The 57,671-nt window shown below is 71.9% G+C and carries 46 protein-coding genes, 1 tRNA gene, 1 rRNA gene and 1 pseudogene (1 of these 49 running past the window's edge); 17 read left to right on the top strand and 32 right to left on the bottom strand.

What is annotated here, in order from left to right; genetic code table 11:
• From hflX to miaA, 6 genes are all read right to left on the bottom strand, one after another.
• On the bottom strand, positions 1 to 1,399 hold the 5' portion of the coding sequence (gene hflX / locus AB0K92_RS12905; protein ID WP_365922151.1) for a GTPase HflX. Its footprint begins 101 nt before the window's first position; 1,399 of the gene's 1,500 nt are visible here — the first part of the coding sequence; the start codon lies at positions 1,397 to 1,399; its stop codon lies beyond the left edge, outside the window.
• A 215-nt stretch (positions 1,400 to 1,614) separates the two neighbouring features.
• A complete protein-coding gene (locus AB0K92_RS12900; protein WP_365922149.1) occupies positions 1,615 to 3,093 on the bottom strand; it encodes a M1 family metallopeptidase in 1,479 nt (492 codons plus the stop codon).
• Positions 3,094 to 3,186: 93 nt separating this feature from the next.
• Complete coding sequence (locus AB0K92_RS12895) at positions 3,187 to 5,427, bottom strand: HD domain-containing protein (protein WP_365922147.1); 2,241 nt, start codon at positions 5,425 to 5,427, stop codon at positions 3,187 to 3,189.
• Between the two features lie 418 nt (positions 5,428 to 5,845).
• Positions 5,846 to 6,715 carry a diaminopimelate epimerase gene (gene dapF / locus AB0K92_RS12890; protein WP_365922145.1) on the bottom strand — a complete coding sequence of 290 codons (870 nt, stop codon included), beginning with the start codon at positions 6,713 to 6,715 and terminating at the stop codon, positions 5,846 to 5,848.
• Positions 6,716 to 6,762: 47 nt separating this feature from the next.
• Positions 6,763 to 7,266, bottom strand: a complete 504-nt coding sequence (locus tag AB0K92_RS12885) for a hypothetical protein (protein ID WP_365922143.1) — start codon at positions 7,264 to 7,266, stop codon at positions 6,763 to 6,765.
• A gap of 107 nt (positions 7,267 to 7,373) precedes the next feature.
• The gene (gene miaA / locus AB0K92_RS12880) at positions 7,374 to 8,312 is read right to left on the bottom strand and encodes a tRNA (adenosine(37)-N6)-dimethylallyltransferase MiaA (protein ID WP_166002664.1); all 939 of its coding nucleotides are present in this window, start codon (positions 8,310 to 8,312) and stop codon (positions 7,374 to 7,376) included.
• Positions 8,313 to 8,495: 183 nt separating this feature from the next.
• Between miaA and AB0K92_RS12875 the strand changes: the two genes are divergently transcribed.
• On the top strand, positions 8,496 to 8,885 hold the full coding sequence (locus AB0K92_RS12875) for a hypothetical protein (protein ID WP_365922141.1): 390 nt from the start codon (positions 8,496 to 8,498) through the stop codon (positions 8,883 to 8,885).
• 25 nt (positions 8,886 to 8,910) lie between these two features.
• Positions 8,911 to 9,228 carry an antitoxin gene (locus tag AB0K92_RS12870; protein WP_365922139.1) on the top strand — a complete coding sequence of 106 codons (318 nt, stop codon included), beginning with the start codon at positions 8,911 to 8,913 and terminating at the stop codon, positions 9,226 to 9,228.
• A 195-nt stretch (positions 9,229 to 9,423) separates the two neighbouring features.
• Here the strand turns inward: AB0K92_RS12870 and AB0K92_RS12865 are convergent, their stop codons facing one another.
• The 3 genes and pseudogenes from AB0K92_RS12865 to AB0K92_RS12855 all read right to left on the bottom strand — a co-directional run.
• Positions 9,424 to 10,230 (bottom strand): class III extradiol dioxygenase subunit B-like domain-containing protein, encoded by an 807-nt coding sequence (locus AB0K92_RS12865; protein ID WP_365922137.1) that lies wholly within the window; start codon positions 10,228 to 10,230, stop codon positions 9,424 to 9,426.
• Positions 10,231 to 10,308: 78 nt separating this feature from the next.
• Positions 10,309 to 11,826: a tRNA (N6-isopentenyl adenosine(37)-C2)-methylthiotransferase MiaB gene (gene miaB / locus AB0K92_RS12860; RefSeq protein WP_365922135.1), complete on the bottom strand. Its 1,518-nt coding sequence runs from the start codon at positions 11,824 to 11,826 to the stop codon at positions 10,309 to 10,311.
• 171 nt (positions 11,827 to 11,997) lie between these two features.
• Positions 11,998 to 12,156: pseudogene (locus tag AB0K92_RS12855) on the bottom strand (LuxR C-terminal-related transcriptional regulator); the annotation flags it as partial.
• Positions 12,157 to 12,644: 488 nt separating this feature from the next.
• Here AB0K92_RS12855 and AB0K92_RS12850 point away from each other — a divergent pair.
• Both AB0K92_RS12850 and AB0K92_RS12845 read left to right on the top strand, forming a co-directional pair.
• Positions 12,645 to 13,130 (top strand): TrkA C-terminal domain-containing protein, encoded by a 486-nt coding sequence (locus AB0K92_RS12850; RefSeq protein WP_365922133.1) that lies wholly within the window; start codon positions 12,645 to 12,647, stop codon positions 13,128 to 13,130.
• Positions 13,131 to 13,134: 4 nt separating this feature from the next.
• Complete coding sequence (locus AB0K92_RS12845; protein WP_365922131.1) at positions 13,135 to 14,367, top strand: cation:proton antiporter; 1,233 nt, start codon at positions 13,135 to 13,137, stop codon at positions 14,365 to 14,367.
• Between the two features lie 135 nt (positions 14,368 to 14,502).
• On the opposite strand, the gene AB0K92_RS12840 is transcribed toward AB0K92_RS12845, so the two are convergent.
• A complete protein-coding gene (locus tag AB0K92_RS12840; protein WP_365922129.1) occupies positions 14,503 to 14,907 on the bottom strand; it encodes a MazG nucleotide pyrophosphohydrolase domain-containing protein in 405 nt (134 codons plus the stop codon).
• Positions 14,908 to 14,993: 86 nt separating this feature from the next.
• Between AB0K92_RS12840 and AB0K92_RS12835 the strand changes: the two genes are divergently transcribed.
• On the top strand, positions 14,994 to 15,986 hold the full coding sequence (locus AB0K92_RS12835) for a TAXI family TRAP transporter solute-binding subunit (RefSeq protein WP_365922127.1): 993 nt from the start codon (positions 14,994 to 14,996) through the stop codon (positions 15,984 to 15,986).
• A 43-nt stretch (positions 15,987 to 16,029) separates the two neighbouring features.
• Here the strand turns inward: AB0K92_RS12835 and AB0K92_RS12830 are convergent, their stop codons facing one another.
• Complete coding sequence (locus tag AB0K92_RS12830; protein WP_365922125.1) at positions 16,030 to 17,421, bottom strand: HAMP domain-containing sensor histidine kinase; 1,392 nt, start codon at positions 17,419 to 17,421, stop codon at positions 16,030 to 16,032.
• A 9-nt stretch (positions 17,422 to 17,430) separates the two neighbouring features.
• Positions 17,431 to 18,117: a response regulator transcription factor gene (locus AB0K92_RS12825; RefSeq protein WP_365922123.1), complete on the bottom strand. Its 687-nt coding sequence runs from the start codon at positions 18,115 to 18,117 to the stop codon at positions 17,431 to 17,433.
• A 288-nt stretch (positions 18,118 to 18,405) separates the two neighbouring features.
• Between AB0K92_RS12825 and AB0K92_RS12820 the strand changes: the two genes are divergently transcribed.
• The 8 genes from AB0K92_RS12820 (at position 18,406) to AB0K92_RS12785 (ending at position 24,975) form a co-directional block, all read left to right on the top strand.
• Entirely contained in the window at positions 18,406 to 19,182 is a 777-nt protein-coding gene (locus AB0K92_RS12820; protein ID WP_365922121.1) for an amino acid ABC transporter ATP-binding protein, read from the top strand.
• A 140-nt stretch (positions 19,183 to 19,322) separates the two neighbouring features.
• Entirely contained in the window at positions 19,323 to 20,168 is an 846-nt protein-coding gene (locus AB0K92_RS12815; protein WP_365922119.1) for a glutamate ABC transporter substrate-binding protein, read from the top strand.
• A gap of 115 nt (positions 20,169 to 20,283) precedes the next feature.
• Complete coding sequence (locus tag AB0K92_RS12810; protein ID WP_365922117.1) at positions 20,284 to 20,961, top strand: amino acid ABC transporter permease; 678 nt, start codon at positions 20,284 to 20,286, stop codon at positions 20,959 to 20,961.
• Positions 20,958 to 21,905 carry an amino acid ABC transporter permease gene (locus tag AB0K92_RS12805; protein ID WP_365922115.1) on the top strand — a complete coding sequence of 316 codons (948 nt, stop codon included), beginning with the start codon at positions 20,958 to 20,960 and terminating at the stop codon, positions 21,903 to 21,905. Before AB0K92_RS12810 ends, AB0K92_RS12805 begins: the two co-directional genes overlap by 4 nt.
• 174 nt (positions 21,906 to 22,079) lie before the next feature.
• Positions 22,080 to 23,741, top strand: coding sequence for an FAD-dependent monooxygenase (locus tag AB0K92_RS12800; RefSeq protein WP_365922113.1), 1,662 nt, complete (start codon positions 22,080 to 22,082; stop codon positions 23,739 to 23,741).
• A gap of 24 nt (positions 23,742 to 23,765) precedes the next feature.
• Positions 23,766 to 23,912: a putative leader peptide gene (locus tag AB0K92_RS12795; protein WP_365922111.1), complete on the top strand. Its 147-nt coding sequence runs from the start codon at positions 23,766 to 23,768 to the stop codon at positions 23,910 to 23,912.
• Between the two features lie 77 nt (positions 23,913 to 23,989).
• A complete protein-coding gene (locus AB0K92_RS12790; RefSeq protein WP_365922109.1) occupies positions 23,990 to 24,565 on the top strand; it encodes a cysteine dioxygenase in 576 nt (191 codons plus the stop codon).
• Positions 24,562 to 24,975, top strand: a complete 414-nt coding sequence (locus AB0K92_RS12785; protein ID WP_365922107.1) for a rhodanese-like domain-containing protein — start codon at positions 24,562 to 24,564, stop codon at positions 24,973 to 24,975. The genes AB0K92_RS12790 and AB0K92_RS12785 overlap by 4 nt, the downstream gene beginning before the upstream one ends.
• A gap of 186 nt (positions 24,976 to 25,161) precedes the next feature.
• On the opposite strand, the gene recX is transcribed toward AB0K92_RS12785, so the two are convergent.
• The 4 genes from recX to AB0K92_RS12765 all read right to left on the bottom strand — a co-directional run bounded on the left by recX (position 25,162) and on the right by AB0K92_RS12765 (position 28,878).
• Positions 25,162 to 25,959, bottom strand: a complete 798-nt coding sequence (gene recX / locus AB0K92_RS12780) for a recombination regulator RecX (RefSeq protein WP_365922105.1) — start codon at positions 25,957 to 25,959, stop codon at positions 25,162 to 25,164.
• Positions 25,960 to 25,963: 4 nt separating this feature from the next.
• Entirely contained in the window at positions 25,964 to 27,094 is a 1,131-nt protein-coding gene (recA, locus tag AB0K92_RS12775; RefSeq protein WP_166002644.1) for a recombinase RecA, read from the bottom strand.
• 284 nt (positions 27,095 to 27,378) lie between these two features.
• Complete coding sequence (locus AB0K92_RS12770; protein WP_365922103.1) at positions 27,379 to 28,623, bottom strand: AI-2E family transporter; 1,245 nt, start codon at positions 28,621 to 28,623, stop codon at positions 27,379 to 27,381.
• Between the two features lie 60 nt (positions 28,624 to 28,683).
• Positions 28,684 to 28,878, bottom strand: coding sequence for a DUF3046 domain-containing protein (locus tag AB0K92_RS12765; RefSeq protein WP_365922101.1), 195 nt, complete (start codon positions 28,876 to 28,878; stop codon positions 28,684 to 28,686).
• An 80-nt stretch (positions 28,879 to 28,958) separates the two neighbouring features.
• Between AB0K92_RS12765 and AB0K92_RS12760 the strand changes: the two genes are divergently transcribed.
• Positions 28,959 to 29,903 carry a hypothetical protein gene (locus AB0K92_RS12760; protein WP_365922099.1) on the top strand — a complete coding sequence of 315 codons (945 nt, stop codon included), beginning with the start codon at positions 28,959 to 28,961 and terminating at the stop codon, positions 29,901 to 29,903.
• 2 nt (positions 29,904 to 29,905) lie between these two features.
• On the opposite strand, the gene AB0K92_RS12755 is transcribed toward AB0K92_RS12760, so the two are convergent.
• The 3 genes from AB0K92_RS12755 to AB0K92_RS12745 are packed head-to-tail and all read right to left on the bottom strand — an operon-like array spanning position 29,906 to position 31,901.
• Complete coding sequence (locus AB0K92_RS12755; protein WP_166002641.1) at positions 29,906 to 30,214, bottom strand: AzlD domain-containing protein; 309 nt, start codon at positions 30,212 to 30,214, stop codon at positions 29,906 to 29,908.
• Complete coding sequence (locus AB0K92_RS12750) at positions 30,211 to 30,915, bottom strand: AzlC family ABC transporter permease (RefSeq protein WP_365922260.1); 705 nt, start codon at positions 30,913 to 30,915, stop codon at positions 30,211 to 30,213. Before AB0K92_RS12750 ends, AB0K92_RS12755 begins: the two co-directional genes overlap by 4 nt.
• Positions 30,912 to 31,901 (bottom strand): AraC family transcriptional regulator, encoded by a 990-nt coding sequence (locus AB0K92_RS12745; RefSeq protein WP_365922097.1) that lies wholly within the window; start codon positions 31,899 to 31,901, stop codon positions 30,912 to 30,914. The genes AB0K92_RS12750 and AB0K92_RS12745 overlap by 4 nt, the downstream gene beginning before the upstream one ends.
• Positions 31,902 to 31,993: 92 nt before the next feature.
• Here AB0K92_RS12745 and AB0K92_RS12740 point away from each other — a divergent pair, with 92 nt between their 5' ends.
• Together AB0K92_RS12740 and AB0K92_RS12735 are read left to right on the top strand one after the other, a co-directional pair.
• A complete protein-coding gene (locus tag AB0K92_RS12740; RefSeq protein ID WP_365922095.1) occupies positions 31,994 to 37,027 on the top strand; it encodes an ATP-dependent helicase in 5,034 nt (1,677 codons plus the stop codon).
• 42 nt (positions 37,028 to 37,069) lie between these two features.
• Positions 37,070 to 37,879: a DNA-formamidopyrimidine glycosylase family protein gene (locus tag AB0K92_RS12735; protein WP_365922093.1), complete on the top strand. Its 810-nt coding sequence runs from the start codon at positions 37,070 to 37,072 to the stop codon at positions 37,877 to 37,879.
• A 51-nt stretch (positions 37,880 to 37,930) separates the two neighbouring features.
• On the opposite strand, the gene AB0K92_RS12730 is transcribed toward AB0K92_RS12735, so the two are convergent.
• From AB0K92_RS12730 to AB0K92_RS12685, 10 genes are all read right to left on the bottom strand, one after another.
• Positions 37,931 to 38,317, bottom strand: coding sequence for a hypothetical protein (locus AB0K92_RS12730; protein ID WP_365922091.1), 387 nt, complete (start codon positions 38,315 to 38,317; stop codon positions 37,931 to 37,933).
• Between the two features lie 126 nt (positions 38,318 to 38,443).
• Positions 38,444 to 38,920, bottom strand: a complete 477-nt coding sequence (locus AB0K92_RS12725) for a DNA starvation/stationary phase protection protein (protein WP_365922089.1) — start codon at positions 38,918 to 38,920, stop codon at positions 38,444 to 38,446.
• Positions 38,921 to 39,148: 228 nt separating this feature from the next.
• Entirely contained in the window at positions 39,149 to 39,529 is a 381-nt protein-coding gene (locus tag AB0K92_RS12720; RefSeq protein ID WP_365922087.1) for a helix-turn-helix transcriptional regulator, read from the bottom strand.
• Positions 39,530 to 39,638: 109 nt separating this feature from the next.
• Positions 39,639 to 40,196, bottom strand: a complete 558-nt coding sequence (locus tag AB0K92_RS12715) for a CinA family protein (protein ID WP_365922085.1) — start codon at positions 40,194 to 40,196, stop codon at positions 39,639 to 39,641.
• Complete coding sequence (gene pgsA, locus AB0K92_RS12710; protein WP_365922083.1) at positions 40,193 to 40,861, bottom strand: CDP-diacylglycerol--glycerol-3-phosphate 3-phosphatidyltransferase; 669 nt, start codon at positions 40,859 to 40,861, stop codon at positions 40,193 to 40,195. The genes AB0K92_RS12715 and pgsA overlap by 4 nt, the downstream gene beginning before the upstream one ends.
• A 500-nt stretch (positions 40,862 to 41,361) precedes the next feature.
• On the bottom strand, positions 41,362 to 42,834 hold the full coding sequence (rimO, locus tag AB0K92_RS12705) for a 30S ribosomal protein S12 methylthiotransferase RimO (RefSeq protein WP_365922081.1): 1,473 nt from the start codon (positions 42,832 to 42,834) through the stop codon (positions 41,362 to 41,364).
• 93 nt (positions 42,835 to 42,927) lie between these two features.
• Positions 42,928 to 43,782, bottom strand: coding sequence for a RodZ domain-containing protein (locus AB0K92_RS12700; RefSeq protein WP_365922079.1), 855 nt, complete (start codon positions 43,780 to 43,782; stop codon positions 42,928 to 42,930).
• A gap of 257 nt (positions 43,783 to 44,039) precedes the next feature.
• Positions 44,040 to 46,805, bottom strand: a complete 2,766-nt coding sequence (locus AB0K92_RS12695; protein WP_365922077.1) for a DNA translocase FtsK — start codon at positions 46,803 to 46,805, stop codon at positions 44,040 to 44,042.
• Positions 46,806 to 47,021: 216 nt separating this feature from the next.
• Positions 47,022 to 47,702, bottom strand: a complete 681-nt coding sequence (locus AB0K92_RS12690) for a response regulator (protein ID WP_166002632.1) — start codon at positions 47,700 to 47,702, stop codon at positions 47,022 to 47,024.
• 285 nt (positions 47,703 to 47,987) lie between these two features.
• The gene (locus AB0K92_RS12685; protein WP_365922075.1) at positions 47,988 to 53,447 is read right to left on the bottom strand and encodes a HAMP domain-containing protein; all 5,460 of its coding nucleotides are present in this window, start codon (positions 53,445 to 53,447) and stop codon (positions 47,988 to 47,990) included.
• Between the two features lie 388 nt (positions 53,448 to 53,835).
• Here AB0K92_RS12685 and AB0K92_RS12680 point away from each other — a divergent pair, with 388 nt between their 5' ends.
• A complete protein-coding gene (locus AB0K92_RS12680) occupies positions 53,836 to 56,598 on the top strand; it encodes a SpoIIE family protein phosphatase (RefSeq protein WP_365922073.1) in 2,763 nt (920 codons plus the stop codon).
• 57 nt (positions 56,599 to 56,655) lie between these two features.
• On the opposite strand, the gene AB0K92_RS12675 is transcribed toward AB0K92_RS12680, so the two are convergent.
• From AB0K92_RS12675 to rrf, 3 genes are all read right to left on the bottom strand, one after another.
• Positions 56,656 to 56,728, bottom strand: a tRNA-Thr gene (locus AB0K92_RS12675).
• Between the two features lie 75 nt (positions 56,729 to 56,803).
• Positions 56,804 to 57,466: a DegT/DnrJ/EryC1/StrS family aminotransferase gene (locus AB0K92_RS12670; protein ID WP_365922258.1), complete on the bottom strand. Its 663-nt coding sequence runs from the start codon at positions 57,464 to 57,466 to the stop codon at positions 56,804 to 56,806.
• 114 nt (positions 57,467 to 57,580) lie between these two features.
• Positions 57,581 to 57,671: ribosomal RNA gene (gene rrf / locus AB0K92_RS12665) — 5S ribosomal RNA — on the bottom strand; the annotation flags it as partial.

Below are 57,671 nucleotides of genomic sequence, written 5' to 3'. Positions count from 1 at the left end.
TCACCTCGCCCTCGTCGTGGGCGCGGGCGACCAGCTTGCCGTGCGTGTACGGCACCAGCGCCTCGATCTCGACCGCAGGGCGCGGCAGCTCCGCGTCGATCAGTGCCAGCAGCTCCTTGATGCCCTGACCGGTGCGGGCGGAGACCGCGATGGAACGCTTCTCTACCCGCAGCAGCCGCTGGAGCGTCAGCGGGTCCGCCGCGTCGGCCTTGTTGATCACGACGATCTCGGGTACGCCGGTGGCACCGACGTCCCTGATCACCTCGCGCACGGCGGCCAGCTGCTCCTCCGGGGTCGGGTGCGAACCGTCCACCACGTGCAGGATCAGGTCGGAGTCGCCGACCTCCTCCATCGTGGAGCGGAACGCCTCGACCAGGTGGTGCGGCAGGTGCCGGACGAAGCCGACGGTGTCGGCCAGCGTGTACAGCCGGCCGCTCGGGGTCTCGGCCCGGCGCACGGTCGGATCCAGGGTCGCGAACAGCGCGTTCTCGACCAGGACGCCCGCGCCGGTGAGGCGGTTGAGCAGCGAGGACTTGCCCGCGTTGGTGTAGCCCGCGATCGCGACGGAGGGCACCTTGTGGCGCCGGCGCTCCTGGCGCTTGATGTCGCGCCCGGTCTTCATCTCCGCGATCTCCCGGCGCATCTTCGCCATCTTCTCGCGGATCCGCCGCCGGTCCGTCTCGATCTTGGTCTCACCGGGACCACGGGTGGCGAGCCCGCCGCCCTTGCCGCCGCCCATCTGCCGGGACAGCGACTGACCCCAGCCGCGCAGCCGCGGCAGCATGTACTGCATCTGCGCGAGCGCGACCTGCGCCTTGCCCTCTCGGGACTTGGCGTGCTGGGCGAAGATGTCGAGGATCAGGGCCGTACGGTCGATGACCTTGACCTTGACCACGTCTTCGAGGTGGATGAGCTGGCCGGGGCTGAGCTCACCGTCGCAGATGACGGTGTCCGCGCCCGTCTCGAGCACGATCTCGCGCAGCTCCTCGGCCTTGCCGGAGCCGATGTAGGTGGCGGCGTCGGGCTTGTCGCGGCGCTGGATCACGCCGTCGAGCACGAGCGCGCCCGCGGTCTCCGCGAGTGCGGCCAGCTCCGCGAGGGAGTTCTCCGCGTCCTGCACGGTCCCCGAAGTCCAGACGCCGACGAGCACGACCCGCTCCAGGCGGAGCTGGCGGTACTCGACCTCGGTGACGTCCTCGAGCTCGGTGGAGAGGCCGGCGACACGGCGCAGAGCCGCGCGCTCGGAGCGGTCGAACTGGTCGCCGTCCCGCTCTCCGTCGATCTCGTGGCTCCAGGCGACGTCCTCTTCCATCAGGGCATCGGCCCGAAGACCCTCGGGGTAGTCGTGCGCAAGGCGCTTGCGCGGGGTGTCCTGGGAAGGGGAAGAAGAGGAGGTCATTGGGTCCTTACGTCGTTGGGGGTTCCGGCGGGCGGAACTGGTCCGTCACCGCTTACAACGCACGAGTACCCCGGGAGATTCCCGTGTCGCGTGCCGTCGCTGCCAGAAGATGGTCGCACGCAACGCCCCGTCTCGTCACCGTGTTATTTCCCGGCCGCTCAGACCATGTTTCCCGCTGACGACCGGACGGACCAGCCCCCCCCCTGGACCGGCCCTTACTTCCCGCCCGCCACCTCCGGAGCCTCCGACGTCCAGTCCGGGTGCCCCGGCATCGGCGGGGTCTTCTCGCCGTAGAGCCAGCCCTGGAAGAAGCCGGTGAGGTCGCGGCCGGCGATGTCCGAGGCCAGCCGGACGAAGTCGGCCGTACCGGCCGTGGCGTCCTGGTGCCGGCTCACCCACACCCGCTCCAGCCGCTCGAAGGCGGGACGGCCGATCTCCTGGCGCAGGGCGTAGAGGATCAGCGCGGCGCCGTCGTAGACGTTGGGGCGGAAGATGCCGAGGCGGCTGCCGGGCCTGGGCACCTTGGGTGCGGCGGGCGGCCCGCCGGCCGCGCGCCAGCGGTCGGAGGCGCGGTAGGCGGCCTTCATACGGTCCTGAAGGGGGCGCTCCGCCTTCTCCTCCGCGTACAGCGCCTCGTACCAGGTCGCGTGCCCCTCGTTGAGCCACAGGTCGGACCAGTCGCGCGGGGTGACGCTGTCGCCGAACCACTGGTGGGCCAGCTCATGGACCATGATCGACTCGACGTACCACGCGGGGAACGCGGGGTCGGTGAACAGCTCCCTCTCGAAGAGGGAGAGCGTCTGGGTCTCGAGGGCGAAGCCGGTGGAGGCGTCGGCCATGAGCAGGCCGTACGTCTCGAAGGGGTACGGCCCGACCTTGCGCTCCATCCAGGCGATCTGGTCCGGCGTCTTCGCCAGCCACGGTTCGAGCTGCTCGCGGTGCGCGCTCGGGACGACGTCCCGGACCGGCAGCCCGCGCGGGCCGGTGCGATGCAGCACCGTGGAGCGGCCGATGGAGACCTGGGCGAGTTCCGTGGCCATGGGGTGGTGGGTGCGGTACGTCCAGGTGGTCGCGGTGCCGGCGCGCTCGACGTCGGCCGGGAGGCCGTTGGCGACGGCCGTGTATCCCTCGGGCGCGGTCACCCGGAAGGTGAAGACGGCCTTGTCCGAGGGGTGGTCGTTGCAGGGGAACACCAGGTGCGCGGCGTCGGCCTGGTTCGCCATGACGAGGCCGTCCGCGGTCCGCACCCAGCCGCCCTCGCGGCCCGGCCGGCCCACGGGCTCGCTGGTGTGCCGTACGACGATGCGCAGCCACTGTCCGGCGGGCAGCGGGTCCTCCGGCGTGATCACCAAGTCCTCGCCGGCCGTGGCGTACGCGGCAGTCTCGCCGTCGATCTCCACGGACTCGACGGTGCCGCGCGCGAAGTCGAGGTTGACGTGGTTCAGGTCCTCGGTGGTCCAGGCGTCGATCGTGGTGACCGCCTTCAGCGGCTTGTCGTTGGCGCCGGAGTAGGCCAGGGAGAGGTCGTACGACACGACGTCGTAGCCGGGGTTCCCCAGGTACGGGAAGAGGCGGTCCCCGACGCCCAGCGGGGCCGGCGGGGTGCCGGCGGCGACGAGGCAGACGGTGACGGCGGAGGCGAGCAGTGCCGCCTTCAGCCGTCGGGGGGCGCGGGTGCGGGGGGTGAGCGGCATGCCCCACCGCTACCAGCGTGCGCCCGGCGCACGGCGCAGACGCGCGCCGGGCGCACTCGAACGGCCTCCCCGGCGGGGTCCGGGCGGGTTCCCTCAGTGCGCCGAAGCGGTGTGCTGCGCCCGGCTCACGTCGAACACGCCGGGGACGTTGCGCATGGCGCGCATCAGCGCGGGCAGCCGGGCCGCTGCGGGGAGGTGCAGGGTGTAGGTGTGGCGCACCCGCTGCTGGCTGGGGGGTTCCACGGTGGCCGAGACGATCTCGGCGCCTTCGAGGGCGATGGCCTCCGTCAGATCCGCCAGGAGGTGGGGGCGGCCGAACGATTCAGCGACCAGGGTGACCCGGCACCCCGTGATCTCGCTCCCGGCGGTCTCGCCCCAGCGCACGCCGACCTCCGCGCGCCCCGCGCCCTTCATGCGTGCCACGGCCGCGCACCCGACCCGGTGCACGGTCACCACTCCCCTGCGCACCGCGAACCCGGTGATCTCGTCGGGCGGTACGGGCGTACAGCAGCCCGCGAGCCGTACGGCGGCGCCGGGGCGGTCGGCGATGGCGGGCACCGCGGCGACGGTGGCGCCGGAGACCGTCTCGGGCGCGAAGGCTTCCGGCGAGGGTGCGGATGGCTCGTCCCGAGACGTCGCGGTGGCGATCCGAGTCGGCTCAGCGACCCCGTCAGCCACCCTGGCCTCACTCTCCTCCCTTTTCGCCTCACTCACCGGATGCGTCGCCAGCCACCGCTGGATGGCGATCCGCGCGGCCGGCGTGTGGGCGTGCTCCAGCCACTCCCGTGAGGGTTCGGACGCCGGGTCCTGCCCCATGAGCAGCTGGACGGTGTCGCCGTCCCGCAGCACCGTGCTCAGCGTCGCGAGCCGGCCGTTGACGCGGGCGCCGATGCACGCGTGCGCGTCCTCGCCGTACTGCGCGTAGGCGGCGTCCACACAGGTGGCGCCCTCGGGCAGGCCGAGCGCGCTGCCGTCGGGCCGGAAGACGGTGATCTCGCGGTCCTGGGCCAGGTCCTCGCGCAGGGTCGACCAGAAGGTGTCGGGGTCGGGTGCGGCCCGCTGCCATTCGAGGAGGCGGGAGAGCCAGCCGGGCCGGGTGGGGTCGACGCGCTCGCCGTCCGCCGCCGCCTGTTCCTCGGAGGGCGGCGCGTAGGGGTTGCCGAGCGCGATCACGCCCGCCTCGGCGACCTTGTGCATCCGGTGGGTGCGGATGAGGACTTCGGCGATCTGTCCGTCGGGGCGGGCGACGGCGGTGTGCAGCGACTGGTACAGGTTGAACTTCGGTACGGCGATGAAGTCCTTGAACTCGGAGACCACGGGCGTCATACAGGTGTGCAGCTCGCCCAGCACGCCGTAGCAGTCGGCGTCCTCGTGCACCAGGACCAGGATCCGGCCGAAGTCGGCGCCGCGCAGCCGGCCGCGCTTGCGGGAGACGCGGTGCACGGAGACGAAGTGGCGGGGCCGGATGAGGACTTCGGCCGGGATGCCGGCCTCGCGCAGCACCGTGCGCATCTCGTCGGCGATCTCGGCGAGCGGGTCGTCGGCGCGGGTCGCGTTCTCGGCGATCAGCTCCCGGGTGCGCTCGTACTCCTCGGGGTGGAGGATCGCGAAGACGAGGTCCTCCAGTTCGGTCTTGAGCGCCTGGACGCCGAGCCGTTCGGCGAGCGGGATGAGGACGTCCCGGGTGACCTTGGCGATCCGGACCTGTTTCTCGGGGCGCATCACGCCGAGGGTGCGCATGTTGTGCAGCCGGTCGGCGAGCTTGATGGACATCACCCGGACGTCGTTGCCGGTGGCGACGAGCATCTTGCGGAACGTCTCGGGTTCGGCGGCGGCGCCGTAGTCGACCTTCTCCAGCTTGGTGACGCCGTCGACGAGGTAGCGCACCTCCTCGCCGAACTGCTCGCCGACCTGGTCCAGCGTCACTTCCGTGTCCTCGACGGTGTCGTGGAGCAGGGACGCGGTCAACGTGGTCGTCTCCGCGCCGAGTTCGGCGAGGATCAGGGTCACCGCGAGGGGGTGCGTGATGTACGGCTCGCCGCTCTTGCGCATCTGGCCGCGGTGCGAGGACTCGGCCAGGACGTAGGCGCGGCGCAGCGGTTCGAGGTCGGCGTCGGGGTGGTGGGCGCGGTGGGCGTCGACGACGTGGCTGATGGCGTCGGGCAGCCGGCCACGGGCGGCGGGACCGAGCAGGGCGGCGCGTCCGAGGCGGCGCAGGTCGATCCTGGGCCGGGTTCTCTTGCGCGCGACGGCGGCCGCCGCGGGCGCGACGGTGCTGGTCACAGGGTCTGTCACAGCACCTGGACTCGCAGGGTTCGTGGCCTCCGCACTCATGGGCACCTCCGGCTGCGTGGACCGGCGGACGGGGTGCCCCAGGGCGGACACGGCTCAGGGATGGCGACGTGTCCCCCGTCCGGGCCGGTGCTTGATGCTACCGAGCCCATCACGCCCGGCTGACCGGCTCTCGCCGAGCGTGAAACGGATCACCCATTCGAGCGACGGTGGCGAGGTTTGAGGTTCACGGCGAACCCGGCGGTACGCCCGCGGCAACCGCCCGGCGTGCGCCCGAGCGCCCATCGCGTGACGTACGCCGACGGGAACCGCCCGGCGTACGCCGCGGGCGCCCGCGTGGCATGGCACCACGCGGAGCCGCATCACTCGGCCGGCGCGCCGCGTTCGCGCACCGAGCGGTCAGCGCGTCGCGTGGTCAGCGCGTCGCGTGGAGTGCATCGCGCGGAACCGCGTCACGCGGTCAGCGCGTCACGTTCGCCAGCCACTCCCCGTCGATCTCGCCTTCGGCGACGATCACCGCGGGGCCGGTCATCTCGATCTCCCCGTCGGGCCGTTCCGTGATCACCAGGCGGCCGCCCGGGACGTCCACGGTGTACGTGACGGGGGTGCCGGTGACGGCGGGGTCGGTGCCGTCCCTTCGGGCGGTGGCCACGGCCACGGCGCACGCGCCCGTGCCGCACGAGCGGGTCTCGCCGGAGCCGCGCTCGTGCACCCGCATGGCGACGTGCCGGGGGCCGCGGTCGACCACGAACTCCACGTTCACACCGTCCGGGTAGGCGGTGGCCGGGCTGAACGGCGGCGGGGTCAGCAGGCTCCCGGCGTCGGCGAGGTCGTCGACGAAGGCGACCGCGTGGGGGTTGCCCATGTTCACGTTCCACGCGGGCCAGCTGTGCTCGCCGACGCTCACGGTGACATCGCCCTCGGGGAGCAGCGCCTTGCCCATGCCCACGGTGACGTCGCCGTCCTTGGCGATGTGCACGCTCTTCACGCCCGCGCGCGTGGCGACGGCGAGGTCGCCCTCGGTCACCAGCCCGGCGTACTGGAGGTAGCGCGCGAACACCCGGACGCCGTTGCCGCACATCTCGGCGATCGAGCCGTCGCCGTTGCGGTAGTCCATGAACCACTCGGCCTCGGCCGCCATCGCCGCGGCCTCGGGGTGGGCGGCGGACCGCACCACGTGCAGCAGCCCGTCACCGCCGATGCCCGCGCGGCGGTCGCACAGCGCGGCGACGGCGGCCGGGGGCAGGTCGATGACGTTCTCGGGGTCCGGGACGATCACGAAGTCGTTCTCGGTGCCGTGCCCCTTGAGGAAGGCGATCCGCGTGCTCATTCCTCGATCGTACGGGGTGGGTACGACAGCGGGCCGCCCGTGGGGCGTCAGCGCAGTCTGGCCACGCGCCACACGGCCAGCACGACCGCCGCGGCGACCACGACGACGTACGCGATCACGACCCGCCAGTCCGGCCGCCTCCCGGAGCCCCGCTGGGGCAGTCCGGGCCAGGTGTGACCGACCTTGCGGGCGGCCATCATGCCCCAGCCTGCCGCGCAGGAGCAGATGAGCAGGCCCAGCATGGCGATCATGGCTCCGCTGTCGCCGAAGTCGAAGGCGAGCGGGAAGGCGAACATCAGCGAACCGATCGCGCCCAGGCCCACGATGGGGGCGAGCTGCCACAGCCGCAGCCGCCGCTGGGGGCGCAGTTCCACCTCGACCTCGGGGCCGCCGACGAACATCTCGTCCGGCTCCGGACCGTCGTCGGTCACCCCGCCCTGGGCCTCTTCCGGCCCGTCAGGGCTCAGACGGTCGTCGTCCCGCTCCGCAGCACCACTTCCGGTGGTGGCGTGCTCGGCGCCTTGTGCGGTGTCGCGAGGGCCGGCCTCCATCGCCACGCGCCCTCCCAACTAGGACTCCACTGGTCGATCGAAGCTCGATGATGGCACGGCGCCGGAGGCCCCGATGACGGCCGGAGCGTCCCGATGCCATGACGTGATCAGGCTGTAACCGGTCGTTCGACCAACGCCAGGGCGAGCCGCGGAAGTTCCCGGAGATCCGCCGCGGCCCCACTGAGCCAATGCACCCGCGGATCGCGCCTGAACCATGAATCCTGACGGCGCGCGAAGCGCTTGGTGGCACGGATGGTCTCGGCCCGCGCCTCCTCCAGCGTGCACTCGCCGGCGAGCGCCGCGAGCACCTGCTGGTAGCCGAGCGCGCGCGACGCCGTACGCCCCTCGCGCAGCCCTTGCGCCTCCAGTGCGCGCACCTCCTCGACCAGTCCCGCCTCCCACATGCGGTCGACCCGGCGCGCGATGCGCTCGTCGAGCTCCGGGCGGGCCACGTCGACGCCGATCTGCACGGTGTCGTAGACCGAGTCGTGGCCGGGGAGGTTGGCGGTGAAGGGCCGGCCGGTGATCTCGATCACTTCCAGGGCCCGGACGATACGGCGGCCGTTGCTCGGCAGGATCGCCCGCGCGGCCTCCGGGTCGGCGGCGGCGAGGCGGGCGTGCAGCGCGCCGGAGCCGCGCAGGGCCAGCTCGTCCTCCAGGCGGGCCCGCACCTCGGGGTCGGTGCCGGGGAACTCCAGGTTGTCCACGGCCCCGCGCACGTAGAGGCCGGAGCCGCCGACCAGGATCGGCCAGCGCCCGTCGGCGAGCAGTGCGTCGATCCGCTCACGGGCGAGCCGCTGGTACTCGGCGACGGAGGCCGTGACGGTCACGTCCCAGATGTCCAGGAGGTGGTGCGGTACGCCGCCGCGTTCCTCGGGCGTCAGCTTGGCGGTGCCGATGTCCATCCCCCGGTAGAGCTGCATGGAGTCGGCGTTGACGACCTCCCCACCGAGCTGCTGGGCGAGAAACACGCCCAGATCGGACTTTCCGGCCGCGGTGGGACCGACGACGGCGATGACGCGGGGGGTGGGGGCTGCACTGCTCACCGCACCAGTCTCGCAAACCTCTCACCCCCGCCTCGAACGAGTTACGTGACGGCCCGCAACCGGGTTCGTTGCCCGTTGCGAGGTTTTCGCCGCCGGTTCACAGGGGCGGTGACCCGGGGCGCCGCAATCGGACGCACCGGGCGACGCGGGATTTCGCCCGCACAAGTAACGTATGGAGTGGAAATGGGCGTTTTTGCGCGACTTCTTCGGCGATCGAAGGCTACCGAGGAGGCGTCGGCCGCCGAGGCGCAGGCCGGCACGTCGTCGGCCGGCACGTCGTCGACCGGTTCCGAGTCGAAGGAGTCAGACCAGTCGGGGGAGGCGAAGGGATCGGCCGACGCGGGAGCGGATGTCGGCGGCGACGCCGCGGCGGAGACGATGACGGAGCCGACGACGGACAAGGGCACGAGCACGGGTACGGACACGGGCAAGGCCACCGGCACGGGTGCGGGCGCGCCCACGGCGGAGGCCGGTGACTCCGGCTCCGGCGCGTCCGACGCCGTCGGCATCCCCAAGCAGCAGTCCGCGGTGGAGGCGGCCGACAGTGAGGCCGACAAGGGCGCCCGCACGTAGACTGCCCGCGAGGGAAGGTGGACCCATGGGTCTGTTCGACAATCTGAAAGCCAAGATCAGCCCGGCCAAGGACAAGGTCTCCGGCCTCGCGCAACAGCACGGGGACAAGATCCAGCACGGTATCGACCGTGCCGCCAAGGTCGTCGACGAGCGCACCAAGGGCAAGTACAGCGACAGGATCCAGTCCGGCTCCGGCAAGGCCAAGCACGCCATGGACCGGCTCGCCCACAAGGACGACACCGGGCCCGGAGGCACCACCGGCACACCGCCGGCCACTCCGCCGGGCACCCCGCCCAGCACCCCGCCGGGCACTCCGCCCAGCACCCCGCCGCCGGCCTCCTGAGGCAGTCGGTCACCGCGCGACGAACACCGCACGACCGAGCGGGACGACACGGACCGCACGACGGCGCGCGACCAGTAGCGGCCGAGTGGCCGCTGTACACGCAGGACAAGCAGGACAAGCTGGACAACGCATACGGCGGACGGCCGCGGAGCTGCAGGCTCCCGGCCGTCCGCCGTTTGCGGAACCGCACGCGGCCTACGACCAGGCGGCCACCAAGTAGCCCACTCCGTACGGCGCGTCCTCGTACAGCAGCGCGCCGCTGAGCCCCGCGTCCTCGGCGGCGCCCGCGAGCACCTGCCACGGCGCGCGCCCCGAGGCCTTCAGCTCCCGGGCCAGCCCGGTGTCGAGCGCCTTGAGCGCCGCGACGTCCGCCGCCCCCAGCGCACGCGCGACCTCCGCGTCGAAGGGCGCCGCCCGCTCGTCCAGATAGCCCGGCGCCTTGACCGTCCGGCACGCGCTGGCGTCGCCCATCACCAGCAGCGCCACTCTCCCGGCCTGCCCCGCGATGTCCCTTCCGACGTGGATACACCGCTCGGCGTCGAGCGGTTCCGCCACCGCCAGTCCCTCGATCGGTGCATCGGACCACCCGGTGCGCTCCAGCAGCCAGGCGGCGACCGCCAGCGACGCCGGCAGCTCGCGCTCCGGCCCGGCGGCCTGCTCCCGGCCCAGGCGTACGCCGAGGTCCACACCGAAGCCACGGAAGGAACCCGGCGTGCCCTCCGGGAACGACCGGACTCCCGCGTACGACGTCTCGGACCCCGTGTACGGCCCCTCGGCCGACGCGTGCGGTCCACCGGCCCCGGGGTCCGGGCCGGGGTCCGGGCCGCGGTGGCCGTCTCCGGCGGGCCCGACCACCACCAGCCGGTCGGGCCGGGCGGCGGCGAGCACCCCGAGGGCGTCCGTGCAGGCGGCACGCGCGGCGTCCAGTTCGGGCGCGGCACCCGCGGCGACCGCGGGCACCAGGAGCGGCGGGCAGGGGCATACTGCGGCGGCGACAAGCATGATCGGCAGCGTAACCCCCGCGCGCCGCGGCGGCTCACCGCGTCCGTCCGCGCGGTCGACGACCGTCCGGACGGACCGTCAGTCGCAGCCGCAGGCGCCTGCCGTGGCGGCCGGCAGCGGCTGCGGCACGCCGATCTTCGGCAGGCCCAGCATCACACCCGCCGGCTTGGCGGCCTGCGCGGCGTTCCGCTTCTCCCAGGCGTCCCCCGCGCGGGTGCGGCGCACGGCGAGGACCGGGCCTTCGGCGAGGAGGTGGTGCGGGGCGGCGTAGGTGACCTCGACGGTGACCACGTCGCCGGGGCGCACCTCCTCGTCCGGCTTGGTGAAGTGGACCAGGCGGTTGTCGGGGGCGCGGCCGGAGAGCCGGTGCGTGGCGCCGTCCTTGCGGCCCTCGCCTTCGGCGACCATCAGCTCCAGGGTGCGGCCGACCTGCTTCTTGTTCTCCTCCCAGGAGATCTCCTCCTGGAGGGCCACCAGCCGCTCGTAGCGCGCCTGGACGACCTCCTTGGGGATCTGGTTGTCCATCTCGGCGGCCGGGGTGCCCGGGCGCTTGGAGTACTGGAAGGTGAAGGCCTGGGCGAAGCGGGCCTCGCGCACCACGTGCAGGGTCTGCTCGAAGTCCTCCTCGGTCTCGCCGGGGAAGCCCACGATGATGTCGGTGGTGATCGCGGCGTGCGGAATGGCCGCGCGGACCTTCTCGATGATGCCGAGGTAGCGCTCCTGGCGGTAGGAGCGGCGCATCGCCTTCAGGACGGTGTCCGAGCCGGACTGGAGCGGCATGTGGAGCTGGGGCATCACGTTCGGCGTCTCGGCCATGGCGGCGATGACGTCGTCGGTGAAGTCGCGCGGGTGCGGGGAGGTGAAGCGCACCCGCTCCAGGCCCTCGATCCGGCCGCAGGCCCGCAGCAGCTTGCTGAAGGCCTCGCGGTCGCCGATGTCGGAACCGTACGCGTTGACGTTCTGGCCGAGCAGCGTGATCTCGGAGACGCCCTCGGCGACCAAGGCCTCGACCTCGGCGAGGATGTCGCCGGGGCGCCGGTCCTTCTCCTTGCCGCGCAGCGCCGGGACGATGCAGAAGGTGCAGGTGTTGTTGCAGCCGACGGAGATCGACACCCACGCGGCGTACGCGCTCTCGCGCCGGGTCGGCAGCGTGGAGGGGAACGCCTCCAGCGACTCGGCGATCTCGACCTGCGCCTCCTCCTGCACGCGCGCGCGTTCCAGCAGGACCGGCAGCTTGCCGATGTTGTGCGTGCCGAAGACGACGTCCACCCAGGGCGCCTTCTTCACGATGGTGTCGCGGTCCTTCTGGGCGAGGCAGCCGCCGACCGCGATCTGCATGCCGGGCCGCTTGGCCTTCTTCGGGGCGAGGTGGCCCAGGTTGCCGTACAGCCGGTTGTCGGCGTTCTCACGGACCGCGCAGGTGTTGAAGACGACGACGTCCGCGTCGCCGTCCGAACCCTCGGGCGCGCGCACGTAGCCCGCGTCTTCCAGCAGACCGGCCAGGCGCTCGGAATCATGGACGTTCATCTGGCACCCGTAGGTGCGTACTTCGTATGTGCGGACGCCCACGGTCTGGCTCTGGTCGATGCTGCTCATGGGACAAGGGTAGGCGGTCGGCGGACGTGGCTCGGGCCGCCTGTGGACAACCGGCCGGGGAGGCGCCGGTCACCCGGTCGGCCGAGGCCCGTGGCCACTCGGCCGGCGAGGCCGCGGCCGTCCGCTCACGCGCGCCCAGCCCCGGCTACCGGTCGCCTCACGGCTCACGGCTCACGGCTCGATCAGGCCCGCGCGTATCGCGTAGCGGGTCAGTAACGGGCGGTCGCGCAGGCCCAGCTTGTGCAGCAGGTTCGCGCGGTGGCGTTCGACGGTCCTGGCACTGATGAACAGCAGCTCGGCGATCTCCTTGGAGGTGTGGCCCTCGGCGACCGCGCGGGCCCCCCGGCCGCAGCAGGTCGGCCGCCGCCATGGCCCGGCCCAGCCGTTGCAGGGGGCGAGTCCGGTGCGGAGCACGACCGCGTTCCCGGCCAGCAGCGCCGCGAGACCGCCGATGACGACCAGCGCCTCGCCGGGCAGGACGGGCGTGGACACGGTGACCGGGCCGAGGAGCAGCGCGGCGGCCGTGATCAGGCCGACGGAGTTGAGGGAGAAAGCCGCTGGAACAGCGACACGCTTCCCACTCCGTCCGGTCCCACTCCGTCCGGCCGTGCCCGGTCCAGCCTTGCCGCCGCCCGCCGCCCGCGTATATCCGTGACAACACCCGTGTCGTCACCGTACGGCCGGGTGACAGCATGACCGGCGGGAGTCCCCCGTCATGAGCGGGGGACTCCGGGTCGTACCGCCGAGCGAGGTCCGGGTCCGGCCGCCGAGCGAGGCGAGTACGGTGCACAGGCCCAGCGAAACAAGAGGGAAGAAACGTGTCCGCTCCACGCCTGAAGGCGACGCCGCTGCCGGGTATCGGGGTCCAGTACGACCTCGTGACGCGTGAACAGCGCCATCTGTCCGTGGTCGCGCACCGGGACGGCGCCCGGACGGTCGCCGTGTACCGCGCGGACGACCCCGACTCGTGCGCCCAGTCGCTGCGGCTGACCGGTGCCGAGGCGGGCGCGCTGATCGACGCGCTGATGCCGGCGCACCACAGCACGAGCCTGCTCTACACCACCGACCTGGGCCTGGTGGCCGAGCGGATCGAGGTGGCCGCGACCTCGCACTGGAACGGGCGGGTGCTCGGCGAGACCCGGATGCGGACCGAGACGGGCGCCTCCGTGGTCGCGGTGCTGCGGCGGGCGGAGGCGATCCCGTCCCCGGCGCCGGACTTCCGGCTGGCGGGCGGTGACATCCTGATCGTCATCGGCACGCGGGAGGGCGTCGACGCGGCCGCCGCGATACTCGGACGGGAGTGAGCGCGTGCACTCCGCGGTCCTGTTGATCGAGTTCGGTTCCATCATCCTGGGGCTCGGCCTGCTCGGCCGGGTCGCCGCGCGGTTCCGTTTCTCCCCCATACCGCTGTATCTGCTGGCGGGTCTGGCCTTCGGCGAGGGCGGGCTGCTGCCGCTCGGCGCGAGCGAGCAGTTCATCGCCACGGGCGCCGAGATCGGCGTGATCCTGCTGCTGCTGATGCTCGGCCTGGAGTACTCGGCGAGCGACCTCGTCTCCAACCTCAAGGCGCACTACCCGGCCGGTCTGGTGGACTGCGCGCTCAACGCGCTGCCGGGCGCCGCGGCGGCGCTGTTGCTCGGCTGGGGACCGGTCGCCGCCGTCGTCCTCGCCGGGGTCACCTGGATCTCCTCTTCCGGGGTCATCGCCAAGGTGCTCGGCGAGCTGGGGCGGATCGGCAACCGGGAGACGCCGGTCATCCTCAGCGTGCTGGTCCTGGAGGACCTGGCGATGGCCGTGTACCTGCCGATCGTCACCGCGCTGGTCGCCGGCGTCGGTCTCGCCGCCGGGAGCGTGACACTGGCCATCGCGCTGGGCGTCGCGGGGCTGGTGCTCTTCGCGGCCGTGCGCTACGGGCGGGTCATCTCGCGGTTCGTCTCCAGCGACGACCCGGAGAAGCTGCTGCTGGTGGTGCTCGGTCTGACGATCCTGGTCGCCGGGGTCGCCCAGCAGCTCCAGGTGTCCGCGGCCGTGGGCGCCTTCCTGGTCGGCATCGCGCTGTCCGGGGAGGTCGCGGAGGGCGCGCACACCCTGCTGAGCCCGCTGCGGGACCTGTTCGCCGCGGTGTTCTTCGTCTTCTTCGGGCTGCACACCGATCCGGCGAGCATTCCCCCGGTGCTGCTGCCCGCGCTCGCGCTGGCCGTCGTCACCGCCCTGACGAAAATCGCCACCGGCTACTGGGCGGCCCGGCGGGCCGGGATCTCCGTCAAGGGACGGTGGCGGACGGGCGGCGCGCTGGTGGCGCGCGGGGAGTTCTCGATCGTCATCGCCGGGCTGGCGGTCACCGCGGGCATCGAACCGGCGCTGGGCCCGCTGGCCACCGCGTACGTCCTGCTGCTGGTCGTCCTCGGACCGCTCACCGCGCGGTACACCGAGCCGGTGGCGATGTGGTGGACCCGCCGCCGCGCGGCCCGCGCGCGGACCGCGTCGGCCGTCCGGCCGGCCGACGAGGAACAGCGGGCGCAGGCGCCGGTCGGCGACTGAGACGCCTCCCCCTCGGGGGTTGGGCGACTACCAGGCGTCCGCCCCCGAGCGGGCCGATAGGGCTCCCTCGACGCGGGGGACGACTCAACAGGCGGGCGGGCAGGCGTCGCGCGCGGACGGACGGACGGGAAGCTCTCAGGTCCCCTCCGCCCGCCACCCCTGGCGCCGCAGCACCGCCGCCACGTCGGGCTTCTCGTAGTGCTCCCCCTTGAGGACCTTGCCGTCGGCCCTGCGGACGACGGTGCCGTCGGGGCCCAGCTTGGTCATGTTGGAGCGGTGGATCTCGGCGATCACCTGGTCGAGGTCGATGCCGTGGACGAGGGCGGTGCCGTACGCCACGTAGACGACGTCCGCCAGTTCGTGCGCGAGCCGGTCGAGCGGGCCGTCGACCGAGACCTCGGCGACCTCCGCGGCCTCCTCGGCGAGCAGGGCCCCTCTCTGCGCGGCCAGTTCCGGTGAGACCTCGGTCGGTGTCGTACGGGCGTCGAGGCCGAAGGCGAGGTGGAACTCACGGACCAGGTCGGCGGGCGAGGAACTCATGCGTCGACTGTAGCGGCCGCCACCGACACCGCCCTCTGTGATTCCGGCCCTGGTCAGGTGGGCTGCGGGCTGGCAGGATCGCCCGCATGTCCAAGCTGTTCCCCCGCACCGGCCGGCGCCGCCTCCTGCAGAGCGCGGCCGTCGCTGTCGTGGCTCTCGGGCTGCTGCTGTGGTGGCTGCTGCCGCTGGAGGAGGAGCCACCGCGCGGGACGGTCACGTTCAGCACGGGCACCCGCGCGGGCGTCTATTACGAGTACGGCGACCGGCTGCGCAAGGAACTCGCCAAGGACATGCCGGGCCTCAAGGTGGAGCTGCTCACCAGTGACGGCTCGCAGGAGAACGTCGCCCGCGTGGCCACCGGGAAGGCGGACTTCACCATCGCCGCGGCCGACGCGGTGGAGACGTACAAGCTCGGCGGCGAGGGCGCCGACCGGCTGCGCGGGGTGGCTCGTCTGTACGACGACTACGTGCAACTCGTCGTCCCGCCGCACTCGGAGATCGAGTCCGTGGCGGACCTGCGCGGCAAACGGGTCGCCATAGGGCTGCCCGACTCGGGGGTGCGGCTGATCGCGACCCGGCTGCTCAAGGCGGTCGGCATCGACCCGGAGAAGGACATCACGCCGTACCCGGACGGCATCGACACCGGTCCGAGGAAGCTGGGCACGAAGCTCGACGCGTTCTTCTGGTCGGGCGGACTGCCGACGGACGGTTTGCGCAAGCTCACCAAGACCGAGTCGTTCCGGTTCATCCCGGTCAGTCCCGATCTGGTCGCCAAGCTGCACAAGCAGCGCGCCGCCACGCGGTACTACCGCGCCACGAACATGCCCGAGTCGGCCTACCCGACCATCCAGATGGGGCAGGCCGTGCCGACGCTCGCGGTGTCCAACCTGCTCATCACCCGCAAGGACATGGATCCCCGGCTGACCGAGTGGCTGACCCGGACCGTCATCAAGAGCCGCGACCGCATCGGCGCGCACGTGCACTCCGCCCAGCTGGTCGACCTGCGCACCGCGATCTACACCGACCCGCTGACCCTGCACGAGGGCGCGCGGCGCTACTACCGCTCGGTGAAGCCGTAAGGGGAGAAGGCCCCAGCGGAGCGCCCGCGCGGTGCCCTCCTTTTCACGCCGCCGGCCCGCTCCTGGGCACGGTCACCGTCACCTTCAGCCCGTGCGGCTCGTGGTGGTCGTACGTGATCGAACCGCCCGCCGAGGCGAGCAGCGCCCGGCTGATGGACAGGCCGAGGCCTGAGCCTTTGACGTTCTGATGGCGGTTGCTGCGCCAGAAACGGTCTCCCACGCGGGTCAGTTCCTCGTCGGTGAGGCCGGGGCCGCGGTCCGCGACCACGACGGTCGAGGTGTCGCCGTGGGACGCGACGCGGACCTCCACCAGCTCGCCCGCCGGGGTGAACTTCAGCGCGTTGTCGATCACCGCGTCCAGCGCGCTGGACAGGGTGACCGCGTCGGCCCAGGCGGTGGTGGGCGGGCAGTCGGCCACCAACCGTACGCCCTTCGCCTCGGCGGTCGGCGCCCAGGCGGCGACGCGCTCGGCGGTGAGCGCGCCGATGTCGGTGAGGCCCAGATCGGCCTCGACGTGCTCGGCGAGCGCCAGGTCGAGCAGGTCGTCCAGGACCTGCGCGAGGCGCTTGCCCTCGGCCTGGACGGAGGCGATCTCCTCGTTGCCCTCGGGCAGTTCGAGCGCCAGCAGCTCGATGCGCAGCAGCAGTGCCGCGAGGGGGTTGCGCAGCTGGTGGGAGGCGTCGGCGACGAAGGCGCGCTGCTGCTCCAGGACGTTCTCGACGTTGTCGGCCATCTCGTTGAACGACCGGGCCAGCCGTCTCAGCTCCGGCGGCCCGCTGGCCACGGCCACCCTCGACTTGAGCCGCCCGGTGGCGATGTCGTGGGTGGTGGCGTCCAGGACGCGGACGGGCCTGAGCACCCAGCCGGTGAGCCGGAGCGCGGCGCCCACGGCCAGCAGCATCGCGGCGGTCTCGCCCGCGGCGATGACCAGCCAGCCGCGCAGGATCCGCGACCGCATCTGGCCGGTCGGCGAGTCGGTGACCACCACCGCGACGACGTCGCCGTCCCGGATCACCGGCGAGGCGACGACCAGACGGTGCCGCTGCCAGGGCCACACCTGCTTCGGGTCGTGGCTGCGGCGGCTCAGGAACGCCTCGTCGACGGCGGCCCGCACCTCACCCGATCGAGGGAGCAGCCAGTCGTCGGGCGCATGAGCCATGGGGATGTCGTCGTGGTAGAAGACACCGGCACGAATGCCGTAGACCTTGTGGTAGCTGATCAGTTCGCGTCTCAGCGTCTCGCGGCGCTCGTCGCGCACCGTGGGGTCGGCGGTGACGAACTGGGCGAGGGCCGCGAACCGCGCGGTGTCGTCGATCCGGTCGACGACGACCTTCTGCTGCTGGGCCGCCGCGAGACTGACGGCGAGCGGGACGCCGAGCGCCAGCAGCACGGCCGCCATCAGGACGATGAGCAGCGGCAGAAGACGTGTGCGCACCCTGCCCCGCTACGCGTCCGGAGCGACGAGCCGGTAACCGACGCCGCGCACGGTCTCGATGAGCGTCGGCATGCGCAGCTTGGCCCGCAGGGACGCGACATGCACCTCCAGGGTGCGGCCGGTCCCCTCCCAGCTGGTCCGCCAGACCTCGCTGATGATCTGTTCCCGCCGGAAGACCACGCCCGGGCGCTGCGCCAGCAGGGCCAGGAGGTCGAACTCCTTGCGGGTCAGCTGGACGACCGAGCCGTCCACGCTGACCTGGCGGGTGGGCAGCTCGATGCGGACGGGGCCCAGGTGGACGGCGGTCTCGACGGGGCCGGTGGCGTCCTCGTGGGCGGTGCGCCGGCTCACCGCGTGGATCCGCGCGAGCAACTCCCCGGTGTCGTACGGCTTCACGACGTAGTCGTCGGCCCCGAGGTTGAGGCCGTGGATGCGGGAGCGGACGTCGGACCGCGCGGTGACCATGATCACCGGTGTGGCGGTGCGCTTGCGGATCTTGCTGCACACCTCGTAGCCGTCCTGGTCGGGCAGGCCGAGGTCGAGCAGGACGACGCCGAAGCCGGGGCCCTCGGGCACCAGGGCCTGCAGTGCCTCCTCGCCGCTGCGCGCGTGCGTGACGTCGAAGCCGTGCCGCGCGAGGACCGCGGACAGCGCGGTGGCGACATGGTTGTCGTCCTCGACGAGGAGAAGTCTCATCCCGGCCCCCTTCGGTTCATCGGCTGGACGGATCGCGCGGGTACAAACGCGTGCACGCGCGCGGGTGCACCAAGGCAGTCACGCTGATGGATGAGGACGGCGTCAAGAGGGTTCCGGTTGTGCGGCCCCGAAGTTATCCGGCCGATACGCGCGCAGGTCACAAGTGCTACGACAGGTGTCCGATTGCTATCGGATCGTGATGCTCAGATTCCCCTCAGATGTAATGACGCAGGTCGCGTAGGGTTATTAGTGTCCTCCGAAACCCGAGGAGGACGGAGCCAGCAAGCGATGACCGAAGTATCGGTGGCCAAGGAAGATTCGGCCGCGACCGGCGAACTGGTCGTCCTGAAGAGCGTCAACAAGCACTTCGGCGCGTTGCACGTACTCCAGGACATCGATCTCACGATCGCCCGCGGCGAGGTCGTCGTGGTCATCGGGCCCTCCGGGTCCGGGAAGTCCACCCTGTGCCGCACCATCAACCGCCTCGAGACGATCGACTCCGGCACGATCACGATCGACGGCAAGCCGCTGCCCCAGGAGGGCAAGGAGCTGGCCCGGCTGCGCGCCGACGTCGGGATGGTGTTCCAGTCCTTCAACCTCTTCGCGCACAAGACCGTGCTCGAGAACGTGATGCTCGGCCAGATCAAGGTCCGCAAGGCGGACAAGAAGCAGGCCGAGGAGAAGGCGCGCGCCCTGCTGGACCGGGTCGGCGTGGCGGCGCAGGCGGACAAGTACCCCGCGCAGCTCTCCGGCGGCCAGCAGCAGCGTGTCGCCATCGCGCGGGCCCTGGCCATGGGCCCCAAGGTCATGCTCTTCGACGAGCCGACGTCGGCTCTCGACCCGGAGATGATCAACGAGGTCCTGGAGGTCATGCAGCAGCTCGCCCGTGAGGGCATGACCATGATCGTGGTCACCCACGAGATGGGCTTCGCGCGATCGGCAGCAAACCGCGTGGTGTTCATGGCGGACGGCCGCATCGTCGAAGAGGCTGCGCCCGACCAGTTCTTCAGCAACCCGCGCAGCGACCGCGCCAAGGACTTCCTGTCGAAGATCCTGCACCACTGACCCGGTCCCGTCGCCCCGCGCGACGCTCCCGCGTCACCCCCGCACCGGACGGCCCGCACCGCCGGCACCACCGCACCGGACGGCCGCGTCACCCGCACCGGACGGCCCGCGTCCCCTTCACCACGCAAAGGATGTTCACCATGAAGCTCCGCAAGGTCACCGCCGCGGCCGCGGCCGCGCTCGTCCTGTCGATCACCGCCACCGCGTGCGGCGGTGACGGCGACAAGGACAACGAGGGCTCGGGTTCCGGCGGCGGCGACAAGATCAAGATCGGCATCAAGTACGACCAGCCCGGTCTCGGTCTGAAGGAGCCCGACGGTTCCTTCTCCGGCTTCGACGTCGACGTGGCGACGTACGTGGCCAAGGAACTCGGCTACGAGCCCGACGAGATCGAGTGGGTCGAGACCAAGAGCGCCGACCGTGAGAACGCGCTGTCCCGCGGCGACGTGAAGTTCATCGCCGCGACGTACTCCATCACCGACGAGCGCAAGCAGAAGGTCGACTTCGCCGGCCCGTACCTGCTGGCCCACCAGGACCTGCTGGTCAAGAAGGACTCGGACATCACCGAGGCCACGGACCTCAACGGCAAGAAGCTGTGTTCGGTCACCGGCTCGACGTCGGCGCAGAACGTCAAGGACGACTTCGCCCCGAAGGCTCAGCTGCGGACGTACGGCACGTACTCGGAGTGCATCGCCGGCCTGCAGAGCGGTGCCGTCGACGCGCTGACCACCGACGACTCGATCCTCGCCGGTTACGCCGCGCAGGACGCGTACAAGGGCAAGTTCAAGCTGGCCGGTCTGAAGCTCAGCAACGAGAACTACGGCATCGGCGTCAAGAAGGGCGACACCGAGACCCTGAACAAGATCAACGACGCGCTGGAGAAGATGGTCGCCGACAAGTCCTGGGAGAAGGCCGTCCAGGAGAACTTCGGCCCGGCCGGTTACAAGAACGAGCCGGCTCCGAAGATCGGCAACATCGTCAAGTAAGGCTCTGGCAGTCCAGTAACGCGGAATTGCCGAGGCGTGCCGCCGCCCGCCGCGATCAGGGCGGCGGCACGCCACGTCCGCCACGTACGCCACACACCCGGAAGCGCGGGAGATCGTGTTCGACTTCATTTCTGACTATGACGATCCAACCTTGTTGGGTGCCTTCTGGGTGACGGTGCAGCTCACCGTGTTCTCGGCCATCGGCTCCCTGGTCTGGGGCACCCTGCTGGCGGCGATGCGGGTCAGCCCGGTGCCGCTGATGCGCGGGTTCGGGACCGCCTACGTGAACATCGTCCGGAACATCCCGCTCACCGTCATCATCGTCTTCACCTCGCTCGGTCTCGCCGACATCTTCGGCATGACCATGGGCGCGCCCGACGACTTCGAGGTCCAGGGCTTCCGCCTGGCGGTGCTCGGCCTGGTCGCGTACACCGCGGCCTTCGTGTGCGAGGCGCTGCGCTCCGGCATCAACACGGTGCCGGTCGGGCAGGCGGAGGCGGCCCGCGCGATCGGACTGAGCTTCAGCCAGGTCCTGCGTCTCGTCGTGCTGCCGCAGGCGTTCCGCTCGGTGATCGGCCCGCTGGCGAACGTCCTGATCGCGCTCACCAAGAACACGACGGTGGCGGCCACGATCGGTGTGGCGGAGGCCGCCCTGCTGATGAAGGAAATGATCGAGAACGAGGCTCAGACGCTGCTCATCGGCGCGGTCTTCGCCTTCGGTTTCGTGGTACTGACCCTGCCCACCGGCCTGATCCTCGGCTGGCTGAGCAAGCGACTGGCGGTGAAGCGGTGACCTCGGTCCTCTACGACGCCCCCGGCCCCGGGGCCAAGCGGCGCAACATCATCTTCTCGGTCGTCTTCTTCGCCCTGCTGGCCCTCCTGCTGTGGTGGGTCTACACGGTGATGGACGACAAGGGCCAGCTGGAGTGGTCCCTGTGGAAGCCGTTCACCGAGTCGGAGGCGTGGACGACGTACCTGCTGCCGGGCCTCGGTGACACGCTCAAGGCCGCGGCGCTGGCCATGATCATCGCGCTGCCGCTGGGCGCCGTCCTCGGCATCGCCCGGATGTCCGACCACCGGTGGGTACGGATTCCGGCCGGCGCGGTGGTGGAGTTCTTCCGGGCCATCCCGGTACTGCTGCTGATGCTGTTCGCCAACGAGTTCTACGCCCGCTCCACGGACGTCAGCAGCGAGGACCGGCCCCTGTACGCGGTCGTCACCGGCCTGGTGCTCTACAACGCCTCGGTCCTCGCGGAGATCGTCCGCGCGGGCATCCTCGCCCTGCCCAAGGGACAGACCGAGGCGGCTCAGGCCATCGGTCTGCGCAAAAGCCAGACCATGACCAGCGTCCTGCTGCCGCAGGCGGTCACGGCGATGCTCCCGGCGATCGTCACCCAGCTGGTCGTCATCGTGAAGGACACCGCGCTGGGCGGCGTGATGCTCGGCTTCACCGAGCTGCTGAACGCGCGCGGCACGCTCGCGGCGAATTACGCGAACGTGATCCCGAGCTTCATCGTCGTGGGGATCATCTACATCATCGTCAACTTCCTCCTCACGAGCTTCGCGAGCTGGCTGGAGGGGTGGCTGCGGCGCAGCAAGCGGTCGACGGGTGCGGTGCTCGGGGCCGACGAGGTGAAGGAGCTGAACCCGGCAGCGGTCGGAGGCTCCTTCGGGACCGGTGGCGAAGGCGGCGGCCCGGGTGGCTTCGGCGGTTTCACCCATCCGCCGAAGAACTGACGCACCAACAGCTTCCCTGTGAACGCGAAGGCAGTGGCGAACCCGCCACTGCCTTCGTCACTTGACGCAAGCACCCGCAATAGGTTGCATACTTTCTGTGATCGTGCACCCTGCTCCACCTTCCTGTTCCCTCACATCCCTCAGGACACCGTCACGGGCAGGGGGCGCCGCGCCGTGGACCCGGTGATCATCGTCGGAGCGGGGCCCGTCGGGCTGACGCTCGCCCTGGCACTGGCGCGTCAGGAGGTGCCGTGCGTCGTCCTCGACGAGGGCCCGGGCAAGGACGAACCGCGCCTGGCGCGCACCGTCGCCCTGCACGAGGACACCGCCGCGCTGATGTCCCGGCTGACCGGGACGGCACTGGACGAGGCCGGCGCGCACTGGGCCGGATGGCGGTCGATGCGGCGCAAGCAGGTGATGCGCGAGATCACGTTCGGCGAGGCCCCGGAGGACGACGCGGAGGACGACGCGCCCCCGGTCTCCCCGCTGCACATCGCCCAGCACGTGCTCACGGACGCCCTGCGCGCCGCGCTGGCGCGGGAACGAATCGTCAAGATCGTCGCGGGGAGCCGGCTGGACGCCGTGGAGCAGGAACCCTCGGGCGTCACCGCGCACACCCGCGGCGCCCAGGGCACCTGGTGGCGCGGCAGTTACCTGGTGGGCTGCGACGGCCCCCGCTCGACCGTGCGCAAGCTCCTGGACATCCGCTTCCCGGGCCGTACGGCGGTGGAGCGGCACGCCGTGGCCGCGCTGCGGACGGAACTTCCGTGGCCGGGTCAGGCGTTGCTCCACCGGATGCCGCCGTGGCGGTCGTCGGGGCCCTCGGCCGGGGAGGTGACCGCTCGCCCGCTGCCGGACGGTGTCTGGCGGCTGGACTGGCTGCTGCCGCCCGGCAAGGACCTGGTCACGCCCGAGCTGCTGCTGGCCCGCGTCCAGGAGACCCTGACCGGCTGGACGGGCGAGGCCTCACCGTCGTACGAACTGCTGGACACCGGAGTGCACATCGTCCACCACCGGCTGGCAAGGCGCTGGCGGGCGGGCCGGGTCTTCCTCGCCGGGGACGCGGCGCATCTGCTCGGCGCGCTCGGCACCCAGGGGCTGGACGAGGGGCTGCGGGACGCCGACAACCTCGCCTGGAAGCTGGCGCTGGCGTGGCACCACGGGCCGCACGAGGCGCTGCTCGACAGCTACCAGGCCGAGCGGCGCGCGGTCGTCGCCGCCCGGCTGCGCGCCGCCGACCAGGCGTTGCCGCAGGTGCGCGGCGGCAAGGGCCTGCGCTCGTACGTGCCGGGCGCCGCCCGCGGTCATGACGCGCTGCTCACCGACGGCCACCTGGGCAGCGGCCCGCTGGGCGCCCCCGGCGGCTATGCCGACTCCCCGCTCGCACCCCGGCACATCGAGGCCGAGGTCCCGGTCGCCACCCCGCCGGGAGCACCGGTCACCGATGTCGTGGTCACCGCGGAGGACGGCTCGTTCGTACGGCTGCGCGACCGGCTCGGCCGGGGCACGCTGCTCGTCGTGCTGATCGCGCCCGGTACCGGCGTGTGGGAGCGCAAGCACTGGGCGACGGCCGGGATCATGCCCCGGCTCGCGGCCGCGGTGTCCGCCCTGCCGCACCCCGCCGAGCTGCTGGTCGCCGAGAGCTATCCCGGCGCGGCCGCCCACACCGTGCTCCTCGTCCGGCCCGACGGCCATCTCGTCACGGCCCTGAACGGGGTGCGCCCCGCCGACCTCTACGCGGCGGCCGAGGCGACGCTCGGCGGCCCGGCCCAGGCCGGCGCCGGAGGCGGGACGCGAGCCGGGGTCCAGGCGGAGGCCGGTGCTAGCTCGCGCTGAGAGCTGAGGGCGCTCGCTGTCACCATGTGTCCACATGGTGACAGCGAGTTGACCAGTCTGGACCGGCATGGTCTACTCCGGATCGTGACCGACACCTGCGTGCGCCTGTGGCGACGGGTCCATATGGACCTCGTCCGTTACGCGGGCTGCGTGTGTCGACCGTCCTGCTGATCTCGCTTCCTCTCTCTGCCGCGCGCCGCTCGATGCGTTGTCGCGCGCGCTTCCGCGAACTCATCAGGACGGTCCACGTGTCTGCCCTCTTTCCCTCCCCCGCCCCCACCCCCTCCCCTGCCTCCGCCGCCTCCGCCGCGTCCGCCGCGGGGCGTGGCTCCGCGCCCACCCAGGCCGATCTGCTGGACTTCGTCCGGCGTGCGGCGGCCGACACCGCGCTGATCGAATCCCTGCCGCTCGACCCGGAGGGCCGTACCTGGGTACGGCTCCAGGGGCCCGGCGGCAGCGAGGCCTGGCTGATCGGCTGGCCGCCCGGCACGGGTACCGGCTGGCACGACCACGCCGACTCGGTGGGCGCCTTCCTCACCGCGCGCGGCGAACTGCGGGAGAACGCGCTGGCCGCGCGGCTGCCCACCGACGGCTGGAAGACCCTCGAACTCACCGAGGGTGTGGACCGCCACCGCCTGCTGCCGGCCGGTCAGGGCCGCGCCTTCGGCCGTCACCACGTCCACGAGGTGCTCAACGAGTCGACCGAGGAGCACGCGATCTCGGTCCACGCCTACTACCCGCCGCTGCCCCGGATCCGCCGCTTCAGCCGCACGGGCCAGGTGCTGCGCCTGGAGCACGTCGAGCGCCCGGAGGACTGGCAGTGAGCGGCGGCGAGCGCGAGGCGCCCGTGGGCATCGACCAGTTGCTGGAGCGGGTGCGGGCGGGCTACGAGCGGATCGGGCCGCGCGAGGCCTACACCGCCCAGCAGGCCGGTGAGGCACTGCTCGTGGACATCCGGTACGCCGCGCTGCGCGAGCGGGACGGCCTGCTCCCCGGCGCCCTGGTCGTGGAGCGCAACGAACTGGAGTGGCGGCTCGACCCCTGGGGCAGCCACCGTCTTCCCGAGGCCACCGGCCATGAGCTGCGGGTCGTGGTGCTGTGCAACGAGGGATACGCGTCGTCCCTCGCCGCCGAGTCCCTGCACCGGCTGGGACTGCACCGGGCCACGGACGTGATCGGCGGCTTCCAGGCCTGGCGGGCGGCGGGGCTGCCGGTGGTCGAGCAGCACGCCTAGCGCCAGCCGGCGCGGGGCGCGCGCCCGGGGGACGTGGCGGGTCCTTCGGCCCTGTACGCGATGGGCGCCCCCGCGCGTCCACCGTGTGCAGGGCCCGTGACGGCGCGGCGCCGCGCCGAAGCCGCCGGCCGCACCGAAGCCCTCGGCCACGTCGGAGCGTCAGCCGCGTCGGAGCCGACAGCCGCGTCAGAACCCCTCGTCCTCCAGGAACTCCGTGTCCTCCCCCTCCTCCTCCAGCGCCTGCCGGACGATCCGCAGGGCCAGGCCCTCGGAGTAGCCCTTGCGGGCGAGCATCCCCGCGAGGCGGCGGAGCCGTTTGTCCCGGTCGAGGCCGCGGGTGGCGCGCAGCTTACGGGCGACCAGCTCACGCGCGGTCGCCTCCTCCTGTTCGGAGTCGAGCCGGCCGACCGCCGCGTCGATCAGCGTGGAGTCGACGCCCTTGGTGCGCAGCTCCCGGGCGAGCGCGCGCCGGGCCAGTCCCCGGCCGTGGTGGCGGGACTCCACCCAGGCGTCCGCGAAGGCGCTGTCGTCGATCAGTCCCACCTCTTCGAAGCGTGACAGCACCTCCTCGGCGACGTCGTCCGGGATCTCCCGCTTGCGCAGGGCGTCCGCGAGTTGCTTGCGGGTGCGCGGGGTCCCGGTGAGCAGGCGCAGGCAGATCGCTCGCGCCCGCTCGACCGGGTCCCCTGAGGACTCCCCCTTCTCGGCCCTCGACGAGAGAGAGGAGCCCCCGTCCTCGGCGGGCGGATCCCCGAAGCCGCGCCGACGTCCACGCCGTCCGCGTGAGCCGCCCGCGCCGCGCGGGGAGCCTCCGTTCGTCCCCGCACCGGGGGACGGGTCGTACGGGTCGTGCGGGTGGTGCGGGTCGCCGTCCGACCGGCCGGCGCCCTGTCCGGCGGCGCGCCCGTCGTCCTCGCTCCCCGGCTCCCACGCGGGGCCGGGGTGGGCGTACTCGTACTCGGACCAGTCGGTTCGCCGTGTCACGGGCTCAGCTCTTGGCGGCCGCGGCCTTGGTCTTGGCCGTCTTCGCCGCCGCCGGGGCAGGCACCGACTTGGCGGCGTCGTCCGCGGGGGCGGTGGTGACCGCGGCGTCCGCGCCCGGCTCGGCGGCCGGCTCCTCGGGCCGCACGCCGACGCCCAGCTTCTCCTTGATCTTCTTCTCGATCTCGTTGGCCAGGTCGGGGTTGTCCTTGAGGAAGTTGCGCGCGTTCTCCTTGCCCTGGCCGAGCTGGTCGCCCTCGTACGTGTACCAGGCGCCGGCCTTGCGGACGAAGCCGTGCTCCACGCCCATGTCGATCAGGCCGCCCTCGCGGCTGATGCCCTGGCCGTAGAGGATGTCGAACTCGGCCTGCTTGAAGGGCGGCGCCACCTTGTTCTTGACGACCTTGCAGCGGGTGCGGTTGCCGACCGCCTCCGTGCCGTCCTTCAGAGTCTCGATGCGGCGGATGTCGATGCGCACCGAGGCGTAGAACTTCAGCGCCCGGCCACCGGTGGTGGTCTCCGGGGAGCCGAACATCACACCGATCTTCTCGCGGAGCTGGTTGATGAAGATCGCCGTCGTCTTGGACTGGTTGAGCGCGCTGGTGATCTTCCGCAGGGCCTGGCTCATCAGGCGGGCCTGGAGGCCGACGTGGCTGTCGCCCATCTCGCCCTCGATCTCCGCGCGCGGCACGAGCGCGGCGACGGAGTCGATGACGATCAGGTCGAGGGCGCCGGAGCGGACCAGCATGTCCACGATCTCCAGGGCCTGCTCGCCGTTGTCGGGCTGGGAGAGGATCAGGTTGTCGATGTCGACGCCGAGCTTGCGCGCGTACTCGGGGTCGAGGGCGTGCTCCGCGTCCACGAAGGCCACTTGGCCGCCGGCCTTCTGGGCGTTGGCCACGGCGTGCAGGGTCAGCGTGGTCTTACCGGAGGACTCCGGTCCGTAGATCTCCACCACACGGCCGCGGGGCAGACCGCCCACGCCGAGGGCCACGTCGAGCGCGGTCGACCCGGTCGGGATGACCTCGATGGGCTCCTTGGACCGCTCGCCCATGCGCATGACCGCGCCCTTGCCGAATTGCCGTTCAATCTGTGCGAGGGCGGCATCGAGCGCCTTCTCGCGGTCGGTTCCTGCCATGGGTTCCACCCGGTTTGCTTGAGTCGATCGCTTCACGTCAAAGACGCTAACGCCTGCCACTGACAATGCGCCCCGACGCTGGTCCGGCCTGTGGATAACTCGGGCATTTCTCCGCCCAAAGCGGGCCGAAACACCCACCGAGAACCTCGCCGGAGCTTCCATATGAATGGATGTTCGATTTTTGTGTCAAGCGAGGCACGCGGGTCGCGAGCGCCGTCCCTGGCCCCCGGGCACCGCCGCGGACGAGCACCGCTGCGCCCGGGCACCACTGCGGACGAGCACCGCTACGGACGGGCCTGCCGCCGCGCCCGCGCCCTCCCCCACAGGCTCCGCATCCGTACGACCGGACCGGGACCGGCGCCGCGGCCTCGGTGGCCGTGGACCCGCGGGTCGTCCGTGACGGCGTACCGCTTCACGTACGCCCCGAGGAACGCCTGGAGCGTGGCGACCGCCGGAATGGCGATCAGCGCGCCGACGGCGCCGAGCAGCGCGGTGCCGGCCACCACCGAGCCGAAGGCGACCGCCGGGTGGATGTCGACGGTCTTCGAGGTCAGCTTGGGCTGCAGGACGTAGTTCTCGAACTGCTGGTAGATCACGACGAAGACCAGCACCCACAGCGCGTACCAGGGGTCCACCGTGAAGGCGATCAGCATCGGCAGTGCGCCCGCGAGATACGTGCCGATGGTGGGGATGAACTGCGACACCAGGCCCACCCAGACGGCCAGCACGGGCGCGTAGGGCACGCCCAGGACCTCCAGGAGCACGTAGTGCGCGACTCCGGAGATCAACGCCATCAGACCGCGCGAGTAGATGTACCCGCCGGTCTTGTCGACGGCGATCTCCCACGCGCGCAGCACCTCGGCCTGCCGGGCGGGCGGCAGCACGGAGCAGATCGCCCGGCGCAGCCGCGGTCCGTCGGCGGCGAAGTAGAACGAGAACAGGGCGATCGTCAGCAGCTGGAAGAGCCCCCCGAGGACCTGCGCGGACACGTCGAGCACGCCGGTGGCGCTGTTCTGCACGTAGTTGCGCAGCCAGTCGGAGCGGAGCAGGCCCTCCTGGATGTCCACCCGTCTCAGATCGGTGTGGAAGTGGGCGTTGACCCAGTTGATCACGGAGTCGAGATAGTCGGGGAAGCTCTCGACCATCGTGATGATCTGGCCCGCCAGCATCGAGCCCAGCAGGGTGACGAAGCCCGCGGCCACGATCAGCACGGCGAGGATCACCAGGAAGGTGCCCAGCCCGCGGCGGACCCCGCGCGCGGCCATCCAGCTCACCGCCGGCTCGACGGCGAGGGCCAGGAAGAACGCGATCAGGATGTTGATCAGCAGGCCGGTGAGCTGGTGGAAGGCCCAACTGCCCAGCTGGAAGACGGCGACGAGCGCGAGCGCCAGCACCATGGCGCGGGGCAGCCAGCGCGGCATGCGCGCGCCGGGCGCGGCGGCGCCGTCGGCCGGGGGCCGGGCGGGCGGCGTCGTGCCGTTCGAGGGTGCGTGCGGGGCTGCCTGCCCGGTCTCATCTGTCGGTGCCACGCTGCCAGTTTCGCCCACGCCACCGACAACCGGTCACCGCCCCGCGATCTTCGTGACCTGTCAGCGCTTCTCCTGGGGCACGTTCATGACGTCGCACACCACGCGCCACACGTCCCTGGCCTCCCAGCCGGCGGCCAGCGCCTCGTGCACGGTGCGCCCGCCGAGCTCCGACATCACGTGATCGCGCGCGAAGGTTTCGGCGTACCCCGTCCCGAAGTGCTCCGCCATCCGCTCCCAGAAGACCGTCAACCGCATGACACCAGTATCCCGCCCCTGAGAGTGGGCCCGAGCCGGGACCGCTTGCCGGGCCCTCTTTTCGCCCTACGGTCTGAGCCATGGCCGAAACAGGAGCATCCCCACTCCCCACAACGCCCCCGGCGCGCTCCCCGCTCTTCCGCGCCGAACAGTTCGTCTGGCTCACCGCGCGGGTGCTGGAACAGCGCCTCTTCGCGTACCACTTCCTCAACGGCGGCGCCGACCCGGTGGACACCGCGCTGGACGCCTACCGCAACCAGGACGGCGGCTACGGCCACGCCCTGGAGCCCGATCTGCGCGGCCCGGTCAGCCAACCGCTGCACACCGCGCGGGCCCTGCGGGTGCTGGACTCGATCGGGCGCTGCGGCGGACAGCGCGTGGAGCGGGTGTGCCGCTATCTGACCTCCGTGTCCACGGCCGACGGAGCGCTGCCGGCCGTCCATCCCAGCCAGCGCGGCTATCCCGCGGCGCCCTTCGTGCCGGTCGTGGACGATCCGCCCAGTGAACTTCTCGCCACCGGCCCGGTCGTCGGTGTGCTGCACCGCAACGAGGTGTGGCACGCCTGGCTGTTCCGCGCGACGGACTTCTGCTGGCAGGCGGTGGAGTCCCTGGAGCGGTCCCATCCGTACGAGATCCAGGCCGCCGTCGCCTTCCTGGACGCCGCGCCGGACCGTGCCCGCGCGGAGTCCGCCGCCGACCGGCTGGGCCGCCTGGTGCGCGAACAGCGGCTCGCGGCCCTCGACCCGGACCGCCTCGACGACTACCCCGTCGCCCCCGGGTACGCCCCGGGCGAGCACCACTTCCCGCACGACTACGCGCCCACACCGCAGTCCCTCGCGCGCGCGTGGTTCACCGACGACGAGATGGCGCGCTCCCTGGATCACCTGGCGAGCGAGCAGCAGGAGGACGGCGGCTGGCCCATCCGCTGGCACCAGTGGGCACCCGGGCCCGCCCTGGAGGCACGCCCCATGGTGACGGTCGAGGCCCTGCGCACCCTCAGGGCGCACGGCCGCCCCATCGGCTGATCTCATCCGCCCAGGGCCCGCACCCCCGCCGTCACCGCCACGGCCACCGTGACGACGAGCAGGAAGGGCGCGCGCAGCACCAGCGCCACACCGGCCGCGGCGACCCCCGCGGCCCTCGCGTCCAGCACCAGCGTCTGCCCGGCGGCGAAGGTCTGCTGGGCCGTGAGGGCGGCGAGGAGGGCGACGGGCAGCAGGGCGGCCAGCCGCCGGACGAGCGGCCGCTCCAGCGCGCCCGCCGGGACGAGCAGTCCGGCCAGCTTGACGGCGTAGCAGCCCGCGGCGGTCACCGCGATGGCGATCCAGGTGTTCACCGGCCCTCCTTCCGTACTCCACGCCGGCCGCGCGCCCACAGCACGGCCGGGGCCGCGAGGGCGGCCACCAGCACCGGGACGCCCGCGGGCAGCACCGGGAGCAGCCCCAGCCCCAGGACGACGGCGAGGGCGGCGACGGCCCGCTCGGTGGCGCTCCTCAGCATCGGCGCCAGCAGCGCCAGGAAGACCGCGGGTCCGGCCGCGTCGAGTCCCCAGGCCTCGGTGTCGCCGATGGCCTCGGCGCCGAGCGCGCCGAGCAGTGTGGTCAGGTTCCAGAGCAGGTAGAGGCTGAGCCCCGTGACGGCGAACCCGATGCGGGCCGCGCGCCGTGTCGGCTGCGCCAGCGCGACGGCCGTCGTCTCGTCGATCACCCACTGGGCGGCGAACGGCCGCACCGCGCGGGGAAGCGACAGCAGCTGCGAGAGGCGCAGCCCGTAGAAGGCGTTGCGCACCCCCAGGAAGAGGGCACCGGCCGCGGCGGTCACCGGGTTCCCGCCACCGGCGAGCGCCCCCACCAGCGCGAACTGGGACGCGCCGGTGAACACCAGCAGGCTGAGCACACAGGTCTGCGCCAGGGTCAGCCCGTTGCCCGCCGAGGTCACCCCGAAGGCGAACCCGGACAGTCCTACGGCCACCCCGACCCCGAGGGCGTCCCGGACGACGGCGGCGTCCGGCTTCCCTCCGGCATCCGCCCCTCTCAGGGCGTCCCGCCTTCCTGCAACGCCCGGCCTTCCTTCGTCGCCCGGCCTTCCTCCGTCCGGCTCTCCTCCGTTGCCCGGCTTTCCGTCGTCCGCGCGTATGTCCGCGGAAGCTGTTTCTTCGGCCACCCCTCGGAGGGTAGACGGGGCCGCCGCGGCGCGTCTTGTACGTTCTTGCGCTCGCGCTGGTAGGCCCCCGGAGGCACCCCCACGATCCGGCTGAAGTGCCGGTTGAGGTGCGGCTGGTCGGTGAAGCCGACGGCGACGGCGGCCTCCGCGGGTGAGCTGCCCGCGTCCAGCAGCCGCCGCGCCCGCCGTACCCGCGCGTCGGTCAGCCAGGTGTGCGGCGGCATCCCATAGGCGGCCCGGAAGGCCCGCAGCAGCGCGAAGGGGCTGGTGTCCAGGTCCGCCGCCAGCTTCTCCAGGGTGGGCGGCTCGGCCATCCGCTCCTCGAGCACGGCCCGCGCGTCGGCCGCGAGCCGCGCCCCGGCCGTCCGCACCTGCCGCTGCCGCAGCGGTCCGCCGTTCAGCCGGAGCAGCCGGGTCACCGCCACCCGCAGCAGCGTGTCGGCGGCCAGCGCGTTGCCCTCGTCGGCGGCGCGCAGCACCTGATGCACCAGCCCGACGGCGTACGGGTCGTCGAGCACCGGCCGGACGAAACCGGGGGTGCCGCGGAAGACGGTCGTCTCGGCCGCGATCTGCGCCACCACCTCGGGCGACGGATAGACGGCCCCGTACCGCCATCCCTCGGGCACCCCGGCCCGCCCGGTGTGCGGTGTGTCCGGGTTGACCAGCGCCAGCGCGCCCGCTCCGGCGTACTCGTCGGCGCCCCGGTGCTGGAAGACCTCGACCCCGTCGGCGATCGCGGCGATCACGAAGTTCTCGTGGGTGTGCCGGACGAACGTCTTGCGGACGTACCGGGCCCGCAGCAGATCGACGCCGGGCAGCTCGGCGTACCGCCAGTGGCGTGCCCGCTCGCTCGAACTCATGAACCCATTGTCGACCAGCCGGCCGGCGGAGTCCGGGCAGGCTGAAAGGGCAGCTCAGGCCCATTGTCAGTGGCGAGGTGCAGGATGGACGCATGGCCAGCTCCCGACACCGAGCCCTGGACGGTTTCTCGCCCGCGACCCGCGGCTGGTTCGCGGGTGCCTTCTCCGCGCCCACGGCCGCCCAGGAGGGCGCCTGGAAAGCCATCCACGAGGGCTCGGACGTGCTGGTGGTCGCCCCCACCGGTTCCGGCAAGACCCTGGCCGCGTTCCTGGCCGCCCTGGACCAGCTCGCCTCCACGCCTCCGCCGGCCGACCCCAAGAAGCGCTGCCGCGTCCTGTACGTCTCCCCGCTGAAGGCCCTGGCCGTCGACGTCGAGCGCAACCTCCGCAGCCCGCTCACCGGCATCCGCCAGGAGGCCGTCCGGCTCGGCCTGCCCGAACCGGAGGTCAAGGTCGGCATCCGCTCCGGCGACACCCCCGCCGCCGAACGCCGCGCCCTGTCCACGCGCCCGCCGGACATCCTGATCACCACCCCCGAGTCGCTGTTCCTGATGCTGACCTCGGCCACGCGCGACGCGCTGACGGGCGTGGAGACGGTGATCCTGGACGAGGTGCACGCCGTGGCCGGCACCAAGCGCGGCGCCCACCTGGCGCTGTCCCTGGAACGCCTGGACGAGCTGCTGCCGCGTCCGGCCCGCCGTATCGGCCTGTCGGCGACCGTCCGTCCGGTCGACGAGGTCGCCCGTTTCCTGTCCCCGCGCGGCAAGGTGGAGATCGTCCAGCCGAAGTCCGGCAAGGAGTTCGACCTGTCGGTGGTCGTCCCGGTCGAGGACCTGGGCGAGCTGGGCGGCTCTCCGGTGTCCGAGGGCTCGGAGGGCGGCGAGCGTCCCTCGATCTGGCCGCATGTCGAGGAGCGGATCACCGACCTGGTCCAGTCCCACCGCTCGACCATCGTCTTCGCCAACTCGCGCCGCCTCGCCGAGCGCCTGTGCAACCGCCTCAACGAGATCGCGTACGAGCGGGCCACCGGCGAGTCCCTGGACGAGCACCACGCGCCCGCCGAACTGATGGGCGGCTCGGGCGCCGCCCACGGCGCCCCGCCCGTCATCGCGCGCGCCCACCACGGCTCGGTCTCCAAGGAGCAGCGCGCCCTCGTCGAGGAGGACCTGAAGGCCGGCCGCCTGCCCGCCGTGGTCGCCACCTCCAGCCTCGAACTCGGCATCGACATGGGCGCGGTCGACCTGGTCGTCCAGGTGGAGTCCCCGCCCTCCGTGGCCTCCGGCCTGCAGCGCGTCGGGCGCGCGGGACACCAGGTCGGCGCGGTCTCCACCGGTGTGGTCTTCCCTAAGTACCGGGGCGACCTGGTCCAGGCGGCCGTCGTCACCGAGCGCATGCGCACCGGCGCGATCGAGTCCCTGAGGATCCCCGCCAACCCCCTGGACGTGCTGGCCCAGCAGCTGGTCGCGATGACGGCGATGGACACCTGGCAGGTCGACGACCTGCTCGCCACCGTCCGCCGCGCCGCCCCCTTCGCCTCGCTCCCCGAGTCGGCGTTCACGGCAGTCCTCGACATGCTCGCCGGCCGCTATCCGTCCGACGCCTTCGCCGAGCTGCGTCCGCGCGTGGTGTGGGACCGCGTCGCCGGCACCGTCACCGGCCGCCCCGGCGCCCAGCGCCTCGCCGTCACCTCCGGCGGCACCATCCCGGACCGGGGTCTCTTCGGCGTCTTCCTGGCCGGCGCCGATCCCAAGAAGGGCGGCGGCCGGGTCGGCGAGCTGGACGAGGAGATGGTGTACGAGTCCCGCGTGGGAGACGTCTTCACGCTGGGCACCAGCTCCTGGCGCATCGAGGACATCACCCGCGACCGCGTCCTCGTCTCCCCCGCCCCCGGTGTCCCCGGCCGGCTGCCCTTCTGGAAGGGCGACCAGCTGGGCCGCCCGCTGGAGCTGGGCCGCGCGCTGGGCGCGTTCCTGCGCGAGATCGGCTCGCTGCCCAAGGACGACGCGCGGCTGCGGCTGCTCGCGGCGGGCCTGGACGCGTGGGCCGCCGACAACGTGCTGTCCTACCTGGAGGAGCAGCGCGAGGCCTGCGGTCACGTCCCGGACGACCGCACGATCGTCGTGGAACGCTTCCGCGACGAACTCGGCGACTGGCGGGTCGTCGTGCACTCCCCCTTCGGCGCCCAGGTCCACGCCCCTTGGGCACTCGCCCTCGGCGCGAAGCTCTCCGAGCGGTACGGCATGGACGCCCAGGTCATGCACGCCGACGACGGCATCGTGCTGCGGCTGCCCGACGCCGACCTGCTGGGCATGGACCTGCTCGACCAGGAGCCCATGAAGGCGGGCGCGGAGTACGACGCGGAGCAGGCCCCGGTCGGCGCGGCCGACGTCGTCTTCGACAAGGGCGAGGTCGACCAGATCGTCACCGACCAGGTCGGCGGTTCGGCCCTCTTCGCGGCCCGCTTCCGCGAGTGCGCAGCCCGCGCGCTGCTGCTGCCGCGCCGCAACCCCGGCAAGCGCACCCCGCTGTGGCAGCAGCGCCAGCGCGCCTCGCAGCTGCTCCAGGTGGCGAGCGAGTTCGGTTCGTTCCCGATCGTCCTGGAGGCGGTCCGCGAGTGCCTTCAGGACGTGTTCGACGTCCCCGGACTCGTCGAGCTGATGGGCGACCTGGAGTCCCGCAAGGTCCGCCTCGTCGAGGTCACCACCCCGGAGCCGTCCCCCTTCGCCCGGTCCCTGCTCTTCGGTTACGTCGCCCAGTTCCTGTACGAGGGCGACTCGCCGCTCGCCGAGCGCCGCGCGGCCGCCCTGTCGCTGGACTCACGCCTGCTGGCCGAGCTGCTGGGCCAGGCGGAGCTGCGCGAACTGCTCGACGCGGAGGTACTGACCGAGCTGGAGCAGGAGCTCCAGTGGCTCACCGAGGACCGCCGCGTCAAGGACGTCGAGGGCGTCGCCGACCTGCTGCGCCTCCTCGGTCCCCTCACGGACGCCGAGCTGGCGCAGCGGGGCGCCGAACCCCAGTGGGCGCAGGAGCTGGCCGGCGCGCGCCGCGCGATCCGCGTCCGCATCGCCGGCGCCGACCACTGGGCGGCGATCGAGGACGCGGGCCGTCTGCGCGACGCCCTCGGCACGGCACTGCCGGTCGGCGTCCCGGAGGCCTTCACGGAACCGGTGAAGGACCCCCTGGGCGACCTCCTCGCCCGCTACGCGCGCACCCACGGCCCGTTCACCTCCGCCGCCGCGGCGGCCCGCTTCGGCCTCGGCGTGGCGGTCACCGAGGGCGCCCTGCAACGGCTGGCCGCGTCCGGCCGGATCGTGCAGGGCGAGTTCCATCCGGCCGGCATCGGCCAGGAGTGGTGTGACACGGCCGTCCTGCGCCGGCTGCGCCGCCGCTCGCTCGCCGCGCTGCGGCACGAGCTGGAGCCGGTGCCCCCGCCCGCGCTCGCCCAGTTCCTCCCCCAGTGGCAGCACGTCGGGCAGGGCCACACCCTGCGCGGCGTCGACGGACTGGTGCGCGCCATCGAACAGTTGCAGGGCGCCTCGGTGCCGGCGTCCGCCCTGGAGAAGCTGGTCCTGCCGTCCCGGGTGAGCGGTTACGCGCCGGCGATGCTCGACGAACTCACCGCCGCCGGGGAGGTCGTCTGGGCGGGCGCGGGCGCGCTGCCCGGCAAGGACGGCTGGGTGTCCCTGTATCTCGCTGACGCGGCCCCGCTGCTCCTGCCGCCCCCGCACCCCCTGGAGCTGACGGCCCTGCACCAGTCCGTCCTGGACACCCTCTCCGGGGGCTACGGCCTGTTCTTCCGTCAGATCGCCGACCAGGTCCGCGCGACCACCCACCCGGAGGCCACCGACCCCCAACTGGCCGACGCCCTATGGGACCTTGCCTGGTCCGGGCGGCTGACCAACGACACGCTCGCCCCGATGCGCGCGCTGCTCGGCTCCGGCCGCACCGCCGGCTCCACCGCCCACCGCGCCAAGCGCGCCGTCCCGCGCGGGCGTTACGGCTCCCTGACGGCCGCCGCCCGCACGGCGTCCCGCAGCGGCCCCCCGACCGTCGCCGGCCGCTGGTCGCTGCTGCCGCAGCGCGAGCCCGACACCACGGTCCGCGCCCACGCCTTGGCCCGTACCCTGCTCGACCGGCACGGCGTCGTGACCCGCGGGGCGGTGGCCGCGGAAGGCGTCGAGGGCGGCTTCTCGGCGGTGTACCGCATCCTGTCCGCCTTCGAGGAGAGCGGCCAGGCGCGGCGCGGCTATGTCGTGGAGGGCCTGGGCGCCGCCCAGTTCGCGATGGACGGCGCGGTGGACCGCCTCCGCGCGGTGGCGAACGCCCGCGAGCGCAACGCCGGCCGCCCCGACGCGGACTTCGCCCACGGCGCCGCCGGCCTGCCCGGCACGGCCCCCGGCTCCCGCACCGACCGCACCGACCGCACCGCCAGGCCCCTCGCCGTCGACAGCGCCACCGCCGACTTCCTCGACGGCGCCCAGCCCTTGGGCCCCTTCGAGGACCACTCGGCCTCCTGGTACGGCACTCCGGACGGATCCGACCCGTTCGACACCCCGGCCGGACACCCGGCGCCCGGCGAGTACGTCTCCCCGCGCGCCCCGGCCCAGCCGGCCCCCGCCTGGCAGAACGGCGGCCGCCCGCCGTACGGCCCGGGCTCCGGCCGCCGCACCCCCGGAGCCGCCTCCGGAGCCCTCGGCAATGCCCCCGCCAGTCACGGAGTCCACGGCACTCCGCCCCCGCGCGCCGTCGTCCTCGCCGCCGCCGATCCCGCGAACGCCTACGGCGCGGCCCTGCCCTGGCCCGACCCGCCCACCGACGCGGGGCACAAGCCGGGCCGCAAGGCGGGCTCACTCGTCGTCCTCGTCGAGGGCGACCTGGTGATCTACATGGAGCGTGGCGGCAAGACCCTGCTGGCCTGGCCCGCCGAGCCGGACACGGACCCCGCCGACGACCCCCGGCTGCGCGCCGCCGCGGAAGCCCTCGCCGCGGCCGCCCGCGCGGGCTCCCTCGGCACGGTCACCGTCGAACGGATCAACGGCGCCCAGGCCCTGACCTCGCCCGTGGGCAGTCTCCTCGAAGGATCCGGTTTCGTCGCCACACCCAGGGGGCTGCGGCTGCGGGCCTGACGCACCCGTCCGGTTCCCGCCGCCTCGTGCCACCCTTGACCCATGCCCGAAGGAGACACGGTCTGGCAGGCCGCGAGCCGGTTGCACGCCGCCCTCGCGGGCAAGGTGCTGACCCTCTCCGACCTCCGCGTCCCCCGGTACGCCACGACCGACCTCACCGGCCGCGGCGTCCTCGACGTCACCCCGCGCGGCAAACACATCCTCACCCGCATCGAAGGCGGCCTCACCCTCCACTCGCATCTGCGGATGGACGGCGCCTGGAGGGTGTTCAGGGCCGGTGAGCGCTGGACCGGCGGTCCGGCGCACCAGATCCGGGCGATCCTCGGCACCGCCGACCGTACGGCCGTCGGCTACCGCCTCCCCGTCCTGGAACTGCTGCGCACGGCCGACGAGGACCGCGCCGTAGGCCACCTGGGCCCGGACCTCCTGGGCCCGGACTGGGATCCCGACCGCGCGCTGGCCAACCTCCTCGCGGACCCGGCCCGCCCCCTGGGCGAGGCCCTGCTGGACCAGCGCAACCTGGCCGGTATCGGCAACGTGTTCAAGAGCGAGCTGTGCTTCCTGCTGGGCGCCACCCCCTGGCTGCCCGTCGGCGCCCTCCCCGCCGACCGCTCCGCCCTGCTCCCGGTGCTCGCCAAGAAACTCCTGGAGGCCAACCGCGACCGCCCGGTCCGCAGCACGACGGGCCGCCGCGGCCAGCATCTGTTCGTCTACGGCCGCGCGCCCCGTCCCTGCCTGCGCTGCGGCACTCCCGTCCGGGTCGCCGACCAGGGCGACGGCTCCCGCGACCGCCCCACCTACTGGTGCCCCACCTGCCAGACGGGCCCGGCCCCGCAGCGCTCCGCCGCCTGACGGTCCATCACATCCGCGCTTCCCCGCATCCGGCCACCGGCCCCCGGCCGTTCACGACGGCTCAGACGCATCCAGACGCGCATCGGCATCCGGAGCACAACCCCCATCACAGCCCGCTCCGGCACTCCCTGAAGAATTGGCACCCGCACCCCCGCCACACCCCGCCCCCGCACCCGCGTCCCCCGCACAACCCCCCTCCGCCCCGACACCCGAACCCACCCCCCGCCACGCCGCCCGCCACCGCCCCGTCGCGAGCGCCCCCACGGCCCGCGTCTTGGACACGGCATGCACCGGAAGCAGACTCAACCCCCATCCCCCCGCCGCGACGGTCCCTTCGAGCACCCCCGCGTCCGGGGCGACCGCGACCCGGAGGACGGCCCACCACCACACCACCCCGAGCCCCAGAACGGCCCCCCAGCGCACTATCCGCCCCGCCATGGCCGCCACCTCCAGCCCGACGCCAGAACGCCGTCACACCCCGACCGGGCCGACGCTAGACGGCCACTCCGAGCGCGGGGAGGGCGCACCAAAGGCACACAGGCGCACCTCTCACCCCACCGCGCGTCACACGTTCACGTTCTCCGCCTGGAACATCCAGTGATGCTTCTCGAGGTCGGCGGTGATCTGGATGAAGATGTCCTGCGACACCGGGTCGGGCTCCGCGGTGCTCGCCACCCGTTCCCGCATCCGGGCGATGACCGCGCCCAGCGCGTCCACGAGCACCCGTACCGCGTCCTCGTCCTTGACCCAGCCGCCGGGGACCTCGCCGATGCCGCTGCCGGCGGCCACCGTCGCGGCCCGCCCGTCCGGGGAGACGCCCAGCGCGGAGGCCCGCTCGGCGACGGTGTCGGAGTGCGTCCGCGCGGTGCCCACGACCTCGTCCAGCTGGAGGTGCACGGACCGGAACCGGGGCCCCACGACGCTCCAGTGCACCTGCTTCGCCACCAGCGCCAGGTCCACCAGGTCGACGAGGGCGCCCTGCAGGGCGTCGGCGACGGTTTTCAGGTCCGTATCGGACAGCGGGCTCTTGACGACGTTCATCCGCACCTCCGTTGGCTCACCCGGTCGTGGCTACTCCACGATGACCTGAACACACATATCCGGCAAACGGAGCAAAAAACCTACCCGCCAACAAGGCGACGCGGACCGGGAGCTGAACCTCACCGTCCGGATACGCGAAAACCCCGACCACTCTCCCCCGGGCTCTCCCGGAGAAGCCCCGGCCGGGGCTCACACGTCACACGACACTCGTTCGGCGCCGCGCCGTACTCACGCGGCGACCACGTCCACCGCTTCGGCGGGCGCCTTGATGGTCACCCGTTCCGGTGGCACGCCGGTCACCGAAACGGAGCCCAGCATCGGACGAACCGGCGTGGGCACAGACTCACCGGGGGTGGCCGCAGCGGACTGGGCCAGCTCGGCGAGGGCGAGCTCGTCGCTCACTTCCCGCATCAGCTCGGACATCCGTACGTCCAGCGCGTCGCAGATGGCGGCGAGCAGTTCGGAGGAAGCCTCCTTCTGCCCCCGCTCCACCTCGGAGAGATAGCCGAGTGAGACTCGGGCGGACGAGGAGACTTCGCGCAGAGTACGGCCCTGGCGCTGGCGCTGCCGACGCAGCACGTCACCCAACAGGCGACGGAGCAGAATCATCGGTGGCTCCCTCCTCGGACCGCGTAGCCGCATCCTTCACGCCCCACCGTACCGCCTCGCGCCGCGGCCGTGCGGGGAGCGATGTCGTGTTCACTCAGGGCTGCAAACATCAAAACCCCCCGTTCTGTTCCGTATCCTGTGCCCGCTCATTCCCGGTCTGTTCGCTCGCCAGCTCCGTCAGAAGGAGTGCGAGTACGCTCCGTACACTCTCCATACGAATTTCCGCGCGGTCGCCGTTCAACCGCAGCGACTCCACTTTTCCGCCACCGGCAGAACCGGAACCGGCCGCACCCGGTCCGTCGAGGCCCACGAAAACCGTCCCCACGGGTTGCCCGTCCTGGGGTTCGGGGCCGGCCACACCGGTGGTCGCGATGCCCCAGTCGGCGCCCAGCGCCTTCCGTACTCCGGCTGCCATCTGAGCTGCGACCTGCGCGTTCACCGCCCCGTGCCGGGCCAGCAGCGTCGCGTCGACGCCCAGCAGCCGGTGCTTCAGCTCGGTCGCGTACGGCGTCACGGAGCCCCGGAACACCTTGGACGCACCCGGAACCGCCGTGAGCTCCGCGGCGACCAGTCCACCGGTCAAGGACTCGGCGACGGCGACCGTCTCGCCCCTCACTCCGAGTAGTCGCACCACGTCGACGGCGATGTCGGCGGCCGTGGACCTCACCCTTCCGTCTCCTCCAACGCGGCCTTGCGCTCGGCGATTCCCCGCCTGCGCAGCACAATGGCTTGTCTCACATAGTCCAGACCGGTCACGACGGTCAAAACGACCGCCGCCGCCATCACCCAGAAGCGGAGGGTGGCCAGCCATCCGGTCAGCGCCAGCACGTACATCCCGACGGCCACGCCCTGGGTGAGGGTCTTGAGCTTGCCGCCCCGGCTCGCCGGGATGACCCCGTAGCGAATGACGAGAAAGCGCATCAGTGTGATCCCGACCTCACGTCCGAGGATCACCGCCGTCACCCACCACGGCAGGTCGCCCAGCGCCGAGAGACAGATCAGCGCCGCTCCCATGATCGCCTTGTCGGCGATGGGGTCGGCGATCTTCCCGAAGTCGGTGACGAGATTGTAGGTGCGCGCCAGATGGCCGTCGAAGAGGTCGGTGATCATGGCGATGGCGAAGGCCGCCCAGGCGAGCGAGCGCCACGCCGGGTCGTAGCCGCCCTCGGCCAGCATCAGCGCGACGAAGGCCGGCACCAGGACCAGCCGCAGCATGGTCAGCAGGTTGGCGACGTTCCAGACGCTCGCCTGGTTCACCGCGGCAGCCGCGATCTTGCCGCCCCGCGCGGGCCGCACGCCCCCGGCGACCCCGCTCGCCGCGCTCCCGGCCACATCCCCGGCAGCACCTCCGACGGCATGTCCGGCCACGGGACCGGCCGCGCTCCCGGGCCCCGGACCAACCGCATTCCCGTGCCCCGGACCAGCCGCATTCCCGGACACCGCACCGGCCGTACTCCCGGACGCCGCACGCGCCCCGCTCCCGGCCCCCGCACCCGAGGCACCGCCGGACGCGCCGCCTGACGCGCCACCGGCCGCCTCCTCGGACGACCCGCCGGAACCACCCCCGGCCGCATCCCCCGACGCACTCGCGGACAGACCACCAGAACCATCGGGAACGCCGGCAACACCCCCGGCAACGCCCCCGGAGACGCCCACAGTCTCACCCGGTGAGACATCCCCGACCACCGCGGCGGCAGCCACCCCGGCTCCGGCACCCGGCCCGCCCGGCCCCTGAGCGGCGGCGCCGCCCACCGTGCCCGGCCCCGGGGCGGAGGACGGCGCGGCCGGGCCGTTCGCCCGGGCGGAACCGCCCGCGGCCGCCGGCACTCCGGTCATCTGCCCGCCTCCTCACTGCCTCCGGGATGGCCCGCCAGCGGCTCGGCCACCAGGTCGACACCCTCGGTACCGACCACCTTCGCCTCGACCATAAGACCGACACTCAGGCCCTCGCCGCTCGTCAGCAGCACCTGTCCGTCCGTCTCGGGCGCCTGATGCGCCGCACGGCCGTAAACGCCGTCCTCGTCGTCGACCGACTCGACCAGGACGCGCACGGTCGAGCCCACGCGCTCCTCGGCGCGCTGCGAGACCAGTTCCTCGGCCAGCCGGGAGACCCGGGCCAGGCGTTCGGCGACGACGTCCTCGTCGAGCTTGTTGTCGTACGTCGCGGCCTCGGTGCCCTCCTCGTCGGAGTAGCCGAAGACACCGATGGCGTCCAGGCGAGCGTTGTTCAGGAAGCGCTCCAGCTCGGCCAGGTCGGCCTCGGTCTCGCCGGGGAAGCCGACGATGAAGTTGGAGCGCACACCGGCCTCGGGAGCCTTGCTCCGGATGGTGTCCAGCAGTTCCAGGAAGCGGTCGGTGTCACCGAAGCGGCGCATCGCGCGCAGCACGTCGGGGGCCGAGTGCTGGAAGGAGAGGTCGAAGTAGGGGGCGACCTTGGGGGTGGAGGTCAGCACGTCGATCAGACCGGGGCGCATCTCGGCGGGCTGCAGGTAGCTGACGCGCACCCGCTCGATGCCGTCGACCTCGGCCAGCTCGGGCAGCAGGGACTCCAGCAGGCGGATGTCGCCCAGGTCCTTGCCGTAGGAGGTGTTGTTCTCGGAGACCAGCATGATCTCCTTCACGCCCTGCTCGGCGAGCCACCGCGTCTCGTTGAGCACGTCGCTCGGGCGGCGCGAGATGAAGGAGCCGCGGAAGGACGGGATGGCGCAGAAGGTGCAGCGCCGGTCACAGCCGGAGGCCAGCTTGACCGAGGCGACCGGGGAGCCGTCCAGCCGGCGGCGCAGCGGCGCGCGCGGGCCGGAGGCGGGGGCCAGGCCCTCGGGGAGGTCGGCGGGCGCGTGTCCCGGAAGGGCGACCTCCGCCGCGGACTCCTGGCGCTTGGCCGGGCTGATCGGCAGCAGCTTGCGGCGGTCGCGCGGGGTGTGGGCGGCGTGGATGCCGCCGCTGAGGATCGTCTGGAGGCGGTCGGAGATGTCGGCGTAGTCGTCGAAGCCGAGCACGCCGTCGGCTTCGGGCAGGGCCTCGGCCAGCTCCTTGCCGTACCGCTCGGCCATGCAGCCGACCGCGACCACGGCCTGGGTCCTGCCGTGGTTCTTGAGGTCGTTCGCCTCCAGCAGCGCGTCGACGGAGTCCTTCTTCGCGGCGTCGACGAAGCCGCAGGTGTTGACCACGGCGACATCGGCGTCCGCGGCGTCCTCGACGAGCTGCCAGCCGTCCGCCTCCAAACGGCCTGCCAGCTCCTCCGAGTCCACCTCGTTACGGGCGCAGCCAAGGGTGACCAGTGCGACGGTACGGCGTTCAGGCATGGGCTCAAGACTACTTCGTCCCGCGGACACCCCACGTCGACGGGGTTGACCGATCTTGGCCAACCCCGTACCGGCTTCCCCTGATGCGAACGCTTATCCGACCTGGGGGTCGCCCTTGGTGTACGTCAGCCGCTCCACGGCGCCCGGCTGGAAGTCGTCCTCGATCTTCTTGCCGTTCACATAGAGCTGGATGGCGCCCGCGTCACCGAGCACCAGGTTGATCTTGGAGCTGTCCTGGAAGGTCTTGGAGTCGCCCTGCTTGAGCAGCCCGTCGAAGAGCAGCCGGCCGCTGTGGTCCTTGGCCGAGATCCAGCTGCGCCCGTTGACCGCGCTGACCTGCACGGTGACCTTGTCCTGCGGTGCGGCGGCGATGGCGCTCTCGGTCGGGTCCGGCTTCGGGGAGGTCTTGCCGTCGCCGTCGCCGGGCGAGGCGCTCCTGCTCTGCGTCGGCGTGGCGCCCTCGGCCACCTGGGCCTCGGCGCCGCTGCCGGAGCCGCCCTTGAAGACGGTGAACCCGACGAAGCCGACCACGGCCACGATCGCGGCGACCATGGCCGCGGTCCAGTTCGGCCCCCGCCGCTCCGGGCGGATGCGTTCCGCCTCGAACAGGGGTGCGGCGGGGGTGGGCGCCGGCCGGCCGCCGTGCTCGGCGTCGTACTGCTCGATCAGCGGCGCCGGATCCAGGTGGACGGCCTTGGCCAGGGTCCTGATGTGGCCGCGGGCGTAGACGTCGCCGCCACAGGGCGCGAAGTCGTCGGCCTCGATCGCGTGCACGATCGCGATCCGGACACGGGTGGCGGTACTGATGTCGTCGACGGTCAGCCCGGCCGCGGTACGGGCCTGCCGCAGGGCACGGCCGATGGAGGTGCGGGGCTTCTCGGGAACGTCGGAAACGTCGGTTACGTCATCGAACGGACGCTCGTCTTCAGGGGAGTTGCCGATGGACACGGGGGCGCCTTTCGAGCGTGTAGCCACCTGCTGGAGGTTCAGTCTAGGGGGGGTGCGAAAGGGTGGGGCAACCGGGCGGTAGGACTTTGTACGCCATCGGAATGGCCGGTCGTCCCGACGGTCGGGTACGCGGTTCTCGCTTCCCTCAACTTGACGTGCGGCGAAGGGAAACGGTTGCTCACCGTTCCCTTACGGGTGAGTCACGATCAAGCAACCGGAGTATCGCGTTCCATCCGCGGGACCACCAGCGTCCGTCCTTACGCTTCAGACTCCCCGCGAATCATCGCCAGCACGCCATCCAGCTCGTCCGGTTTCACCAGCACGTCCCGCGCCTTCGAGCCCTCGCTGGGCCCCACGATGTTCCGGGACTCCATCAGGTCCATCAGCCGCCCCGCCTTGGCGAAGCCGACGCGCAGCTTGCGCTGGAGCATCGAGGTCGACCCGAACTGGGTGGAGACGACCAGCTCGGCCGCCTGGCACAGCAGGTCGAGGTCGTCGCCGATGTCCTCGTCGATCTCCTTCTTCTGCTTGGTCCCGACGACGACGTCGTCCCGGAAGACCGGCGCCATCTGGTCCTTGCAGTGCTGGACGACGGCCGCGACCTCGGCCTCGGTGACGAAGGCGCCCTGCATACGGGTGGGCTTGTTCGCGCCCATCGGCAGGAACAGCCCGTCGCCCTTGCCGATCAGCTTCTCGGCGCCCGGCTGGTCGAGGATGACCCGCGAGTCGGCCAGCGAGGAGGTGGCGAAGGCGAGCCGGGAGGGCACGTTCGCCTTGATCAGACCGGTGACGACGTCCACGGACGGCCGCTGGGTTGCCAGCACCAGGTGGATGCCGGCCGCGCGGGCGAGCTGCGTGATCCGCACGATCGCGTCCTCGACGTCCCGCGGCGCCACCATCATCAGGTCGGCCAGCTCGTCCACGATGACCAGCAGATACGGATACGGCTGCAGCTCACGCTCGCTGCCCTCCGGCGGCTTGACCTTGCCCTCGCGCACCGCGCGGTTGAAGTCGTCGATGTGCCGGTAGCCGTACGCCGCCAGGTCGTCGTACCGCAGGTCCATCTCCCGTACGACCCACTGCAGCGCCTCGGCGGCCCGCTTCGGGTTGGTGATGATCGGCGTGATCAGGTGCGGGATGCCCTCGTACGCCGTCAGCTCCACCCGCTTGGGGTCGACCAGGATCATCCGGACGTCCTCCGGGGTCGCCCGCATCATGATCGAGGTGATCAGGCAGTTGATGCAGGACGACTTGCCGGAGCCGGTGGCGCCCGCGACCAGCATGTGCGGCATCTTCGCCAGCGAGTGCATGACGTAGCCGCCCTCGACGTCCTTGCCGAAGGCGACCAGCATCGGGTCGTCGTCCTCCGCCGACTCCGCGAGCCGCAGCACGTCACCGAGGTTGACCATCTCCCGGTCGGTGTTCGGAATCTCGATGCCGACCGCGGACTTGCCGGGGATCGGGCTGATGATCCGCACGTCCGGGCTGGCGACGGCGTACGCGATGTTCTTGGTCAGCGCGGTGATCCGCTCGACCTTCACGGCCGGGCCCAGCTCGACCTCGTAGCGCGTGACCGTCGGCCCGCGCGTGAATCCGGTGACCCGCGCGTCGACCTTGAACTGGGTGAAGACGGTGGTCAGCGCCTCGACGATGGCGTCGTTGGCGGCGCTGCGCGCCTTGCCGGGACCTCCCCGCGTGAGCAGGTCCAGCGACGGCAGGGCGTAGGTGATGTCGCCGGACAGCTGGAGCTGCTCCGCTCGGGCGGGCAGGTCGCGGGGCTTGCTGGGGGGCGTCTTGGTGAGGTCGGGGACCGCCGGCTTCGACTGCTCCTGCCGCGGCCGCGCGGCCGGCACCGGCGTCGGGGCGGCAGCCGGGGTGGGGGCGGGCGTCGCCGTCGGGGTCGTCGGCTCGCGGTCCTCGGTCCGCACGCCCTGCGTGAGGTCGGCGACCACCGGCGACGGGGGCATGCCGTGCAGCACGGCGCCGTCGAGCGCCGCGGCGGCGGCCGCGGCGACGTCCACGGCGTCCATCTGCCGGTCCGTCTCGGGCTGCGGCACCGCCGGCCGCCGGGACCGGCCGCGGCGCCGCGAGAGAGCCTCCTGCTCCGCGCCGTCGGGGTCGTACGCCTCCGGGGCGGGCCCCCGCCTGCGCGGGCGTACGGGGATCGTCTCGCGCCACTGCTCGTCGTAGCGCTCGTCGTCGTCCGTGTACGCCACGAACTCGTCCGGCTCGGGGTCGCTGACCAGGCCCAGCCGCACACCGAGCAGCCGCAGCCGCTGCGGGATCGCGTTGACCGGCGTCGCGGTGACCACGAGCAGTCCGAAGAGGGTGAGCAGCACCAGCAGCGGTACGGCCAGCACCTCGGTCATGGTGTACGTCAGCGGGCTCGCCGCGGCCCAGCCGATCAGGCCGCCGGAGTCCCTTATGGCCTGCATGCCGTCGCTGCGCGCGGGCGAGCCGCAGGCGATGTGGACCTGCCCGAGCACGCCGATGAGCAGCGCGGACAGACCGATCACGATCCGGCCGTTGGCCTCGGGCTGCTCGGGGTGGCGGATGAACCGTACGGCGATCACCGCGAGCAGGATCGGCACGAGCAGGTCGAGCCGCCCGAAGGCGCCCGTCACGATGATCTCGACGAGGTCGCCGACGGGGCCGCGCAGGTTGGACCAGGTGCCCGCCGCGACGATCAGCGCGAGGGCGAGCAGCAGCAGCGCGACGCCGTCCTTGCGGTGCGCCGGGTCGAGGTTCTTCGCGCCCTGTCCTATGCCGCGGAACACGGCGCCGACGGCGTGCGCGAGGCCGAGCCAGACCGCGCGGACGAGCCGGTAGACGCCCCCGGTGGGGCTGGGCGCCGGCCTCGGCGGCGCGGCCTTCTTCGCCGCGGCCTTCCGCGCGGGCGCCTTCTTGGCCGGAGCCTTCTTCACGGGGGCCTTTTTCGCCGCGGCCTTCCGCGCCGGAGCCTTCATGGGAGCGGCCGCCTTCTTCGCGGGCTGCTTCTTGGCTGCGGAGGGACGTGAGGCCATAGGTGTGAGGTTACCGGGGGAGCCGACAGGGGACACGTGTGCCTCCTGCTTCACCCGTTCGTGTCGCCCTTGCGCGGGACGGAAATTGACGCGTGCTCACGGCGAACGGCCACCGCTCCTCATGGGCGCCGGACCACCGTCTCCCGCCCGCGGAGCGCGCACCCGGCCGCACCCGCCAACCACGGTTGCGCGAGCGCCGGTTCCGAGCGGGTGCGCTCAGCCCTGCGAGGGCACCGACGACACCCCGCCGGTCCCCGGCTCCAGCGCGTCCAGCGCCCGCCGCAGCCCGGTCAGCTTGCGCTCCAGGTGCGCCGCCGTGGCCACCACGGCCGCGTCCGCCGACTCGTCGTCCAGCTGCTTGGACAGCGCCTCGGCCTGCTCCTCGACCGCCGCGAGGCGCGCGGACAGCTCCGCGAGCAGTCCGGCGGCCTCCTTGCCGCTGCCGACCGCGCCCTTGCCGCCGCCCTCCAACTGGAGCCGCAGCAGCGCCGCCTGCTCCCTGAGCTGGCAGTTCTTCATGTACAGCTCGACGAAGACCGACACCTTCGCGCGCAGCACCCACGGGTCGAACGGCTTGGAGATGTAGTCCACCGCGCCCGCCGCGTACCCGCGGAAGGTGTGGTGCGGTCCGTGGTTGATCGCGGTGAGGAAGATGATCGGGATGTCCCGCGTCCGCTCACGCCGCTTGATGTGGGCGGCGGTCTCGAAACCGTCCATGCCCGGCATCTGGACATCCAGCAAGATGACCGCGAAATCGTCCGTGAGCAGTGCTTTGAGCGCTTCCTCCCCGGACGATGCCCGCACCAGCGTCTGATCGAGCGCAGAGAGGATCGCCTCCAGCGCCAGCAGATTCTCCGGCCGGTCATCGACCAGGAGGATCTTGGCCTTCTGCACCATGGCCCGCCCTCCTCGCCCCGGCAGTGCACCGGGCGCCGCCCCAGGGGACGACTCCGTTACGCCGCCCGTCCTCGTGCCGGTCATCGTAGCCGCACCCCGCCTGTCGCCACACCCTGTCACCGCGATGTCACTGTGCACAGAGCGGAAACGCGGCGTGAGACCTGAAGGTTCCCAGAATCGCGTACGTCCACACGGTCTCCGCCACTCCGAGTCAGCAGATCCGCGTGAACTCTCACACGTCCCGCCACATCCGCACACAGGCCCGGCGCCCGGCCTGCCCCACCGTCACTCACCGCGCATCCACTGCTCCATCACGGACAGCAGGTGATCGGGGTCGACCGGCTTGGTGACGTAGTCGGAAGCCCCCGACTCGATCGCCTTCTCCCGGTCGCCCTTCATCGCCTTCGCCGTCAGCGCGATGATCGGCAGCCCGGCGAACTGCGGCATCCGGCGGATCGCGGTGGTCGTCGCGTATCCGTCCATCTCGGGCATCATGATGTCCATCAGGACCACGGCGACGTCGTCGTGCTGCTCCAGCACCTCGATGCCCTCCCGGCCGTTCTCGGCGTACAGCACCGACAGGCCGTGCTGCTCCAGGACGCTGGTCAGCGCGAACACGTTGCGGATGTCGTCGTCGACGATCAGCACCTTCTCGCCGGTGAACCGGACCCTGTGCTGGGTCTGCGGCGCGCCCTCCTGGTCGGCGGGCGCCCACTGCTCGGGCGTCGTGATCGGGTGCTGGGTGACCGAGGCCCGGCGCCGGCGCCGGAACAGCGCGGCCGCCCCGTTCTGCGTCTCGTGGTACGACTTCACCTCCGCCGGCGTCTCGATGGCCACGTCCGCCTGCCCCGGCTCCAGCGCCGGCGGCTCGCCCGCCGCCGGCATCGCCTGCGGGTAGCCGTGCGGCGGCAGCTCGCCCGGGTGCAGCGGCAGGTACAGCGTGAACGTCGAGCCGCGGCCCGGCTCGCTCTGCGCGTGGATCTCACCGCCGAGCAGCTGCGCGATCTCCCGCGAGATGGACAGCCCGAGGCCCGTACCGCCGTACTTGCGGCTGGTCGTGCCGTCCGCCTGCTTGAACGCCTCGAAGATCACCCGCATCTTGCTCGCCGCGATCCCGATCCCGGTGTCGGTCACCGAGAACGCGATCAGCTCCGCGTCCGGCTCGGTCAGCGACCCGGCCTCCAGCAGCTGCTCCCGGATCGCCTGCGGCACGTCGTCCCGCGCGGGCCGGATCACCAGCTCCACCGAGCCGGAGTCGGTGAACTTCACCGCGTTCGACAGCAGGTTGCGCAGCACCTGGAGCAGGCGCTGCTCGTCGGTGTGCAGGGTGGCCGGCAGCTCCGGCGAGACCCGCACCGACAGGTCCAGGCCCTTCTCCGCGGTCAGCGGCCGGAAGGTCGCCTCCACGTAGTCGACGAGCTGCACCAGCGCGATCCGCGTCGGCGAGACGTCCATCTTGCCCGCCTCGACCTTCGACAGATCGAGGATGTCGTTGATCAGCTGGAGCAGGTCGGACCCGGCGCCGTGGATCGTCTCCGCGAACTCCACCTGCTTGGGCGTGAGATTGCCGTCCGCGTTGTCGGCGAGCAGCTTGGCCAGGATCAGCAGCGAGTTCAGCGGCGTCCGCAGCTCGTGCGACATGTTCGCCAGGAACTCGCTCTTGTAGCGCATCGACACCGCGAGCTGCTCGGCGCGCTCCTCCAGGACCTGCCGCGCCTCCTCGATCTCGGTGTTCTTCACCTCGATGTCGCGGTTCTGCTGCGCCAGCAGCTCCGCCTTCTCCTCCAGTTCGGCGTTGGACGCCTGGAGCGCCTTCTGCCGGTTCTCCAACTCGGCGGACCGCTCCCGCAGTTGCTCGGTCAGCTCCTGCGACTGCTTCAGCAGCACCTCCGTCTTGGTGTTGACGGAAATGGTGTTGACGCTGGTCGCGATCATCTCGGCGATCTGGTTCAGGAAGTCCTTCTGGATCTGCGTGAACGGCGTGAACGAGGCCAGCTCGATGACGCCGAGCACCGTGCCCTCGAACAGCACCGGCAACACGATGACCTGCGCGGGCGGCGCCTCCCCCAGCCCGGACGAGATCTTCAGGTAGCCGCTCGGCGCGTTCTCGACCAGGATCGTCCGCTTCTCCTTGGCGGCCGTGCCCACCAGCGCCTCACCCGGCCGGAACGACGTCGGCATCGAACCCATCGAGTAGCCGTACGACCCGAGCATGCGCAGCTCGTACTGGTCGTCGTTGTCACCGCCCAGGTCCTGGTCGTCGGCCAGCGGCATCGCCAGGAAGAACGCGCCGTGCTGCGCGGACACCACCGGCGTCAGCTCGCTCATGATCAGCGAGGCCACGTCCTCCAGGTCGCGGCGGCCCTGCATCAGCGCCGAGATTCGGGCCAGGTTGCCCTTCAGCCAGTCCTGCTCCTTGTTGGCGATCGTGGTGTCGCGCAGGTTGGCGATCATCTTGTTGATGTAGTCCTGAAGCTCCTGGATCTCGCCCGAGGCGTCCACGTCGATCTTCAGGTTCAGGTCGCCGCGGGTCACCGCGGTCGCCACGCGCGCGATGGCCCGCACCTGCCGGGTCAGGTTCCCGGCCATCTCGTTCACCGACTCGGTCAGGTCCCGCCAGGTGCCGTCCACGTCCCGCACCCGCGCCTGACCGCCCAGCTGGCCCTCGGTGCCCACCTCACGGGCCACGCGGGTGACCTCCTCGGCGAAGGAGGACAACTGGTCGACCATCGTGTTGATGGTCGTCTTCAACTCCAGGATCTCACCGCGCGCGTCGATGTCGATCTTCTTCGTCAGGTCACCCTTGGCGATGGCCGTCGTCACCATGGCGATGTTGCGCACCTGACCGGTCAGGTTGGACGCCATCTGGTTCACCGACTCGGTGAGGTCCTTCCACGTGCCCGCCACGCCCGGCACGTGCGCCTGCCCGCCGAGGATGCCGTCCGTACCCACCTCACGGGCCACCTTGGTGACCTGCTCGGCGAACGAACTCAGCGTCTTCACCATGGTGTTGAAGGTGTCGGCGAGCTGCGCCACCTCACCGCGCGCCTCGATCGTCACCGTCCGCGTGAGGTCACCGTTGGCGACCGCCGCCGCGACCTGCGAGATGTTCCGCACCTGCATGGTGAGGTTCTTCGCCATCAGGTTGACGTTGTCGCTGAGGTCCTTCCAGATGCCGGTGACGCCCGGCACGTGCGCCTGGCCGCCCAGGATGCCCTCGGTGCCCACCTCGCGGGCCACCCGGGTCACCTGTTCGGCGAAGCTCGACAGCTGGTCCACCATCGTGTTGACGGTGGTCACCAGCTCCAGGATCTCGCCCTTGGCGTCGACGGTGATCTTCTTCGACAGATCGCCCTTGGCGACCGCGGTGGTGACGTCGGCGATGCTGCGCACCTGCACGGTCAGGTTGTTCGCCATGAAGTTCACGGACTGGGTGAGGTCCTTCCAGGTGCCGGACACCCCCTGCACCTCGGCCTGACCGCCCAGCTTGCCCTCGGTGCCCACCTCGCGGGCGACGCGGGTGACCTCCTCCGCGAACGACGACAGCTGGTCCACCATCGTGTTCAGCGTGTTCTTCAGCTCCAGGATCTCACCGCGCGCGTCCACGGTGATCTTCTGGGACAGGTCACCGCGCGCCACCGCGGTCGCGACCTGCGCGATCTGCCGCACCTGCGCCGTCAGGTTGCCGGCCATGCCGTTCACCGAGTCGGTCAGGTCACGCCACACACCGGCGACGCCGGGCACCTGCGCCTGACCGCCCAGCCGGCCCTCCGTACCCACCTCGCGGGCCACCCGGGTCACCTGGTCGGCGAACGCGGAGAGCTGGTCGACCATCGTGTTGATGGTGTTCTTCAACTCGAGGATCTCGCCGCGCGCGTCCACGGTGATCTTCTGCGACAGGTCACCGCGCGCCACCGCCGTCGTCACCTGCGCGATCTGCCGCACCTGCGCGGTCAGATTGCCGGTGATGGAGTTGACCGAGTCGGTCAGCTCCTTCCACGTCCCGGACACGCCCGGCACCTGCGCCTGACCCCCGAGCCGGCCCTCGGTGCCGACCTCCCGCGCCATCCGCGTCACCTGGTCGGCGAACGACGACAGCTGGTCCACCATCGTGTTCACGGTGTTCTTCAGCTGGAGCATCTCGCCGGAGACGTCCACCGTGACCTTCTGCGACAGGTCGCCGTTGGCCACCGCCGTGGTGACCTGCGCGATGTTCCTCACCTGTCCGGTCAGATTCCGGAACGCCGTGTTGACGGAGTCCGTCAGGTCCTTCCAGGTGCCCGCCGCGCCCGGCACCTGCGCCTGACCGCCCAGCTCACCCTCGTCACCGATCTCCCGCGCGACCCGCGTCACCTCGGAACCGAACGCGGACAGCTGGTCCACCATCCCGTTGACGGTGTTCTTCAGCTCCAGCATCTCGCCGGCCACGTCCACCGTGACCTTCTGCGACAGATCGCCGTTCGCCACCGCCGTCGTCACCGCGGCGATGTCCCGCACCTGAGTGGTCAGGTTCCGGAACACCGTGTTGACGGAGTCCGTCAGGTCCTTCCACGTCCCGGCCGCGCCCGGCACGTTCGCCTGCCCGCCGAGCCGCCCCTCCGCGCCGACCTCGTTGGCCACGCGCGTGACCTCGTCCGCGAAGATCCGCAGCGTCTCGGTCATCTGGTTGATGGTCTCGGCGAGCTGCGCCACCTCACCGCGCGCCTGCACGGTCACCTTGCGGGACAGGTCACCGTTGGCGACCGCGGTCGTCACCTCCGCGATGCCCCGCACCTGCGCCGTCAGGTTGCCGGCCATGGTGTTCACCGAATCGGTGAGTTCCTTCCACACGCCGGCCACCCCGGGCACCTGGGCCTGACCGCCCAGCTCACCCTCCGTGCCCACTTCGCGCGCGACCCGCGTCACCTCCGAGGAGAACGCCGACAGCTGATCCACCATCGTGTTGACGGTGTTCTTCAGCTCCAGCATCTCGCCGGCCACGTGCACCGTGACCTTCCGGGACAGATCACCCTTGGCGACCGCGGTCGTCACCAGCGCGATGTCCCTCACCTGCGCGGTCAGCCGGTGCGCCATCGTGTTGACGGACTCCGTCAGGTCCTTCCACGAACCCGACATACCGCGCAGCCGCGCCTGCCCGCCCAGCTTGCCCTCGGTCCCGACCTCACTGGCCACCCGCGTGACCTCGTCGGTGAACGTCGACAACTGGTCGACCAGATTGTTCACCGTCCGCCCGACCTTCAGGAACTCCCCGCGCAGCGGATGCCCCGTACCGTCCGGCGCCTGCGTCCGCAGGTCCATCCGCGGCGACAGGTCGCCCTCGGCCACCGCCGACAGCACCCGGCTGACCTCCGACACCGGCCAGACCAGATCGTCCACCAGCGCGTTCGAGGCGTCGATCGCCGCCGCCCACGACCCCTCGCAGGCACCCGTCTCCAGCCGCTCCGTGAGCTTCCCCTCACGGCCGACCATCCGGCGCACCCGCGACAGCTCACCCGTGAGATGGAGATTGCGGTCGGCCACCTCGTTGAAGACCGCCGCGATCTCCGCCATCACGCCGTCGCCGGACACCGTGAGCCGCTTGCGGAAATTCCCGTCACGCATGGCCACCAGGGCCGCCAGCAACCGGTTCAGGGCAGCGGTGTCCACCTCGGTGGTGCTCCCGCTCGGCGCGATGCGCCGCTTGCCCAGGGACGGTCCGCTCTTCGCGCGCGTCTTCGTGCCCCGCGTCGCTGCGCCAGACTCCACTGTGTCCCTCCCGCAGGGGTCGACCATTCACTGCTGTGCTCGGGTACTGCTGCCGTCGGCCTCCGGGCTACCGGCTGCTCCCGCACGGGATCCCGCCAGGCCGCACACGCCGTACCCAGGGAGGCTGCTGCCCCGCCCCGACGATCACACTCGGCCTGCCCGGACTCCACCGGAACCCTGCCCAGTGTTTCACCCCGGCCGAACCAGGCCATAACAGTTCGGCAGCTTCGCACACCGTCCGCACACCCTCCGGACGGAAACACTGCAGACCGGCATCCGCATGGACGGCGAAGGTAAGTAACCTTGCATCCGGCTGTCCAGCCACGCCGGTCCGTCCGGCCTGGGCGGTGGCACGAGTACGAGCGGGCATGGAGGGGCGGCCGCATACATGACCACCGGACTGATCCCCGGGGGACAGCCCCCGGACCCCCGGCCGACGGGCGGCCTGCCGCCCCAGACCCGGCACGAGCCCGAGCCCGCGCCGGACGGCCCCGGGGCCCCGCACGACGAAAGCAGGTCGAGGAGTTCCGTGATCACCGCGCGCGCGGCCGCCAGCTTCGACCCCGTGGGGCGTTCGGTCGCGTCCGCCCGCTCCTTCGTCCGCGACACCCTCCAGGGCTGGGGTTACGCCGACATCGTCGACGACGCCGTCGTCCTCACCAGCGAGCTGGTCACCAACGCCGTCGTCCACGCGGGCACCGCCGCCGACGTCCTGTGCCTGCGCGCCGACGACGGCGTCCGCATCGAGGTCTCCGACCGCTACCCGGAACGCGAGGTCCCCCTCCAGAACGCGGCCGTCACCATGAGCGGCCCCGACCGCGAGGGCGGCCGCGGCCTCCAGCTCTGCGCGGCCCTCGCCACCCGCTGGGGCGTCGAGTACACCCCCACCCACAAGAACGTCTGGTTCCAGCTCGCACTGCCCGAACGCCCGGTCGGCACCCGCACCGCCGGCCCCTCCCTCCCCGCCGACCTGCTGCCGCTCGCCGACGGCCGGGTCCGCGTCGCCGTCATCCAGATCGACCGCACCGGCGCCATCAACGCGTGGAACGAGGACGCCGAGGAACTCTTCGGCTACCAGGCCGACTTGGTCACCGGCAAACCCCTCACCGACCTCGCCGCCTGGCCGCACACCCCCGGCACCGGCACCGGCATCGCCGAAGCCCTCCAGCTCTCCCGCTGGGAGGGCAGCTACGGCATCCGCGACGCCTCCGGCCGGGTCGTCCCCGTGTACGCCTCCCACCTGCGCGTCCGCGACACCGCCGGCGAACCCTCCACGGTCTGCCTCCTCGTACGCGACCACGAACGCGCCGTCCTGCAGACACCGCTGCGCCACGTCTCCCCCGACGCCCCGCCCGCCGCCGAGGGCCAGAGCGCCGACCCCTTCGAGATCTTCATCGGCTCCCCCGCCCCCGACGACCTCGACGGCCTCCTCCAGCGCACCGTGGAACGCGCCCGCGACATGCTCGACGGCGACTCCGCCTTCCTGCTGCTCGCCACCGACGACGAGACGGAACTCGAGGTCCGCGCCTCCACCGGCCTGCCCTCCGCCCGCCAGCGCTTCGCCCGCGTCCCCGTCGAAGCCGGCCCCGGCCGCTACGGCTCCGCGCGGATGCCCGCCGTCCACGACGACCTCGCGGCCGTCCCCGGCGCGGTCCCCCTCCTCAACGGCACCGGCATGCGCTCCGTCGTCACGGTCCCGCTGAAGGTCGAGGGCCGCCTCACCGGCTCCCTCGGCGTCGCCGCCGAAGCCCCCGGCCGCTACAGCAACGAAGAGGCCCTCCGCCTCCAGTTCGCGGCCGACCGCATCGCCCTGGCCGTCGAGTCCGCCCGCCTCGGCGAACTCGAACGCCTGCGCCGAGGCTCCCTCAGCTTCCTCGTCGAGGCCTCCGATCTCCTCGCCGGCACCCTCGACCGCGACCAGACCCTGGCCCTCATGGCCCAGATGACGGTCCCCACCCTCGCCACCTGGTGCGCCGTCTACACCATCGCCGACCAGTCCTCCGAGCCGGACCTGTCGTACGTCCTGCACGAGGACGAGGAACTCATCGACGGCATCAAGTCACTGCTGTCCAAGATCCCCCCGCCGGACCCGGTCCCCACCCCCGGCGCCCGCGTCTGGTCCGCGCCCGCCGAGGCCGCCCACCAGGCCGCGCTCCGCTCCTCCATGCGCAGCCTCGGCCTCGGCGAACCGGCCACGGTCAGCTCGGGCATCGGCCCCACCCTCGCCACGGCCGCCGCAGTCGGCGGCGAGACCGTCGTCCTGCCGCTCGTCGCCCGCAACCGCGTCATCGGCATGCTCACCCTCGGCAAGCCCACCGACGAGCACTTCCGCCAGGAGATCCTGGAACTCGCCGAGGACCTCTCCCGCCGCGCCGCCCTCGCCCTGGACAACGCCCGCCTCTACTCCGAGCGCACCGCGATCAGCCAGTCCCTCCAGCGCAGCCTGCTCCCCCCGGAGTACCCGCAGATCGACGGCGTCGAGGTCGAGGTCATCTACCGCGCCGCCGGCGAGGGCAACGAGGTCGGCGGCGACTTCTACGACGTCTTCCCCATCCGCGACGGCGTCTACGGCTTCGCCATCGGCGACGTCTGCGGCACGGGCCCGAACGCCGCCGCCGTCACCGGCCTCGCCCGCCACGCGCTGCGCCTGCTCGCCCGCGAAGGCCTCAGCGGCCCCGCCGTCCTCGAGCGCCTGAACTCCGCCATCCTCGACGAGGGCGACCGCAGCCGCTTCCTCACCCTCCTCTACGGCGAACTGCGCACCCAGGAGGACGGCAGCGCCGAACTGAAGGTGGTCTGCGCCGGCCACCCGCTCCCGCTGCGCCTGCGCCCGGACGGCACGGTCGAGGCGGCCGCGGAACCCCAGCCGCTCCTCGGCGTCCTGGAGGACTTGGAGCTCTACGAGGAGACGGTCACCCTCGACCCCGGCGACGTCCTCCTCTGTGTCACCGACGGCGTCACCGAACGCCGTGAGGGCACCCGCATGCTGGGCGACGACGGCCTCGCCGACGTCCTCACCACCTGCACCGGCCTCACGGCGGGCGCGGTCGCGGCCCGCATCATGCGCGCCGTGGAACGCTTCGCCTCCGACGCCCCGTCCGACGACATGGCCATCCTCGCGATGCGCGTCCCCGGTCTCCAGAACGCCTGACACGGTCCGGGCAGCGAAAAAGGCCCCCGCCCGAAAGGGCGGAGGCCTTTTTCTCTGAGCCCCCAAACGGAATCGAACCGTTGACCTTCTCCTTACCATGGAGACGCTCTGCCGACTGAGCTATAGGGGCCTGTCGCTTTTTCGAGGTTTCCCTCGCGGCAACGGAATAGATCATACCCCGAACAGACCCGTGCTCCCAAACCGATCAGAAGGCGGGCTGCAGCAACCCTCCGAGAGCGTTGCACGCGGACACGATCCGCTGCATGTCCCGCTTCGTCAGCGAGGCGTCGACCGGCAGCGCCAGTGTCTCGTCGGCGGCCCGCTCGGTCTCCGGCAGCGCCACGCACTGCCGGAACCCGGGCAGCCGGTGCACGGGCGTCTTCACCGGCACCCGGCAGTCAACTCCTCTGACCCGTATGGCCCGTGCGAAGGCGTCCCGGTCCGGCCGCCCGTTCCCCGGCACCCGCACGACGTACTGCTGATAGGTGTGCCCGACCCCGCCCTCGGGCGTCCGCACGCCCTTCAGCCGGGCGTCCAGGTACCCGGCCCGCTGCCGCCGCTGGGCTATCTCGTCGTACGGCGCCTCGGACTCCCCCTGCTCCAGCACCAGCAGCCCGTGCCGCTGCCCGAGCGCACGCATCCGCACCACATCGGCCGGCCGCCCGAAACGATGGACGACAACGACGGCCGCGGTACGAGGAGTTACGGCGGCCTCCACCGCGGCCGGATCGAGGCAGTACGTCGCCGGATCTATGTCGGCGAACACCGGGAGCGCACCGGCCAGGGTCACCGCTTCGGCGACTTCCACGTTCCCGAAGGCCGGTACGACGACCTCGTCACCGACTCCGACGCCGGCGGCCCTGAGCATTGCTGCAGTACCCATGCTGCGGATGGTGGTTGCGCCACGTGAACTTCAAGTGACGGACAACAAAAGAGGGTTGGACCCGGAACCGAAGTTCAGGGTCCAACCCTTTGAAGAATTGTTCGGCGGCGTCCTACTCTCCCACAGGGTCCCCCCTGCAGTACCATCGGCGCTGTGAGGCTTAGCTTCCGGGTTCGGAATGTAACCGGGC

Source organism: Streptomyces sp. NPDC052687 (assembly GCF_040678395.1).
Taxonomy (GTDB): domain Bacteria; phylum Actinomycetota; class Actinomycetes; order Streptomycetales; family Streptomycetaceae; genus Streptomyces.
The sequence above is the reverse complement of the archived record's forward strand: the minus strand, read 5'-3'. Positions and strand labels throughout refer to the sequence as shown.

Bases quoted from the DNA above. Each gene is read 5' to 3' on its own strand.
- AB0K92_RS12815 (WP_365922119.1), top strand. From the start codon at position 19,323: ATGAAGCTCCGCAAGGTCACCGCCGCGGCCGCGGCCGCGCTCGTCCTG.
- AB0K92_RS12725 (WP_365922089.1), bottom strand. From the start codon at position 38,920: ATGAACGTCGTCAAGAGCCCGCTGTCCGATACGGACCTGAAAACCGTC.
- recA (WP_166002644.1), bottom strand. From the start codon at position 27,094: ATGGCAGGAACCGACCGCGAGAAGGCGCTCGATGCCGCCCTCGCACAG.
- AB0K92_RS12690 (WP_166002632.1), bottom strand. From the start codon at position 47,702: ATGGTGCAGAAGGCCAAGATCCTCCTGGTCGATGACCGGCCGGAGAAT.
- AB0K92_RS12765 (WP_365922101.1), bottom strand. From the start codon at position 28,878: ATGCGGTTGACGGTCTTCTGGGAGCGGATGGCGGAGCACTTCGGGACG.
- AB0K92_RS12825 (WP_365922123.1), bottom strand. From the start codon at position 18,117: ATGAGACTTCTCCTCGTCGAGGACGACAACCATGTCGCCACCGCGCTG.
- AB0K92_RS12900 (WP_365922149.1), bottom strand. From the start codon at position 3,093: ATGCCGCTCACCCCCCGCACCCGCGCCCCCCGACGGCTGAAGGCGGCA.
- AB0K92_RS12760 (WP_365922099.1), top strand. From the start codon at position 28,959: ATGGCCGAAACAGGAGCATCCCCACTCCCCACAACGCCCCCGGCGCGC.
- AB0K92_RS12680 (WP_365922073.1), top strand. From the start codon at position 53,836: ATGACCACCGGACTGATCCCCGGGGGACAGCCCCCGGACCCCCGGCCG.
- AB0K92_RS12870 (WP_365922139.1), top strand. From the start codon at position 8,911: ATGGGTCTGTTCGACAATCTGAAAGCCAAGATCAGCCCGGCCAAGGAC.
- AB0K92_RS12695 (WP_365922077.1), bottom strand. From the start codon at position 46,805: ATGGCCTCACGTCCCTCCGCAGCCAAGAAGCAGCCCGCGAAGAAGGCG.
- miaB (WP_365922135.1), bottom strand. From the start codon at position 11,826: ATGAGCAGCATCGACCAGAGCCAGACCGTGGGCGTCCGCACATACGAA.
- dapF (WP_365922145.1), bottom strand. From the start codon at position 6,715: ATGAGCACGCGGATCGCCTTCCTCAAGGGGCACGGCACCGAGAACGAC.
- AB0K92_RS12735 (WP_365922093.1), top strand. From the start codon at position 37,070: ATGCCCGAAGGAGACACGGTCTGGCAGGCCGCGAGCCGGTTGCACGCC.
- AB0K92_RS12840 (WP_365922129.1), bottom strand. From the start codon at position 14,907: ATGAGTTCCTCGCCCGCCGACCTGGTCCGTGAGTTCCACCTCGCCTTC.
- AB0K92_RS12875 (WP_365922141.1), top strand. From the start codon at position 8,496: ATGGGCGTTTTTGCGCGACTTCTTCGGCGATCGAAGGCTACCGAGGAG.
- AB0K92_RS12895 (WP_365922147.1), bottom strand. From the start codon at position 5,427: ATGAGTGCGGAGGCCACGAACCCTGCGAGTCCAGGTGCTGTGACAGAC.
- AB0K92_RS12720 (WP_365922087.1), bottom strand. From the start codon at position 39,529: ATGATTCTGCTCCGTCGCCTGTTGGGTGACGTGCTGCGTCGGCAGCGC.
- AB0K92_RS12820 (WP_365922121.1), top strand. From the start codon at position 18,406: ATGACCGAAGTATCGGTGGCCAAGGAAGATTCGGCCGCGACCGGCGAA.
- AB0K92_RS12730 (WP_365922091.1), bottom strand. From the start codon at position 38,317: ATGGCGGGGCGGATAGTGCGCTGGGGGGCCGTTCTGGGGCTCGGGGTG.
- AB0K92_RS12740 (WP_365922095.1), top strand. From the start codon at position 31,994: ATGGCCAGCTCCCGACACCGAGCCCTGGACGGTTTCTCGCCCGCGACC.
- AB0K92_RS12865 (WP_365922137.1), bottom strand. From the start codon at position 10,230: ATGCTTGTCGCCGCCGCAGTATGCCCCTGCCCGCCGCTCCTGGTGCCC.
- AB0K92_RS12885 (WP_365922143.1), bottom strand. From the start codon at position 7,266: ATGGAGGCCGGCCCTCGCGACACCGCACAAGGCGCCGAGCACGCCACC.
- AB0K92_RS12835 (WP_365922127.1), top strand. From the start codon at position 14,994: ATGTCCAAGCTGTTCCCCCGCACCGGCCGGCGCCGCCTCCTGCAGAGC.
- AB0K92_RS12670 (WP_365922258.1), bottom strand. From the start codon at position 57,466: ATGCTCAGGGCCGCCGGCGTCGGAGTCGGTGACGAGGTCGTCGTACCG.
- rimO (WP_365922081.1), bottom strand. From the start codon at position 42,834: ATGCCTGAACGCCGTACCGTCGCACTGGTCACCCTTGGCTGCGCCCGT.
- AB0K92_RS12745 (WP_365922097.1), bottom strand. From the start codon at position 31,901: ATGAGTTCGAGCGAGCGGGCACGCCACTGGCGGTACGCCGAGCTGCCC.
- AB0K92_RS12795 (WP_365922111.1), top strand. From the start codon at position 23,766: ATGTGTCCACATGGTGACAGCGAGTTGACCAGTCTGGACCGGCATGGT.